42 protein-coding genes (1 of these 42 cut by a window edge) are annotated in these 44,887 nt (G+C 68.1%); 27 read left to right on the top strand and 15 right to left on the bottom strand.

What is annotated here, in order from left to right:
- The first annotated feature begins 34 nt into the window (after positions 1 to 34).
- Positions 35 to 730: an HNH endonuclease signature motif containing protein gene (locus tag AB0L70_RS20860; protein WP_363686420.1), complete on the top strand. Its 696-nt coding sequence runs from the start codon at positions 35 to 37 to the stop codon at positions 728 to 730.
- Between the two features lie 989 nt (positions 731 to 1,719).
- Here AB0L70_RS20860 and AB0L70_RS20855 read toward each other — a convergent pair.
- From AB0L70_RS20855 to AB0L70_RS20845, 3 genes are read right to left on the bottom strand one after another with little or no spacing between them, the layout of a single operon-like run.
- Positions 1,720 to 2,721: a LacI family DNA-binding transcriptional regulator gene (locus AB0L70_RS20855; RefSeq protein WP_363686413.1), complete on the bottom strand. Its 1,002-nt coding sequence runs from the start codon at positions 2,719 to 2,721 to the stop codon at positions 1,720 to 1,722.
- Positions 2,722 to 2,781: 60 nt separating this feature from the next.
- Positions 2,782 to 3,741 (bottom strand): ribokinase, encoded by a 960-nt coding sequence (locus tag AB0L70_RS20850; protein WP_363686411.1) that lies wholly within the window; start codon positions 3,739 to 3,741, stop codon positions 2,782 to 2,784.
- Positions 3,738 to 4,400, bottom strand: coding sequence for an SIS domain-containing protein (locus tag AB0L70_RS20845; RefSeq protein ID WP_363686409.1), 663 nt, complete (start codon positions 4,398 to 4,400; stop codon positions 3,738 to 3,740). The genes AB0L70_RS20850 and AB0L70_RS20845 overlap by 4 nt, the downstream gene beginning before the upstream one ends.
- Before the next feature lie 246 nt (positions 4,401 to 4,646).
- Here AB0L70_RS20845 and AB0L70_RS20840 point away from each other — a divergent pair, with 246 nt between their 5' ends.
- The 4 genes from AB0L70_RS20840 to AB0L70_RS20825 all read left to right on the top strand — a co-directional run bounded on the left by AB0L70_RS20840 (position 4,647) and on the right by AB0L70_RS20825 (position 9,798).
- Positions 4,647 to 6,008, top strand: a complete 1,362-nt coding sequence (locus tag AB0L70_RS20840) for a sugar ABC transporter substrate-binding protein (protein WP_363686406.1) — start codon at positions 4,647 to 4,649, stop codon at positions 6,006 to 6,008.
- A 68-nt stretch (positions 6,009 to 6,076) separates the two neighbouring features.
- Positions 6,077 to 6,964 carry a sugar ABC transporter permease gene (locus tag AB0L70_RS20835; RefSeq protein ID WP_363686404.1) on the top strand — a complete coding sequence of 296 codons (888 nt, stop codon included), beginning with the start codon at positions 6,077 to 6,079 and terminating at the stop codon, positions 6,962 to 6,964.
- Positions 6,951 to 7,751 (top strand): carbohydrate ABC transporter permease, encoded by an 801-nt coding sequence (locus tag AB0L70_RS20830; RefSeq protein ID WP_363686402.1) that lies wholly within the window; start codon positions 6,951 to 6,953, stop codon positions 7,749 to 7,751. Before AB0L70_RS20835 ends, AB0L70_RS20830 begins: the two co-directional genes overlap by 14 nt.
- A gap of 10 nt (positions 7,752 to 7,761) precedes the next feature.
- Positions 7,762 to 9,798, top strand: coding sequence for a DUF4185 domain-containing protein (locus AB0L70_RS20825; protein WP_363686400.1), 2,037 nt, complete (start codon positions 7,762 to 7,764; stop codon positions 9,796 to 9,798).
- Here the strand turns inward: AB0L70_RS20825 and AB0L70_RS20820 are convergent.
- The 3 genes from AB0L70_RS20820 to AB0L70_RS20810 form a co-directional block, all read right to left on the bottom strand.
- Positions 9,771 to 11,426 (bottom strand): DUF4091 domain-containing protein, encoded by a 1,656-nt coding sequence (locus AB0L70_RS20820; protein WP_363686398.1) that lies wholly within the window; start codon positions 11,424 to 11,426, stop codon positions 9,771 to 9,773. The two genes, AB0L70_RS20825 and AB0L70_RS20820, sit on opposite strands and share 28 nt — an antisense overlap.
- A 69-nt stretch (positions 11,427 to 11,495) precedes the next feature.
- Positions 11,496 to 12,161 carry a maleylpyruvate isomerase family mycothiol-dependent enzyme gene (locus tag AB0L70_RS20815; protein WP_363686396.1) on the bottom strand — a complete coding sequence of 222 codons (666 nt, stop codon included), beginning with the start codon at positions 12,159 to 12,161 and terminating at the stop codon, positions 11,496 to 11,498.
- Positions 12,152 to 12,808, bottom strand: a complete 657-nt coding sequence (locus AB0L70_RS20810) for a pyridoxal 5'-phosphate synthase (protein ID WP_363686394.1) — start codon at positions 12,806 to 12,808, stop codon at positions 12,152 to 12,154. The genes AB0L70_RS20815 and AB0L70_RS20810 overlap by 10 nt, the downstream gene beginning before the upstream one ends.
- A gap of 64 nt (positions 12,809 to 12,872) precedes the next feature.
- On the opposite strand from AB0L70_RS20810, the gene AB0L70_RS20805 reads away from it, so the two are divergent.
- The 7 genes from AB0L70_RS20805 (at position 12,873) to AB0L70_RS20775 (ending at position 20,161) form a co-directional block, all read left to right on the top strand.
- Positions 12,873 to 13,472 (top strand): ABATE domain-containing protein, encoded by a 600-nt coding sequence (locus AB0L70_RS20805; RefSeq protein WP_363686392.1) that lies wholly within the window; start codon positions 12,873 to 12,875, stop codon positions 13,470 to 13,472.
- Positions 13,473 to 13,482: 10 nt separating this feature from the next.
- Positions 13,483 to 14,169 (top strand): VOC family protein, encoded by a 687-nt coding sequence (locus AB0L70_RS20800; protein WP_363686390.1) that lies wholly within the window; start codon positions 13,483 to 13,485, stop codon positions 14,167 to 14,169.
- The gene (gene dapE, locus AB0L70_RS20795) at positions 14,169 to 15,236 is read left to right on the top strand and encodes a succinyl-diaminopimelate desuccinylase (RefSeq protein ID WP_363686388.1); all 1,068 of its coding nucleotides are present in this window, start codon (positions 14,169 to 14,171) and stop codon (positions 15,234 to 15,236) included. The genes AB0L70_RS20800 and dapE overlap by 1 nt, the downstream gene beginning before the upstream one ends.
- 37 nt (positions 15,237 to 15,273) lie before the next feature.
- Positions 15,274 to 16,143 (top strand): TIGR00730 family Rossman fold protein, encoded by an 870-nt coding sequence (locus AB0L70_RS20790; protein ID WP_363686386.1) that lies wholly within the window; start codon positions 15,274 to 15,276, stop codon positions 16,141 to 16,143.
- 77 nt (positions 16,144 to 16,220) lie between these two features.
- Positions 16,221 to 19,013, top strand: coding sequence for a DivIVA domain-containing protein (locus tag AB0L70_RS20785; protein ID WP_363686418.1), 2,793 nt, complete (start codon positions 16,221 to 16,223; stop codon positions 19,011 to 19,013).
- A 12-nt stretch (positions 19,014 to 19,025) separates the two neighbouring features.
- Complete coding sequence (locus tag AB0L70_RS20780) at positions 19,026 to 19,604, top strand: SRPBCC family protein (RefSeq protein WP_363686384.1); 579 nt, start codon at positions 19,026 to 19,028, stop codon at positions 19,602 to 19,604.
- The gene (locus AB0L70_RS20775) at positions 19,601 to 20,161 is read left to right on the top strand and encodes a DNA-3-methyladenine glycosylase I (RefSeq protein ID WP_363686382.1); all 561 of its coding nucleotides are present in this window, start codon (positions 19,601 to 19,603) and stop codon (positions 20,159 to 20,161) included. Before AB0L70_RS20780 ends, AB0L70_RS20775 begins: the two co-directional genes overlap by 4 nt.
- A gap of 545 nt (positions 20,162 to 20,706) precedes the next feature.
- Here the strand turns inward: AB0L70_RS20775 and AB0L70_RS20770 are convergent.
- From AB0L70_RS20770 to AB0L70_RS20760, 3 genes are all read right to left on the bottom strand, one after another.
- Positions 20,707 to 22,833 carry an alpha/beta hydrolase-fold protein gene (locus tag AB0L70_RS20770; protein ID WP_363686380.1) on the bottom strand — a complete coding sequence of 709 codons (2,127 nt, stop codon included), beginning with the start codon at positions 22,831 to 22,833 and terminating at the stop codon, positions 20,707 to 20,709.
- A 151-nt stretch (positions 22,834 to 22,984) separates the two neighbouring features.
- Complete coding sequence (locus tag AB0L70_RS20765; protein WP_363686378.1) at positions 22,985 to 23,776, bottom strand: enoyl-CoA hydratase-related protein; 792 nt, start codon at positions 23,774 to 23,776, stop codon at positions 22,985 to 22,987.
- Between the two features lie 32 nt (positions 23,777 to 23,808).
- Positions 23,809 to 24,627 (bottom strand): PaaX family transcriptional regulator C-terminal domain-containing protein, encoded by an 819-nt coding sequence (locus AB0L70_RS20760; RefSeq protein WP_363686376.1) that lies wholly within the window; start codon positions 24,625 to 24,627, stop codon positions 23,809 to 23,811.
- A gap of 165 nt (positions 24,628 to 24,792) precedes the next feature.
- On the opposite strand from AB0L70_RS20760, the gene AB0L70_RS20755 reads away from it, so the two are divergent.
- Both AB0L70_RS20755 and AB0L70_RS20750 read left to right on the top strand, forming a co-directional pair.
- Positions 24,793 to 24,960, top strand: coding sequence for a DUF3117 domain-containing protein (locus AB0L70_RS20755; protein ID WP_012923066.1), 168 nt, complete (start codon positions 24,793 to 24,795; stop codon positions 24,958 to 24,960).
- Positions 24,961 to 25,140: 180 nt separating this feature from the next.
- A complete protein-coding gene (locus AB0L70_RS20750; protein WP_363686374.1) occupies positions 25,141 to 26,613 on the top strand; it encodes a leucyl aminopeptidase family protein in 1,473 nt (490 codons plus the stop codon).
- 51 nt (positions 26,614 to 26,664) lie between these two features.
- Here the strand turns inward: AB0L70_RS20750 and AB0L70_RS20745 are convergent, their stop codons facing one another.
- Positions 26,665 to 27,903 (bottom strand): hypothetical protein, encoded by a 1,239-nt coding sequence (locus AB0L70_RS20745; RefSeq protein ID WP_363686372.1) that lies wholly within the window; start codon positions 27,901 to 27,903, stop codon positions 26,665 to 26,667.
- A 169-nt stretch (positions 27,904 to 28,072) separates the two neighbouring features.
- Here AB0L70_RS20745 and AB0L70_RS20740 point away from each other — a divergent pair, with 169 nt between their 5' ends.
- Positions 28,073 to 29,620: a glycosyltransferase gene (locus AB0L70_RS20740; protein WP_363686370.1), complete on the top strand. Its 1,548-nt coding sequence runs from the start codon at positions 28,073 to 28,075 to the stop codon at positions 29,618 to 29,620.
- Here AB0L70_RS20740 and glgA read toward each other — a convergent pair.
- Both glgA and AB0L70_RS20730 read right to left on the bottom strand, forming a co-directional pair.
- The gene (glgA, locus tag AB0L70_RS20735; RefSeq protein WP_363686368.1) at positions 29,617 to 30,783 is read right to left on the bottom strand and encodes a glycogen synthase; all 1,167 of its coding nucleotides are present in this window, start codon (positions 30,781 to 30,783) and stop codon (positions 29,617 to 29,619) included. The two genes, AB0L70_RS20740 and glgA, sit on opposite strands and share 4 nt — an antisense overlap.
- Before the next feature lie 18 nt (positions 30,784 to 30,801).
- Positions 30,802 to 31,350 carry a GNAT family N-acetyltransferase gene (locus AB0L70_RS20730; protein WP_363686366.1) on the bottom strand — a complete coding sequence of 183 codons (549 nt, stop codon included), beginning with the start codon at positions 31,348 to 31,350 and terminating at the stop codon, positions 30,802 to 30,804.
- Positions 31,351 to 31,414: 64 nt separating this feature from the next.
- On the opposite strand from AB0L70_RS20730, the gene glgC reads away from it, so the two are divergent.
- The 9 genes from glgC to AB0L70_RS20685 all read left to right on the top strand — a co-directional run bounded on the left by glgC (position 31,415) and on the right by AB0L70_RS20685 (position 39,696).
- Positions 31,415 to 32,683 carry a glucose-1-phosphate adenylyltransferase gene (gene glgC / locus AB0L70_RS20725; protein WP_363686364.1) on the top strand — a complete coding sequence of 423 codons (1,269 nt, stop codon included), beginning with the start codon at positions 31,415 to 31,417 and terminating at the stop codon, positions 32,681 to 32,683.
- Positions 32,680 to 33,924 carry a kynureninase gene (kynU, locus tag AB0L70_RS20720; RefSeq protein WP_363686362.1) on the top strand — a complete coding sequence of 415 codons (1,245 nt, stop codon included), beginning with the start codon at positions 32,680 to 32,682 and terminating at the stop codon, positions 33,922 to 33,924. The genes glgC and kynU overlap by 4 nt, the downstream gene beginning before the upstream one ends.
- A complete protein-coding gene (locus tag AB0L70_RS20715; protein WP_363686360.1) occupies positions 33,921 to 35,222 on the top strand; it encodes an NAD(P)/FAD-dependent oxidoreductase in 1,302 nt (433 codons plus the stop codon). The genes kynU and AB0L70_RS20715 overlap by 4 nt, the downstream gene beginning before the upstream one ends.
- The gene (locus AB0L70_RS20710) at positions 35,219 to 36,721 is read left to right on the top strand and encodes a 2-hydroxymuconic semialdehyde dehydrogenase (protein WP_363686358.1); all 1,503 of its coding nucleotides are present in this window, start codon (positions 35,219 to 35,221) and stop codon (positions 36,719 to 36,721) included. The genes AB0L70_RS20715 and AB0L70_RS20710 overlap by 4 nt, the downstream gene beginning before the upstream one ends.
- Positions 36,718 to 37,137, top strand: coding sequence for a RidA family protein (locus tag AB0L70_RS20705; RefSeq protein WP_363686356.1), 420 nt, complete (start codon positions 36,718 to 36,720; stop codon positions 37,135 to 37,137). The genes AB0L70_RS20710 and AB0L70_RS20705 overlap by 4 nt, the downstream gene beginning before the upstream one ends.
- A 2-nt stretch (positions 37,138 to 37,139) precedes the next feature.
- Positions 37,140 to 37,658, top strand: a complete 519-nt coding sequence (locus AB0L70_RS20700; RefSeq protein WP_363686354.1) for a 3-hydroxyanthranilate 3,4-dioxygenase — start codon at positions 37,140 to 37,142, stop codon at positions 37,656 to 37,658.
- Positions 37,658 to 38,674, top strand: coding sequence for an amidohydrolase family protein (locus tag AB0L70_RS20695; RefSeq protein WP_363686352.1), 1,017 nt, complete (start codon positions 37,658 to 37,660; stop codon positions 38,672 to 38,674). The genes AB0L70_RS20700 and AB0L70_RS20695 overlap by 1 nt, the downstream gene beginning before the upstream one ends.
- On the top strand, positions 38,667 to 39,389 hold the full coding sequence (locus AB0L70_RS20690; RefSeq protein ID WP_363686350.1) for an alpha/beta hydrolase: 723 nt from the start codon (positions 38,667 to 38,669) through the stop codon (positions 39,387 to 39,389). The genes AB0L70_RS20695 and AB0L70_RS20690 overlap by 8 nt, the downstream gene beginning before the upstream one ends.
- An 82-nt stretch (positions 39,390 to 39,471) precedes the next feature.
- Entirely contained in the window at positions 39,472 to 39,696 is a 225-nt protein-coding gene (locus tag AB0L70_RS20685; RefSeq protein ID WP_363686348.1) for a hypothetical protein, read from the top strand.
- A 63-nt stretch (positions 39,697 to 39,759) separates the two neighbouring features.
- On the opposite strand, the gene AB0L70_RS20680 is transcribed toward AB0L70_RS20685, so the two are convergent.
- Together AB0L70_RS20680 and AB0L70_RS20675 are read right to left on the bottom strand one after the other, a co-directional pair.
- Positions 39,760 to 40,449, bottom strand: coding sequence for an O-methyltransferase (locus AB0L70_RS20680; RefSeq protein WP_363686346.1), 690 nt, complete (start codon positions 40,447 to 40,449; stop codon positions 39,760 to 39,762).
- 149 nt (positions 40,450 to 40,598) lie between these two features.
- Positions 40,599 to 41,381 (bottom strand): DeoR/GlpR family DNA-binding transcription regulator, encoded by a 783-nt coding sequence (locus tag AB0L70_RS20675; protein WP_363686344.1) that lies wholly within the window; start codon positions 41,379 to 41,381, stop codon positions 40,599 to 40,601.
- Between the two features lie 101 nt (positions 41,382 to 41,482).
- Between AB0L70_RS20675 and AB0L70_RS20670 the strand changes: the two genes are divergently transcribed.
- The gene (locus AB0L70_RS20670; protein ID WP_363686342.1) at positions 41,483 to 42,364 is read left to right on the top strand and encodes an SIS domain-containing protein; all 882 of its coding nucleotides are present in this window, start codon (positions 41,483 to 41,485) and stop codon (positions 42,362 to 42,364) included.
- Here AB0L70_RS20670 and AB0L70_RS20665 read toward each other — a convergent pair.
- Positions 42,325 to 43,509 (bottom strand): MFS transporter, encoded by a 1,185-nt coding sequence (locus AB0L70_RS20665; protein ID WP_363686340.1) that lies wholly within the window; start codon positions 43,507 to 43,509, stop codon positions 42,325 to 42,327. The two genes, AB0L70_RS20670 and AB0L70_RS20665, sit on opposite strands and share 40 nt — an antisense overlap.
- 69 nt (positions 43,510 to 43,578) lie before the next feature.
- Between AB0L70_RS20665 and AB0L70_RS20660 the strand changes: the two genes are divergently transcribed.
- Together AB0L70_RS20660 and AB0L70_RS20655 are read left to right on the top strand one after the other, a co-directional pair.
- Positions 43,579 to 44,115: a CGNR zinc finger domain-containing protein gene (locus AB0L70_RS20660; RefSeq protein WP_363686338.1), complete on the top strand. Its 537-nt coding sequence runs from the start codon at positions 43,579 to 43,581 to the stop codon at positions 44,113 to 44,115.
- A 73-nt stretch (positions 44,116 to 44,188) separates the two neighbouring features.
- Positions 44,189 to 44,887, top strand: partial view of an extracellular solute-binding protein gene (locus tag AB0L70_RS20655; RefSeq protein ID WP_363686336.1) — the 5' portion only. 675 nt of this gene lie beyond the right edge of the window; the window shows 699 of its 1,374 coding nt (coding positions 1-699); its start codon is at positions 44,189 to 44,191; the stop codon falls past the right edge of the window.

The following is a 44,887-nucleotide window of genomic DNA, read 5'->3' as shown; positions in this document are numbered from 1 at the left end:
CGTAGGCCGCGCCGAACGCCTAGTCACCCCCGCGATGCGCCGCGCCCTCAACGCCAGAGACAAAGGCTGCGTCATCTGCGCCGCCCCACCCATCATCTGCGACGCCCACCACCTGATTTCCTGGATCGACGGCGGCCAAACCGCCATCAACAACCTCGCCCTGCTCTGCCGCCGCCACCACACCGCCCTCCACGCCGGCCACTGGACCATCACCATCACCAACGGCAAAGTCCACGTCACCCGTCCCACCTGGGCCGACCCACCAACTCACCCCAAACAACCCGCCCCACACCCAGCACCACCCACCCCACCCCAACCGCCCCTGTCACAAGCGAGCCCGCCAAGACCACGCTCACCCCAACCGGCCCGGGCACAAGCGAGCCCGCCGGGTCCAGGCGAACCTCAACCGAGCTCACCGCAATCGAGCTCACCCCAACCGGCCCTGGCACAAGCGAGTCCGCCAAGGCCGGGCTCACCGCAATCGGGCTCACCGCAACCGGGCTCACCGCAACCGGGCCTGGCGCACATGGGGCCGCCGTGCTCAGGCTCACCGGAGCTGAGCTCACTACCTTCAATGCCACAGCCGAGCTCACGACAACCAAATCCACCTGCTTCACTCGCCGCAGCTGCTGATGCGCGGGTGGATGCGCCGGCCGCTGCAGCATCACGACCAAGTCGTTGGACAGCCGACGAGCTGATGATGCAAGAGGCCGCCCGCTTCGCGGTCTGAGGCGAACCAGCCGACCGCGTTGACGCATGCCGATCCCGGCCGGCTTGTCCCCGGCGAAGTTCGCGAGCCCCACCTGTCCGAGATCTCCGCACTACCTGGGATCGCAGCGCCACCCGAAAGCGTCGCACCGCCGACACCGCCACCGGCCTGAGCCCGAGTACGACGTACTCCTTCAAGGTGCGGGCGTGTGAGTTGATGACGCGGACGGGGTCGCGCGGATGGATTGGGGCGCGGCAGGTCCACCCGGGCCTCAACTAGCGGCAGTCTGGCACTATCCGCCAGCCTGTCGACGATCCGCGTCTCGAGGTCGGGCGGCTGGTGCCTGGCGAGCGGCGTCAGGTACGCCTTCGCGTTGGCCGCGGTGAGACCGTGACGGCCACCTCTCGGTCACAAGAACCCAAACACCGCCATCTGGTCCCGCGCTCTCACCGCCAGCTCATCTGGGTGGCCAACATAGACGACCCGCTCAGCGGCGCTCCACCTTCTACCCCCCGCACCGCTTACCCACCCGCACCGCTTACCCACCCGCGCCGCTTACCCACCCGTACCGCCTACCCACCCCTATCGCGGGCAGCTCACCGGAGTGCGGGGCACGACTCACCCGCACCGCTGGGAGTTGTGTCCGATGTGCGTCGTCAACCACCAGCACCTACGGGTGCTCACTCAGTCCACCCCGGGCCGATCGGTCGCCGCTGGGCTGATCCGTTCAGCTTGGTTCCCGCCACGCTCTTGCCAGGACTGATCAGGTCGGGGGAGTGATGCCCGGCCGCGCCGAAGACGGCGAAGGGCTGTTTTCCTGAGCGGTGTCGATGTGCGTGTCCGTCACCCGGCACCTGTCGACTCAACAGCTTGAGTGCATCGCGGTTGCGTGCGTCTGCTAATCCACAGTTCCCGGCGCTCACCATGCGGCGCTTGATTCCGGGCCAACCCCGCCGAAGGTGGCCAAAGAAACGATCTGCCGCGGAGCGGTGTCCTTTGGCGGTCTCGAGCTACTTCTTGCGGGGGGCTGAGGTGGCTCGGATGTGGAGTTCGGTGCGGAGGGTGACCGTGGAGGGTGGGCGGCCGGGGGAGGCGGTGCGGTCTTTCAGGAGCATGCCGGCCGTGCGGCCCAGTTCGTACGTCGGTTGCGCGACAGTCGTGAGACTAGGCACAACCAGGTCCGCCCACGGAATATCGTCGAACCCAACCACCGCGATATCATCCGGTGCCCGGAGCCCCTTCTTCGCAAGGCATTCCAGCGCCCCGACAGTCATCAAGTTGTTGGTGGCAAACAACGCCTCAGGCGGCTCACCCAATTCGAGCAGGCTCTCCATCGCGGCGTACCCACCGGCTTCGCGGAAGTCCGCGTGCCGCACCAGGTCCTTGTCGTACCGGATCCCGCCGGTACGCAGCGCTGACCGATAGCCGGCGAGCCGGTCCATCGCGGTGGAGACCTTGCGCGGTCCGGTGATGCACGCGATCCGCTCGTAGCCACCGTCGATCAAATGTTTGACGCCCTCATGCGCACCATGTTCGTTGTCGACCAGCACGGTGTCGGCCTCGACGCCGTCGACCCGCCGGTCGATCAGCACCATCGGGAGCTTGGCGTCCGCGAGCAGTTGCACGCCTTCCGCCGTACTGGTCGGCGAGATGACGACCCCAGCCATCTGATCGGTGAGCACAGCAGACGCGTACGCCGCTTCCTTCGCCGGGTCCTCGTCGGAGTTGCAGAGGACCACGTGGTAGCCCTCGGTCTGGGCGACGTCCTCGAGCCCGCGGACGAGCGAGGTGAAGAACGGGTTCTCGATGTCGGAGATGACCACGGCCCACAGGTTGGTACTGGATTTTCGCAGGTTCCGGGCGACGCCGTTCGGGCGGTATCCGAGCTCGGCAACCGCGGCGCGGACCTTCTCGGACAGCTCCGGATCGACGTTGCGGCGGCCGCTCAGTACGCGCGACACGGTCGCCGGAGACACACCCGACCTACGCGCGACGTCGTAGATCGTCGTCATGCCCGCTCCCCGCTGGAGGTCAGTTGCTCGTCTGGATCGCACTCTAACCCCGACAGGATCTCACGGAGACTGCGAACCCAGGCTGAAGGCCGCGCCATCCAATAGCGCGAGGGCGGTGGCGCGGGCGGGTGCCGAGTCGGCGGCGCCGTGGACGGTTGTCGACAATGCACCGGCCGCGTTGGCCAGTCGTACGGCGTCCACCAGCGGGGCCCCGGACGCGAGCGAAGCGGCGAGCGATCCGCAGAACGCGTCCCCGGCGCCGACCGTGTCCACCGTCGCGACCTGGTGTGCCTCGATCCAAACCTCCGAACCATCGGTGCGATCAACGACAAATGCACCCCGCGACCCGAGCGTCACAACGCATCCCCGCAGCTCCCACTCGTCGGCGAGCTTGCGGGCGATCACCGGCACCTGCGCGGGGTCGTCGCAGTCCAGCCCGGTCAGCGCGGCCGCCTCGACCTCGTTCGGGACCAGGATGTCGACGTACGACGCCAACGCCGGATCGATCGGGCCGACGGGAGCGGGCGTGAGGATGGTGGTGACGCCCGCGGCCGAGGCGAGCCGGAGGGCGGCCTGACTGGCCTCGACCGGGAGCTCGAGTTGGACACTGAGGACCTTGCTCGAAGTCAACGCGTCGGCGGCCGCCTCGACATCGCGAGGGGTGATAGCGGCGTTGGCGCGGGACACGATGATGATCGAGTTGCCGCCATCCGGCAGCACCAGTGGCAGGCCGACCCCGGTCCCGAGTGACGGATGCCGCACGATCCAGGACGTGTCGACCCCGTCGGATTCGAGCAGTTCGAGGAACTCCTCGCCGTACCGATCCTCCCCGATGGTCCCGACGATCGCCGTCTGCGCACCCATCCGCGCGGCCGCGATCGCCTGGTTCACGCCCTTGCCGCCGAGGAACTCCGCGAACCCCGTTCCGTGCAAGGTCTCCCCGGGCATCGGCCGGCGGTCGGCGGAGGCGACGAGATCCTTCATGAAGGATCCCAGTACGCACACGTCGTACCGGCTCATGCCTCGTCCCCCAGCAGACGCTTGCCCAGGGCACCGGATGGATGAAACTGCGCGAAATCGGTATGGCTGAATTCCCTGAGTACGACGAGGGCGCAGGCCAGTGCGTCACCCATCGCGAGCGACGCCGTGGTCGATGCGGTCGGGGCCAGGTTCAACGGATCCGCCTCCCGCAACACCATCGTGTCCAGCGTGTACGTCGCCAACCGGGCCAGCGTGGAATCCTCGTTGCCCGTCATCGCGATCACCGGGATCGACCGCTCTCGCAACATCCGGGTGAACGCGCAGACCTCGGCCGTCTCGCCGGATGCGGACAGTGCCAGGACGAGATCGCGAGACGTCACGGCGCCGGAGTCGCCGTGCAATGCGTCGCCGGAGTGGATGAAGCTGGCCGGCGTACCGGTGCTGGCCAGGGTCGCGGCGATCTTGCGACCGACCAGGCCGGACTTGCCCAACCCCGTCACGACCAGGTGGCCGTCGCAGCCCGCGACCGCGATCAGCACGTCCAGGAAGACGCCGTCGAGCCGGTCGGCGAGCGCCGACACGGCCGCGGCCTCGGTCTCGATCGCGATCCGCGCCGCCTGTAACCCCCGTGCGACCAGGTCCCTGGACAGCTCGTCGGCCGTGCGGTGGGCGGTCGCACGGTTCGGCACAACTGGCATCCCAGTGCCCCTATCTCAGAAATCGATTTCCACGAAGTAGACGCAGAGTAGGCAACGCGGTCCGGCAGTGTCAACGCCTGAATCCAGGTCGAAACCCTTGCGCACAGGCGAAAATGGCGCGACTTGATCGCATCGTGTCCGGTTCGGGCCTTGACCGGTCCGGGCTCCACTCGTAGATTGCGAGAAATCGATTGCCTCGAATGGTTACCCAGGCTGCCCGCTCGAACACACCCCTGGAGCACTCAGATGGCCGCAACACCCTCCCCTGTTCGTCACCTCAGCCGGAGGTCCGTCCTGCGCGGCGGGCTCGGCGCCCTCGCCGCGTCCGCGGCCGGCGTACCGCTGCTTTCCGCCTGCGGTGGTGACTCCTCCGGCGGCAACGCCAAGGAGATGTCGTTCTGGAACTTCTACGGTCCGTCCGACGACCAAGGCCCGCAGAGCAAGTGGTTCGTCGACACCGTCGCCGAGTGGAACAAGAACAACGACGTCAAGGTCAAGCTGCGCTACATCCCCGGCAAGGACTACCTGAACGGGACCACCCTGCAGACCGCGTTCCAGTCGGGGCAGGGCCCGGACATCTTCCTGATCAGTCCCGGTGACTTCCTCCGCTACTACAACGGCGGTGTACTGCAGGACCTCGGCTCGGCGCTGTCGGCGGAGTCGAAGGCCGACTACCTGCCCGGCCTGGTCGAGGCCCGCAGTGTGGACGGCAAGGTCTACGGCCTGCCGATGGAGATCGAGCCGCTCGCGCTCTACTACAGCGAGACCGCGTTCGAGAAGGCCGGCCTGTCCGAGGCCGATCTGCCGAAGACCTGGGACCAGACCATCGCGATCGCGGAGAAGCTGACCGGCAAGGATCGGTACGGCGTGATGTTCGAAACGCTGCCCGGCTACTACCAGAACTTCACCTGGTACCCGTTCCTCTGGCAGGGCGACGGCAGCCCGATCAAGGACGGCAAGGTCGCCTTCGACTCACCGGCCGCCGTACAGGCGCTGAAGTTCTGGCAGGACACCATCCAGCACAAGGTTGCCCCGCGCAAGGCGCTCGGCGACGGCGGTGGTGACGTCGTGTCCAACCTCGGGTCCGGCGCTGCGGCGATGCAGCAGAGCGGGATCTGGGCGGTCGCGGACATGCGCGCGAAGGCCAAGAACTTCAAGTACGGCGTCATTCCGCACCCGACCCCGGACGGCGGCAAGCCGGCCACCGACCTCGGCGGCTGGGCGTTCGTGGCGAATTCGAAGGGCAAGAACCCCGAGGCCGCGGCGAAGTTCATCGCCTGGGCGCTCGGTTCGACCGATGCCGCCGGCATCGAACGGCAGCGGCAGTGGAACACCGTGGTGAAGACCAACCTGCCGCCGCGCAAGTCGGTGCAGCAGGCCGCGGACGCCAAGGGCGCCTTCGCGGACGGTGCGCTGAAGAAGTTCGTCACCGAGATCGCGCCGACCGGGAAGCCGGAGCCGCGGTTCCCACCGGAGGTCTACCAGCCGATCGCGGACGCGATCCAGGCCTGCCAGCTGAACGCGGCCGATCCGGGCAAGGCCGCGGCTGACGCGGCGGCCAAGATCGACACGTTCCTGAAGACCTACCAGGGTGCGCCGATCAGCTGATGGTGACGACAAGTGCTCCTCCGTCCGGGCCACTGGTGAAGGCATCGGGACGGCGACAGAAGGCCGGCATGACCCGGAAACGGCGCGAGGCGTTGGCGGCGTACGCGTTCCTCGCGCCGGACACGATCGGCCTGCTGATCTTCGTCGCGCTGCCGATGGTGCTCGCGTTCGGTGTCGCGTTCTTCAAGGTCGATGGCTTCGGCAACTATCAGTACGTCGGCCTGGCCAACTACAAGTTGATGGCCGGTGACGACCAGTTGCTGGCCTCGCTCAAGGTCACCGCGATCTACGTGGTCACGTTCGTACCGATCGCGTTCGTGGTCAGCTTCGCGCTGGCGATGCTGGTCCGCAACCACTTCAAGGGCATCGGCTGGGTCCGCTCGGCGTTCTTCCTGCCGAACGTGGTCAGCCTGGTCGTGGTCGGCCTGATCTGGCAGTTCTTGCTGGTCGACAAGCGCGGCGCGCTCTCCAAGCTGCTCGCCCCGCTCGGCCTTGGCGACGTGTCGTTCCTGGGTACGCCGTCACTTGCCCTCGGCACGTATGTGGTGATCAGCGTCTGGTTCCTGATGGGCTACCAGATGCTGGTCTTCCTGGCCGGTCTGAAGGACGTGCCGAAGGAGCTCGAGGATGCCGCGCAGATCGACGGTGCAAGCTCATGGCAACGATTCCGGTACGTGATCTGGCCGTTGCTGCGACCAACCAGTTTCTTCGTCGTGGTGAACTCGACCATCGGCGCGGTCACCGGTCTGCAGGCGTTCGACCTGGTCTTCGTGCTCACCAAGGGCGGTCCGGCCCGCGCGACCAGCACGGTCGTGCTCTACATCTACGAGCAGGCGTTCACCTTCAACAACATGGGGTACGCCGCCGCCCTGACGACCGTGGTCGTCGCGATTCTCGTGGTCTGTACCGGCCTCATGTTCGCCTTCACCCGAGGAGGCCGCTTTGACGAGGATTAGAGTCCTCCCGATCCTTGCCCACGTGCTGGCGATCATCGCCGTCGCGCCACTGGTCTGGATCCTGATCAGTGCGCTCAAGCCGGCCGAGGACGTGTTCAACTTCGGCTGGCCGTCGACCTGGACGCTGGACAACTTCCAGTACGTGCTGCTGAAGATCCCGATGCCGCGCTTCATGATGAACAGCGCGATCGTCGCGGTGGTGGTCACCGTGGTCGCACTGTTCTTCCACTCGATGGCGGCGTACGCGCTGGCCCGGCTGCGGTTCCCGGGACGCGGGATCATCTTCTCCGGGATCATGTCGACGCTGCTCGTGTCGCTGCCGGTGATCCTGGTGCCGCTGTTCCTGGTGGCCAAGCAGCTCGGGTTGCTGGACAGCTACGCCGGTCTGATCGTGCCGAGCATCTTCCATGCCTTCGGCATCTTCCTGCTCCGGCAGTACTACCTGAATATCCCACGGGAGCTCGAGGAGGCGGCCGACCTCGACGGCTGCGGCTACTGGCGGCGGTACTGGAGCGTCATCCTGCCGCTCAGCCGACCGGTGCTCGCGTCGCTGTCGGTGCTGTTCTTCCTGGCCAACTGGAACGCGTTCCTCTGGCCGCTGACCATCACCCGGAACCCGGACCTGCGAGTGATCCAGCTCGGTGTGTCCGGCATGCAGGGGCAGTACGCCTCGGCCTGGAACCTCATCCTCGCGGCCGCCGTGATCGCGGCCGTCCCGACGGTCGTGGTCTTCGTGGCGGGCCAGCGCCGCCTGGTCGACGCGATGAAGACGACCGGTCTCAAGTAAGGAACTGACGATGAAGCGTGGGGCCCTGCTTGCTGTGCTGCCGTTGGTCTTCGGGACGGTGGCGATTGTCGACAATCCTGGTGCTGACATTCCTGCGGCTCGGGCCAGCAGCTCGATCGGCACGGCCCAGGTCGAGTCGAAAGGGATGCCGAGTCAGAGCGACGGCGACCTGTGGCCGTCCTGCTGGGCCGGCAACGACAAGGTGTACGCCGCCAACGGCGACGGCAAGGGGTTCAGCCTGGACGGCGACTTCGCGGACGTCGCGGTCAGCGAGATCAACGGCGTACCCGGGAATCTGTCCGGAGCAACGATCTCGAAGGGCGACCAGGTCGGGTCGGTCTGGTCGGGCGCCGGGTACAACCGGAAGCCGACCGGCATGGTCTGTGTCGGCGACACCCTCTACCTCGCGGTCCAGGATCTCGCGCTGGACTTCAACGACGTACCCGCGGCGACGATCCTGAAGTCGACCGATCACGGGCGGACGTGGACGTGGGACAAGCGCAAGCCGATGTTCTCCGACCACGTCTTCACGACGATCTGGTTCGCGGACTTCGGTAAGGGCGGAGCGCTCGCGCCGGACGGATATGTCTATGCGTACGGGCTCGATGGGAATTGGCGGGATTCGTTCGACGACACGGTCGCGGATCCGCAGAGCGTGTTCCTGGCCCGGGTCCCGAAGAACAAGGTGCAGGACCGGAGCGCGTGGAAGTTCTACACCGGGTCCAGCTGGTCGTCGAAGGTCGCGGATCGCAAGCCGGTGCTGACGGATCAGCGCCGGTTGTACGCGCAGACGTACGGGACGAACGCGTCGAACCTGAGTGTGATCAGCCAGGGCGGTGTCACGTACCTGCCCCAGCAGAAGCGATATGTCTACACGTCGTGGACGGAGTACACGTTCGAGTTCTACGAGTCGCCGACGCCATGGGGTCCGTGGGAACACTTTATGAGCAAGGACTTCGGCGGGTATCCGTGGTCGACCTCGAAGTACGGCGGGTACGGCGTGACGATCCCGTCGAAGTTCGTCCAGCCCGACGGCAAGACGATGTACATCCAGGCGAACGTGTGCCCGTGCGGTGGCGGCGGGATCGGGACGTCGGTCTACAACTTCAACCTGCGCAAGCTCGTACTGACGCCTTCGTCCGGAACTCCTGCCGACAATCTGCCAGGGGCTGACAACCTGGCTGCGTCGGCGACCGGTGCGGTGGCGGTCTCGAAGTCAACGCAGTCCGGAAGCCTCGCGTTGATGAACGACGGGGCTCGCACCGGGAGTGAGGGCGACTTCGACGACGAGGTGAAGGGCGCTTCGTGGTGGGGGTACGAGTGGCCGGCCAAGCACAGGGTCAACAACGTCGAGTTCACGTCGGGTGCGGTGTCGACCGAGGGCGGCTACTTCACCGGGCGGCCGCGAGTACAGGTTCGTCAGAACGGTGCGTGGGTCGAGGTGGGCTCGCAGACCGTTTCACCGGCATACCCAGGTGATGCGACCGCGGGTGCCAACAAGACCTACACGATCACGTTCCCTGGTCAGGAGACCGACGGGGTGCGGGTGATCGGGCTGCCCGGTGGGACGCGGTCCTACACGACGGTGTCGGAGCTCGCTGTCCGCTACGTGTCGCAGTTGGCGGATGGAGGATTCGAAGCCACCGGCAGTGGCAAGCCGGCCTGGCTCTTCGAGGGTACGGCGGCCAACGGTGTCGACCGCGGTCTCGGCTTCGCCCATTCCGGCGCCAACAACGGCTGGATCCGCTGCACCTGCACGGGTCTCAGCGACCTCTACCAAACGGTCCCGGTGACCCCCGGCGCCACGTACACCTTCGGTGCCTGGGTCAACGCCTCCGCCAACCTCCCCGCCGACCAGGGTCGCTTCGGCGTCCGCATCGGCAGCAAGGACCTCGCGGTCCAGACCTTCGGGGCCTCCACCGGCTACGTCCACCACGAGGTCACCGTCACGGTTCCTGCGGGCGTCCACGAGCTGACGGTCTACGCCGGGTTCAACGGGCCCGGCGTCGACACGTTCATTCAGGTGGACGACTTCAGCGTCAGTTGAGCAACTAGGCGCCGGCGGGCTTGGTAGTAGTGGTCGGGGTCCAGCACCGGCCGGTTGAATCGCAGCGTCCGGTCGGGGTCGATGAGGTCCAGCGCTGCAGCGTTTCCGTGTGTGGCGCGGACAGCTTGCAGTGCGCGGTGGTCCCACATGGCCTGGGCGAAGACCCGGTGCCGGATCGACGGCCACGGCGTACCGTCCGGACCGGGGTAGACGGCGAACGGGTCCCCGGACGGGAACGCGCCGCCGGCCGAGGTATCCGCGAACGGGTCCACCCGCCGGATGGAGTGCCACGTGTACCAGAAGTTGAAGCCCCAGTGCAGGAAGCCGTCCACGCCGGCCGCGAAGAGCTGGTGCCCGATCGCCCGGTTGCGCGCGGAGGGCATCCCGACGAAGCGGTTCGCGACCTCATGCCCTTGGCTGACGCAGTAGTAGACCCATAGGCGCTCCGGCCGCTCAGCCAGGAACGGCTCGACGTGATCAGTCGCAACGACGGGTACCTCGACGGCACCCGACGTCCAGAACGAGTGCTCGCTCAGAGCGTCAACGACCGTCCAGCCCTTCAGCAGATCGGCGACGACAGCCTTCGCTGCGAGGTAGCTCGCCAGTCCGTCCGCCCCTGACGGCTCGTCGGAGATGTGGAAGACCACGTGCTCACGGTCCCACTCCTCGTCGAGCACTGCCTGGAGTGCCGGCAGCAATGCTTCCATCAAGCTCCGGTAGCGCGGGTCCGTCGCAGCCACGTCCCAGCCGAAGGCGCGCTCTTCGTTCACCACAATGCCCGGTGTGGCCTTCGCACCCCACTGGGTAAAGAGGTGCGCGACCTCGACCCCAGTGATCCCGGTACGGCGACACAGCTCGAGCCAGCGCCGCAGCCGGTCGAAGCCGAACTCGTAGCCGTCGCCGGTGGCGGTGATGTCGATCAGCTGTACGACGGTCCGGTACGAGCCGACCGCGGTGTCGAGCGGCGGTGTCCAGACCGGTGTGAGCAGCGACGTCGCCCCCATCTCCGCGGCCGACGCCATGAACCGCTCGAGCAGGGCCCAGTGCTCTTCGCTGAACACCTCGACGCCGTAGTGATCGGCCAGCGCGTCCCCATGCATCCAGTGGCTCGACACGATGTCCAGTGGCGGTAGCTCGATCCCGGTCAGCTCGACGGTGACCGGGGCCCGATGCAACTCGGTCCCGTCGGCCTTGCTCAGTACGACCGTGAGCTCGTGGACTCCGGCCCGCGCCGGATCGGTCGTGGTGACGTCGAACCAGACCGCCGCCCAGCTTCCGAACCGCACCGGCACCTCGCCCGTCGGAACCGGTCGCAACAGGTCCGGATACAGCCCGGGTTCGTCGAACTCGTACCCGTCGTCATGCCCCGGGAACGCGAGCAGCGAGCACGGCACCAGCTCGACCGCCGACACCGCGACCAGGTCGGCGGCCGCACCCTCGACCCGCACCCGCAGCGGACTCGGATCACGGAACTTCGAGTCGAGCGGCGGCCGATACGCGAGCTGGAAGGAGGCCGGCTCGCCGAGGAACGCCTGGAACCGGGTCGCGGCGGCCACCGGACGCGGTTCCCGGGTCGGATGCATCTTCACCAGCGCATCGCAGAGCACGAACTCCCACTGCGTAGTCATGTCCGACATGATCCACTTTCATGCATCAACGCACAATCCTGCGTCTCATCGGACAGTTGATCGTCGCGGTTAGGGCCAGGGGAGGAGTTCTGGCACCGGGCCGGTGATCGGGCCTGGTGCCGGGCGACCGGCGTACCAGGCTGTCAGGTCGGTGAACTTGCCGGTGAGGAGGACCTCTTCGCCGGTGCCGTTCTCCCAGGTGGTGCTGTCGGACTGGAGGACCAGCCGGATGTTGTCCGGGGTGCGGGCTTGCAGGAAGTCGAGGAGGTGGAGGCAGAAGTCCTCCGGCCAGTCGGCTGGGGTGTGGGTGAGGGCCAGGTCGGTGGTGTGGATGGTCAGCTCGCGCCAGCAGGCGTCCAGACCCGCGGCGAGGTTGCTGTTGCGGTGGAGGATGGGGCGGGACCAGTCGTCCGGGCCGACCTTGTCCCACGCGGTGATCAGATTGGTCGTTGCCTGCAGCAAGTGATCCTGCAGGTCAGCGGCGGAGCGGCCGGCGCCCGATTCGATGCCGGCATCGCGAGCGGGCCGTCCACCGTCGTAGACCTCGATCAGACGCCCCTGGAGTGCTTCCTCGACCTGGCGCGTCATGGCCTCGGAGAAGTTGGCGATGTGGGTGATGACATGGCCGCGCGACCACCCAGGCAGTCCTGAGTCCGCACGGGCCGTTTCGTCGTCCAGGTCAGCCAGCATGGCGTTCACCCGGGTAACAGCGGTCTTTACATCGGTCAGGGCCACAAGCGCTCCTTGGTCCAGTGATCGGGGTGGTCGAGGCGGTACCGCAGTCGCAGGTGCCGGCGGTCCGGATCGGCCTGCCAGAACTCCACCTCATCGGCCCGCAGCGTGTAGAGAGTCCAGTCCGGCGCAATCAGTCCAGGCTCGGCAGTCAACCGCTCGGTCTGCTCAGCGACCGCCGCACCGATGTCCGCAGGGTCGTTCAGTACGGCGCTCTGCCGCCCAGTCAGCGCCTCCGCTCGAGCCGCTACCGGACGCGCCAGAAAGTCCCGCGCCGAGTCCTCCGGATCCGCCGGCTCAACTGACCCCAGCACCCGGACCTGCCGCCCCAGTGCGATCCAGTAGAACGTCAGAGCGGCGTACGGCGTGTTGCTGAGCTCCTCGCCCTTCCGGCTGGTCGCAGTGGACGCGAACTGCCAGCCATCGGTGGTGAGGTCCTTAAGGATCAGTACCCGCGCGTTCGGCCGCCCGTCGGCGCGCACTGTGGAGAGTGTCGCCGCGCAGGGCTCGGGCACCTGGTGGTCGACGGCGTACAGCAACCAGTCGACGAAGAGTGGATGCGGCGTCTCGGGGGCATGCGCCGGGTCGAACGTCGGCGGCGTGCCCGTGAGCGTGGGGACGGCACGGAGTCTGCTGCGGAGGTCTGTCATCGAGCCTGACCCTAGATCAGCTCCTCACATGGCAGCAACCGGATATCCCATTAGACTGCTCCTGATGAGCACGCTGGCATTCGCCCTCGCGGCGACGATCAAGCACGACGGGCAGGGCGGAATCGCGGACCTGCTGGCGACTCCTGCGCAGGCGACCGCCTGGCTGGACCAGCACGAGCACTTGGTGGCCGAGGTGCTCGGCCGTCCGTTCGAGGGCGCCGCCGACGTGCGGGACGAGTTGATCCGGGTCCGGCGAGCGGTGCGGGCGTTGTTCGCGCGGGCGGTCGCGCCGGAGCCGCCGAGCAAGGCCGATGCGGACCGCTTGATGGATGCTGCCGCCGCGCTGCGGATGGTGAATCGGGCCGCAGATCGACTGGGTACGACGCAGTTGGACTGGCCGGACGATGGTCCGCCGGTGACGCAATGGGTCGGCCGGACCGACGATCCGAGTGCGTTGCTGGTCGGTGCGATCGGCCGGTCGGCGATCGACTTCCTGGCGGGGCCTGATCGCTCGCGGCTGCGGGCCTGCCCGGCGGCGCGCTGCGTGAAGTACTTCCTGCAGGACGATCCCCGCCAGCTGTGGTGTTCGCCGTCCTGCGGGAACCGTGAGCGGGTGAATCGCCACTATCGCCGCCGGCACGGGACTGTCGGTGGTCGGGACTAATCTCTGCGTTATGACCATCGCGCGTTTCAAGGACTTGTGTGTGGATGTGACGTGCCCGAGTTCGATGGTCGATTTCTGGGGGCGGCTGATCGGGCTGACCTCGCCTGCCGACAATCCGAACGTGCTGGTCGGGGACCTGCCGGAGAAGACGATCTGGATCAACAAGGTCGACGAACCGCGGAGTGTGAAGCAGCGCGTTCACCTCGACGTGCTGACCGGCGCGATCGAGGACCTCGAGCGGCTGGGTGCGACCGTGCAGTCGCCGCTGACGGTGGAGCGGCCCTGGACGGTGATGGAGGACCCGGAAGGCGGGGAGTTCTGCGGTTTCGTCCGTGAGACCGTCCCGGTGTATCGGCTGATGGAGCTGGTCGTGGATTCGGTCGACCCGGAGGCGCAGGCGCGCTGGTGGCACGGGGTGGTCGGTGGTGACTTCGGCAGCGCGGAGGGCAAGACGTGGTACTGGCTGGAGAACGTGCCCGGCCTCCCGTTCCCGTATTGGGTCTTCATGCCGGTGCCAGAGCCGAAGACGGTCAAGAACCGGATCCACTGGGATGTCACCGCACCGGCGCTGCAGCCCGTGCTCGATGCGGGTGCGACACTGCTGCGGCCCAAGGACGACGACATCGGCTGGACCGTGTGCGCCGACCCCGAGGGCAACGAGTTCTGTGTTTTCCTGCCAGCAGTTGAGGAGTCTTGATGCCCAAGCTCGACCTGACCGTCTCCGGCCCGGACCTGACCGAGGCGTTGGTCAACATGTCCTCGGTGAGTGGGACCGAGGAGACACTGGCGGACGAGGTCGAGGCGGCGTTGTCGGCGTATGCGCATCTGAAGGTCTTCCGGCACGGGAACACGGTGGTTGCGCGGACCGACCTCGGCCGGGACGAGCGGATCGTGATCGCCGGGCATCTGGACACGGTCCCTTTGAACGACAATCTGCCGGCTCGTCGCGCGGACGGTCTGATCCATGGGCTCGGGGCTTGTGACATGAAGGGCGGCGTCGCGGTCGGCCTGCGGTTGGCGGCGACGCTCGTCGAGCCGAACCGGGACATCACCTATGTCTTCTACGACTGCGAAGAGATCGAGTCCGAGCGGAACGGTCTGTTCAAGCTGACCAAGTCCAATCCGGAGCTGCTCGAGGGTGTGTTCGCGGTCGTGATGGAGCCGTCGAACGCGGTGGTCGAGGCCGGTTGCCAGGGCACGATGCGGATCGAGGTCACCACCCATGGCGAGCGCGCGCACTCGGCTCGGTCCTGGATGGGGTCGAATGCGATCCATGCCGCGGGCGACGTGCTCGCGCGACTCTCGGCGTACGAGCCGCGGCGGGTGCCGATCGACGGACTCGAGTACCGAGAGGGACTGAACGCGGTCGCGATCCACGGTGGCGTCGCGGGGAACGTCGTACCGGATCTGTGCACGGTCGAGATCAACTACCGGTTCGCGCCGAGCCGGTCGGAGGCCGAGGCCGAGGCGCACCTGCGCGAGGTGTTCGAGGGGTACGACGTGGTCGTGACGGACTCGGCGCCCGGTGGGCTGCCTGGGCTGGAGCGGCCGGCGGCGGCCGCGTTCCTCCAGGTGGTCGGGGGAGAGCCGAAGCCGAAGTTCGGGTGGACGGATGTGGCCCGGTTCACGCTGCTCGGCGTACCGGCGGTGAACTACGGTCCGGGCGACCCGCTGTACGCGCACAAGCAGGACGAATTCGTGCCGGAGGCGGAGATCGAGCTGTGTGAACAACGGTTGAGGAGTTGGTTGACGGCCCGCGCGTAAAGAGGTCCGAGTTCCGGTCAGGTCATAACCTGGAGGTATGGAAGAGGATTCGATTCACTCCGATCGTCCGGTCGGCCAGCAGCAGCGCGGGCCGATCGTGATGCGCCGCAACCAGGTGCAGCAGTCCACCTCCGAGCAACGGTTGCTGGACAGCCGCGGCCCGTCGGACTGGGTGCATACCGACCCGTGGCGGGTGTTGCGGATCCAGTCCGAGTTCATCGAGGGCTTCGGCATGCTCGCCGAGCTCGGGCCGGCGATCAGCGTGTTCGGCTCCGCGCGGACCAAGCCGGACGACCCGATGTACGCCGCCGCGGAGGAGACCGGCCGCAAGCTGGTCGACGCCGGGTACGCCGTCATCACCGGCGGTGGGCCGGGGGTGATGGAGGCGGCGAACAAGGGTGCGTCCGAGGCCGGTGGGATCTCGGTCGGGCTGGGGATCGAGCTGCCGTTCGAGAACGGGCTGAACGAGTGGGTCGATATCGGGATGAACTTCCGGTACTTCTTCACCCGCAAGACCATGTTCGTGAAGTACGCTCAGGGGTTCGTGGTGATGCCGGGTGGTTTCGGCACGCTCGACGAGCTGTTCGAGGCACTCACGCTGGCGCAGACGCGGAAGGTGACGTCGTTCCCGGTCGTGCTGTTCGGTACGTCGTACTGGGGCGGGCTGGCGAACTGGCTCCGGGAGACGATGCTCGCGGACGGGAAGATCTCGGCGGCCGACCTCGATATGTTCACGATCACCGACGACGTGGACGAGGCGATCAGCTACATCATCAAGTCCGGCGAGGTAGCCGACGCCGCCGCCGAGGAAGCCGCCGCATCGGCCGCCCGCGAGGTAGCGGAAGCCGACAACCCCGCCGCCCGGGCCCGCCGCGAAGCACACCGCCTCGGGTCCGACGGCAGCTGACAAGGGTCTTCGCTGAGGGCGCAATCGGGCTCCGATTGTGCGGGTGACTTCATCGGCATGGCACGATCGGACCCGTGATGTGGTTCTTCGGGCTGATCGTGGTGCTGTTGATCGGGGCTGTCGCGGTGGTCGCCTCGGGTCGTTGGGGTGCCATGAGTACGGCGTACGACGACAGGCCTGACATGACTGTCCCGGCCCGGCAGGCGCTCACGTCCACGGACATCGAGACGGCCCGGTTCGCCGTCGGCCTGCGCGGATACCGGATGGACGAGGTCGACACCCTCCTCGAACGCGTCGCCAAGGAGGTCGCCGAACGCGACCGCCGCATCGCCGACCTGGAACGCGCGGTAGCCCCGATCGTGGACGCGCCCGACGGTGCCGGCTTCACCTCCCGAGGCACCTACGACCCCACCGAATTCGACGACACCGGCACCCAAAAACCGATCCTCGTAGGCGGCAACTTCCCCAACGCCGCAGCCACCGCGCCCAGCGCAGACCCAGACGCCGACGCCACGTCCGTCGAGTCGAGCGAGCCCGCGTCGAGTGCCACCCGCCCGGGAGCCCCCGGGTCCGCTGTCGCCGGGTCCGCGGCCGCCGAGTCGAACGCCGCCGAGTCAACCGCCGCGGCGCCCCGCGCAGTCGCGTCGACCGCCACTGAGTCCAGTGCGACCGAGCCCGGCACAACTGGGTCTAGCGCTCTCGCCGGTTCCAGCCTGGCCGGTTCCGGATCGGGTGGTATCGGCTCGAGCGAGTCCGGCACCTCCGGTCCTTCCGCCGCGACCGACGACCCAGTCACCGCCGAACAGTCCGCAGTTGCACAACCAGACGCGGACCACATGTCCTCGGCCCAGTCAGGTGCCGCACCGTCCGGCAGCATCCAGTCGGGCAGCGACCGGCCGGTCGCCGACGAGGGATCCGCACCGGGCACTGCTCCGGCAGCCGGCGGTGGTTCAACCGGTGACCGGGACGACGAGCTGGCTGTGGACCAGTCGGACGCCGATCCGATCATCGGGGAGCAGACACCTATCCGGCCGCCCGCAGGTGAACCCGATGACGAGCCGGACACCCGAGAGGTCCCCCAAACCGCTCACGCGCAAGCGGCCAACGAGTACGAGCGCCTCCAAGCCGAAGCCCGCGCCATGCTCCAAGCCCAGTCCCACCCCACCACCCCCCGCCCCCGAGACGCCAACCCCCAACCCCCAGAGGCGTCCCCCCAACAATCAGCCGACACCCAGCCCCGCGAAGCGTCCTCCCAGCACCCTGAGGCTTCCTCACCACAGCCAGACACCTACGCGCAACCGCCCGAGGGGTCCTCGCAACAACCGCACTCCTACGACCAGCAGCCTGGGTTGGCTTCACAGCAGCCGCTGTCCTACGAGCGGTCGGCTGAGACCGGGTCGCAGAAGGCCGGCAGCTACGTCCCGCAGCCCGGCCCGTCGTTGCAGCCGCCGCAGTCGTACGAGTTGCGGCCTGAGGTGTCCTTGCAACAGCCAGACGGCTACGCGCAGTCGGGCGGGGCTTTGCGGGAGTCGGAGGACTACACGCAGCCTGAGTCCTCTCCGCAGGTATCGGATGTCTATGGCCAGGGATCCGAGGGGTCCGCGCGGGAGGCCAGTTCCTACTCGCAGCGCCCCAGCTCCTCCGGGCAAGGCGAGGTCTCGGCTGAGCAGGTGTACTCGCAGCCGGGGGGACAGGGGTTCGAGCCTCAGGAGTTTCAGGCTCAGGCGACATACCCGGTTCGGCAGGTGGAGAGGGACAGCTACCAGCCGCAGCAGGCGGAGCCTTGGTTCCCGGCGAGTGAGTCCTCGTCCGGGCTGGATGCCCAGACAGACGTAGCGCCTCAACCGCCGCAGCCGACCAACGATCTCACCCCGCACGCTCCAACCGACCACGCTCCGGCCAACCAGGCTCCGGCGTTGCAGTTCCCGGTGGTGGAGCAGGGGGCGGCGGAGGCGTCGTACCAGGGGCAGCAGATGCCCGTGGAGCGGCAGAGTTCGTCGGCGGAGGCGTCGTACGAGGGGCAGCAGGTGCCCGCAGAGCAGCGGCCGTCGGCGGAGGCGGGCTCTGGACAGGGGCAGGCTGGTGGGCCGCAGTTTCCTTGGAGTCAGCAGGCGTCGGGGGAGCGGGAGTCGGGCGAGCCTGCGTTGCGGTTCCGGGTGGATCAGGCAGCGGGGGATTCCGGGCAGACGCCTGAGGAGACCACGCAGGAGTTTGCGGTCGAGCAGCAGGCGGGTATGTCGTCAGCCGGAGCCGACTGGCCACAGCCGACCGAGTCCCCGGTCGAAGCGGCACAGTCCTCGGAGACGCCACAGTGGTCCATGCCCCAACAGGCTCCCCAGTGGCAGCAGCCGTCAGACCCGTCCCCCGAGTCTCCCACCCAGCAGCCGCAGCAGCAGTCCGAGTACCAGCAGCCGACGTACCAACAAGAGCAGCCGCACTCCCAACAGTCGTCCGGGTACCAGCAGGAGCCGCAACCTCAGCAGGCGTCTGGGTACCAGCAGGAGCGGGCTTCCGGGCAGGCTGGGTATGAGCAGTACACGGAGGAGCAGGCGAGCGCCTACTCGCGGGACGCCGCGCAGTACGAGGGGTCTCAGCCGCAGCCCGTCCAGCCGCAGGAGCAGCAGTCTTCGCAGCCGTCGTTTGAGCAGCCTGCGCAACCCGAGCAGCAGTCCGGTCAGCAACCCGCTAATCAGGAGCAGCAGCAGGAGGGGTGGCAGTTTTGGCCGCCGGCTGATCAGCAGGGGCCGCCGGTTTGGCCGGGGCAGGCGGGGAACGGACAGGGTGGGGAGCCGGAGGATTCGGACGGCGACGGTGGGCACGGGCGGCACAGTGCGGCGCCTGATGAGGGTGCTTATCACCGGCCCAGCTGATCTACTCGGGTGATGGGATCCGAGGGTAGGTGTCACGCGGAGGCGTCGATCGAGCTGGAGCTTGATCCGCAGACTGCGTGGAATGTGGTGATGGACTGGGACCGGCAGTCGCGGTGGATGCTGCTCACGCAGGTCTGGGCGACCGGGCAGGACGGTACCGGCGTTGGTGGTGGAGTCGCTGCGCGGACTTCTGTCGGTGCCATCGGGTTCACTGACGACATGGTCATCACTCACTGGGATCCACCGCGCGAATGCACGGTGAAACACCTGGGCAAGATCGTCCGCGGCACGGGCACCTTCACCATCACCCCCCTCCCGACGACCCCCACAAACACCCCCTCCACCCCAAGCCCCACCTCCAACCCGAACGACACCTCGAACCCGGCCCCCACGGCCAAGTCGAGTGATGCCCCCAACACAAGCCCCACGTCCGCCTCGAGCTCGTCTTCGAGGTGTCGGTTTACCTGGGCGGAGGATGTGGTGCCGCCGTTGGGGAAGGTGGGGGTGGTTGGGTGGCCGGTGGTTCGGGTGGGGTTTGAGTGGATGATGCGGGTTTCGTTGCGGCGGCTGGTTCGGGAGGTGGCGAGATGACGGTGATCGGGCCGGACGGGCTGGCGCGGTGTGGGTGGGCTACTTCCGCCGCCGAGTACGTCGAGTACCACGACAAGGAGTGGGGTAAGGAGATCCGCGACGACGTCGCGCTGTTCGAGCGGATGACGTTGGAGGGGTTCCAGTCGGGGCTCTCGTGGATCACGATCCTGCGCAAGCGGGAGAACTTCCGGGCCGCGTTCGCGCACTTCGATCCGGAGACCGTTGCCAAGTACGGCACGGCTGATTTCGATCGCTTGATGGCGGACCCCGGCATCGTCCGCAACCGGTTGAAGATCAACGCGACGATCTCGAACGCTCGTGCGTTGCTCGAGCTCGATGACGGTGAGTTCACCGAGTTGCTGTGGTCGTTCAAGCCGGCGAAGCACAAGGCGCCGAAGACTTTTGCGGACGTGCCCGCAACTACGCCGGAGTCTGTCGCCATGTCGAAGGCGCTTAAGAAGAAGGGCTTCGTGTTCGTGGGGCCGACGACCGCGTATGCGTTGATGCAGGCAACGGGCATCGTCAACGATCACCTCTCCACCTGCATTGCTCGCTGATCGCCCACAGGCATCGGGTGGGCCGCATCGCCGGCTGATCAGTTGCGGCGAAGACCAGCCGTCGGAGCGGCAGAGCAAGCCCGCTCCGAGTCCCCCGAGGCAGCGGTCGCGGCCGTGGTCGAGTTTGACCCCGGCGGTGTTCAAGCGCGGTTGAGGGAGTGCGTCCCGTGGTGGTCGGGGTGCGTCCGGCGGTGGTGACTGGGAGCGAGACCGGGCCGTCGGGACTCGTCCGAAAACTGGCCAAGTGGTCAGAAAATCTGGTGCGGACCAGGGCAGTCCTGATGCTCGGAACGCCTGCACGTGCAGGATGTTTGTGCATCTGCAAGGGGCGCTGAGGAAAGCTGAAAATAGGCAAAGACAAACGGCTGACCGAGTTGTGTTCCGGGTACTGAACGTGATGAGGTGTTCTTCGGGCACCCCCGACTGTCAGGTGGCTGTCCGGCCGTGACTCGCCCGGCCGGAACGCGGTCGGGGGGCCCACCAACGTTTACGGGCACCCATCGATTTTGGGTACCTCACCAAGGTTTACGGAGCCCCGCAAAGGGTTAAGGAGCCTCGTTGTCGCCGGTCGGTGTGAACGTCGTATGGAAGACATCCGTGTTGGTCAGACCGGACACGTGTGTCCGGTCCGGCGACGCGGCCAGGTAGAGGTTCGCCTCGGCAAACGGATCGGCCGCATCGTCATCGGCAGTGCCGAACTGCCGCGTCCACACCCGGACCTGATCGGGCGAGTACTTCGCGAGTACGGCGTCGAACTTCCCCAGCGGAGTCCCCATCGCCCCGTCCGTGAATCCACCGACATACACGTTGCCCGAGGGGTCGACCGCAACCGCAGCACCCTTGTCGTTCCCCGGCGTACCGAACTGGTCCCGCCAGGTCAGTGCGCCGTCAGCGTCGACCCGAGCGACGATGAAGTCCTTGTCGCCGGCCAGTACGCCGGAGAAGTCGCCGGCGGTGTAGCCGGTCAGATAGACGCCACCAGCAGGGTCGCTCGCCAGCCCCCATACCTCATCCGACGCAGCTGTGCCGAACTGTTTCATCCAGATAGCCTCACCCGCGGACGAGTAGCGAGTGACGAAGCCGTCGACGCCGCCCGCCGACGTACCCAGCGCACCGCCCGTCATCCCCGCCGCGTACACGGACCCGCCGGACACCGCGACCGCCATCCCCTTGTCCTCGCCCGCACTCCCGACCTGCCGCAGCCACACCTGCCGGCCCTCACCATCGAGCCGAGCAACGAACACATCCTTGTCGCCCTGGTTCGCGCCACCCAACGCGCCCTTCGTATAACCACCGACGTACACATCGGTCCCGTCCACAGCCACCGAGTAGCTTCGATCAGCCACCCCAGGTACGCCGAACTGGGTCAGCCACCGCCGATTCCCCGCAGCGTCGTACTGCGCCACAAACCCATCATCCGTAGCGTTCCCGCCATGCGACCCATCGAGATCGCCCGTCGTGTAGCCAGTGACCGCAACACGTCCGGAGCTGTCGACAGCAACGCCGTACGCGCGTTCTGTCCCGCTGGTCCCGAGCGACCGCGTCCACTCGCGGGTACCATCCGGCCGGGTCTTGATCAACGCGACGTCCGTCCCACCGGCGTACGGCTGCCCGTCCAGTGATCCCGCCACCGCCTCGGCCTGATAAACGTTGCCCGAGGCATCAGTAGCGATCCCACCGGCCCGGTCGTCGCCCGCCGTACCGGTGATCGTCGCCTGCATCGGGACCGCCGGCGGCTTCCCGATGTACTGGAAGATGTACTTCGCGCCCTCGCTGAACGTCGGTCCCCACACATCCCAGTCGTGCCCGCCGTCGACGACCCGGAACTCCGAGGTCAGGTTCGGCACCCGGGTCGCCTGGTTGAAGACGATGTGCGCCTCGAAGTCGAGATCGTGGGTCGCGTCGATCGCCTTCGGGTTCTTGTACTCGTCATCGCCGACCGCGATGTACATGTGCGACGGCAGCCCCGTGGCCGCGAACGACTTCAACGTGGTCGGCCAGTTCAACCGCAGGTACGTCGACTCCACGAACGGGTCCGTACCCTTGCCGAAGGCACCGAAATCCCTGGTGCTCGAGTCCGAGGGCGGCAGCGGGAAGTACACCGCCGGGCTGAGTACGATCGACGCCCCAAAGACCTCGGGATGCGCCAGGGAGTACCGGAGCGCACCCGCCCCACCCATCGAGTACCCGGCGATCGCCCGTCCGGTCCGATCCGCGATCGTCCGGTACGTCGCATCCACCTGCGGGATCAGGTCCCGGAAGAACGCCGTCTCGACCGGCCGCCCGGGATCCGGTCCCTTGTAGGCGGAGTCGACGTACCAGCTGGCGCGGCTGCTCCAGGGTGCGTCCGGCATGATCGCGATCGTCGGCGGGATCTCCCCGGCCCCGATCATCTCGTCGAGCCGGCTCTTCACCTGGGTCCAGGCCGCCATCGAGTCGCCACGCCCGTGCAGCAGGTAGATCACCGGATACCGCTGCGTCGAACTGTCGTACCCGGCCGGCAGGTAGACGTTGTAGTTGATGTCCTCACCGAGCGTCCGCGACGGCACATGAGCCGCGGTGATCGTCCCGGACGGGACCGCGGCCGGAGATTCAGCACGAGAACCAGGCACGACAAGACTCCCAACCAACGTGGCGACCGTCAGGGCGGCAGGCAGCAGCAGTTTCCTCACACTCCAGGTTGTAATCGCTTACGTAAACGATTACAAGAGGAGGCGCGTACCGAAGAACGGGTAGTGGTCGGCGCCGGGATCACCGCCGCGGCGTGGCGCAGGCGTGGGCTGCGCGGTGCAGGGGACTACTACCCGTCCTTCGGTACAGAGATCAGCGGCCTTCGAAGGTGGGCTTTTGTTTGGCGACGAAGGAGGCGACGGCGTTGCGGTGGTCGGCGGTGTCGCCGGTGAGCTGCATCTTGCCCGCCTCGAAGGCGAGCGAGTCGGCCAGCGGGTGGGTCGCCGAGTAGGCGAGCGACTGCCGCACAGCGCCGTACGCGACTGTCGGTCCGACGGCGAGCTTGCCGGCCAACTCCGCAACCGCCGACGGCAACTCAGCAGCGGGAACGACGGTCGTGGCGAGACCTAGCTCGAGGGACTCGGCGGCCGGGATGGTGCGGGGGAAGTACAGGAGCTCGACCGCCTTGGCGTGGCCGATGAGCCGGGGGAGCGTCCAGGAGATCCCGGTGTCGCAGGACAGGGCGATGCCGGTGAAGGCGAGGTTGAAACCGGCCGTGTCCGCGACCACCCGGAAGTCGCACGCGAACGCCATCGACGCGCCGGCGCCGGCCGCGACCCCGTTGACCGCCGCGATCACCGGCTTCGGCATCTCCGCCAGCGCGAGCGCGATCGGCGCGTAGTGATCCGGCACCGTGCTCCAAAGTGCGGCCGTGTCGTTGGCCTCGAGCAGCCCGATGTGCTCCTTCAGGTCCTGACCGACGCAGAACGCCCGCCCGGTCCCGGTCAGCACGACGACGCGTACGGCGTCGTCCTCGGCGGCGGCCTGGACGGTGTCGCGGAGCAGGACCTTGGTGGCGATGTCGAGCGAGTTCATCGCGTCCGGCCGGTTCAGCGTGATGGTCGCCACGCCGTCGGCGACGGCATAGATGACAGAGTCACTCATCGTGGTCAGCTCCTAGACAATCGGTGAAATTTTCAGTGCAGCGTCAGGCAGTTGTCCACGAAACGCCCGGCCGCGGGGCCGAGTCGTTCGGCGTGGAAATCGAAGAACTCGGCGGCCCGCGTGCCGGCCCAGTCGTCCGGCAGCAGCTCGTCCGGCAGTCCCGGATCGCGGAACAGGAACTTGCGCCATTCGTGCACCAGTTCGGACCGGACCGCGAAGGCCTGCTCATCACTCGTGTCCGGCCCGGCGCCGTCGACCAGGGCCTTCGCCTCGATCAGCCAGGCGTCGTACGACGCGCCGAGTTCGTCGAGTCGCCAGACCCGGCGGGCGAACTCCACCGCGCCCTCGTCGACCGGTGCGCGGAACCGGTCCGCGGCGATCCCTTCCACGCCGAGGATCTGGTCCACCTCGGTGTCGTTGCGCAGCCCGACCCACGCGCCGTCGGACAGCGGAGCCCAACCCAGAAAGGCGAGTTGGCTCGCGAGCTGGTCGCGGCGGCGTGCGTTCGGCACCTCGCGGAGGATGCCCAGATGCCAGTGCCGGTCCCAGTCGCCGGGGCCTTCGGAGCCGGTCACGACGGGCGTGCCGTCGGGGGCGGTCCGGTAGATCCGGGCGGCCGCGTCGTCGAGGCGGCGACGCGCCCGGGCGGTCAGCGCGTAGCCGGGCTGTCCGTCGAGCCGGACCGGCTCCAGCCAGCCTTGCCGGACCATCCGGGACACGGCGGTCCGCACCGCCGGTGGATGGACGCCGAGCGGCGCGAGCAGCCGCACCAGGGCAGCGACCGGGGCGCGCGCGCCCCGCGCGCGCAGGTGGTCGCCGTACAGGTCGAAGAGGGCTGAACGGGCGTGCACAAGACTTGAGTCTGCCGTATGGTGCACGGCTCTGGCCTGCGATCGGGAATAATGGGGTCCGATAGCACTGCGATACGCGCCGACGGCGCATCACCGCAACGGCGCCGGCGACGGTTCCCCGCGCGGTGTCGTCGCTCAACACCGACACCGGAAAGGGGTGCGCGCATGGCGGCGATGAAGCCGCGGACGGGCGATGGTCCGCTCGAGGTCACCAAGGAGGGCCGGGGGATCGTGATGCGGGTCCCGCTCGAGGGCGGCGGCCGGCTCGTCGTCGAGCTGAATGCGGATGAGGCCACGGAGCTCGGCAACGCGCTCAAGGCAGTCGTCGGCTGACCGAGTCCTCCGGGGGTGCCTCGCACCTCAGCCAATCACTTCGACCCCGGTGGGTGCCCTCTTTCGGCACCGGCCGGGGTCGTTACGGTTGGCCCGGCACACCAACCTTTTGATCAAACCAGTGAGGTCGTCCTAGTGGCTCGCCGTAGCAGCACCCCTCTGTACCCGACCCTTCCGGCCGTGGCCTGGCAGCCTGGCCTGCCGGTGCACGGCGCCCCGACCTGGGTGATCGTGGTCGGCGAGAGCGGCCTGCCCGCCGTCGCGAAGGAGGCCGGCGAGCGCCTCGGCGTCGACCTCGGCCGGCTGCTCGAAGCACAGCAGGCGACCGGCTTCACCCCGTCCGCCGGCGCGACCGCCGCGTACCCGCTGCTGGACGGCGACGTGACCGAGGTCCTGCTGGTCGGCGCCGGTGACGGTACGGCGAAAGACCTGCGACACGCCGGTGCGGCGATCGCCCGGTTCGGCCGCGGCAAGGACGAGCTCACCACAGTAGTTGCCGAGGGCATCGATGACGCGACCCTGCAGGCGTTCGCCGAGGGCGTCGTACTCGGGTCGTTCACGTACACCCAGAAGACCGTCGACCCGGGCAAGCCGGTGCTGACCCGCCTCACCCTGACCGACGGCTCGGACGCGGTCCGGCAGCCGGTGGTCGATCGTGGTGTGGTGATCGGGCGGACCGGCTGGCTGGCCCGCAAGTTCGCGACCACCCCGTCGAACGAGAAGGACCCGGCCTGGCTGGCCGCTCGCGCCACCGAGCTGGCCGCCGCGACCGGTCTCGAGGTGACGGTCTGGGACGAGAAGAAGCTCGCCGCCGACGGGTTCGGCGGCATCCTCGCGGTCGGCAAGGGCTCGACCCGGCCGCCGCGGTTCATCCGGCTCGACTATGTGCCCGACGGCGCCACCAAGGACACGCCGTACGTCGTTCTGGTCGGCAAGGGCATCACCTACGACACCGGTGGCCTGTCGCTCAAGCCGCGTGAGGGCATGGTCTCGATGAAGCGCGACATGACCGGCGGCGGCTCGGTGATCGCCACGCTGTCCGCGCTGCGCGAGCTCGGTGCACAGGTCAAGGTGACCGGTCTGATCTGCTCGGCGGAGAACATGCCGTCGGGTACGTCGTACCGCCCGGACGACGTGATCCGGCACTACGGTGGCCGGACCACCGAGGTGAAGAACACGGACGCCGAGGGTCGCCTGGTGATGGCGGACGGGCTCGCGTACGCGGTCAAGGAGCTGAAGCCCGACGTCCTCGTCGACGTTGCCACACTGACCGGCGCGATCAAGGTGTCGCTCGGATCGATGCTGTACGGCGGTCTGTTCGCCACCGACGACGCACTCGCGGACAACCTCGCCGACGCCGGCCGGGTGTCCGGTGAGGAGCTGTGGCGGATGCCGCTGCCGGCCGAGTACGAGGACCTGATCTCGACGCCGATCGCCGACTCGGTGAACAGCTCGAAGGGCCCCGGGTCGATCACCGCCGCCCTCTTCCTGAAGGCGTTCACCGGTGATGTCCCCTGGGCCCATCTCGACCTCTCGTCGATCGCGGAGTCCCCGGCCGACCGGTTCGAGTACTCACCCGGCGCGACCGGTGCCGGCGCCCGCCTCCTCACCACCTGGCTGACCTCCGACACCCCGACCTCCGGCATCGGCTGAACGGGACCGGCTGACGGGACCGGCTGAACGGGATCGGCCGAACGGGATCGGTCAAGCCCGGCGGGCGAACTCCCGGACGATCTGCGGGTACGCCGCGAACGACGTACCGAAGTGGTCGACCGCGCCCATCGAGTGCACGGTCACGTGCGCGCCACGGGCACGGAGGTCAGTCGCGCAGACGTCCGCGTTGACGGCGACCACGTCCGTGTCCTTGGTGCCGCTGTAGAGGTGCACCGGCACCCGCGGCGTCCAGTCCTTGCAGACCTGGTCCGCCTGGCGCAGCGCCTGCCGGAAGCGGCCGGTCGGGTGCTCCAGCCGCTGGAGGAACTGCGGCGTGAACAGCTTCTGCGGCGAGTCCGGCAGCGCCCCGAAGACCTCCTCGTCGGGGTGTGAACCGTCGAACAGGCCCTCGATGGTCTGCGCGTACGGCGCCTGGAACGCCTCCCGCGGGTCGTCGTACAGCCCGACCGTCCGGTTCCAGGCGGTGACGAAGTACGCGAGGTAGAACGCCGCGGTCTGCGGCAGAACCCGGCCGTCGAACGTCGCCGGCAGCTCGCTGCCGAGCAGGTCGTACGGTCCGGCGACAGCACGGAGGTCACCGAGCCGGAACGGCCCGGCCTCGCCCCGCGTCAGCGCCCGGCCGAAGGCGATCGAGGCCCGGCCGCCCTGGGAGAAGCCGGTGACCAGTACGTCGCGCTTCAGCGTGATCCCGTGCTTGGCCGCGAAGGTCCGGGCCGCGAGCAACATGTCGACGGACGCGCTGGTTTCGGTCTTGGTGTCGAAGTACGGGTGCAGCCCCGGTCCGAACCCCAGCCCGAGATAGTCCGGCGCCACGCCGACGAGGCCCGCGCCGGCGAAGAGCGCGGTCACCAGGCGGTCGGTCGAGGTGCCGTCGACAGAGGCGGCGTAGGCCTTGGTCGCGTTGGTCCCGTGCAGGTACTCCGCGGCGGTCAGCGCACCCCGGCGCCCGTCCGGTAGTACGACGATCCCGCTCGCGGTCGTCGGCCGCCCGTTGACGTCGATCGTCCGGTAGATCAGCCGGTACACGGTGACGCCGTACCGGGCCGGCGGTGTGCCCTCGAAATCGGTCGCGGCGGCGTCGAGTTGAGCGGCCGTCAGGTGGGCGATCGAGACGGCAGAAACGAGAGCGCCGCGCGGAGTGTGGACGCTGGAGACGGCGGCTTCCGACAGCGTCGGCTGGCTGACGGAGGCGAAGGCCGACAGCGGAAAGGCGGCTAGCGCAGCGGTGGCGAGCGTGGCGGCGACGGTCTTGATCAGGCGAGAAGTCATACCCCAACCCAACCGCCGCGCACCCCTCCGAGCGATGGTGCGAAGTCCCACCCTGAGGTGGAGTTTCTCCTACCTCCTCGGCCGGCGGAGCCGCAGGTACCAGTTCGCGAGGTCGGGCAACGCGGCGGTGGGTTCGCGTCGTACTCAGGGCGACGACGAAAGAGGAGCCGTGACATACCGAGCGCATGTAGTGATGCTGGTGGCCAACGACATCACCAACGACAGCAGGGTTCTGAAGGAGGCCGCCGTCCTTGCCGCGGCCGGTCTACGCGTGACACTGCTCGGCGTATCCACCGACGAACGGCTGTCGATCGACAGCATGGACGGCCGCGCGGTGATCGCCCGGCTGCCGGGGATCTTCCGCCATCGTGACGGCCGGCTGAGCCGCCGGAATCGCCGCCGGGACTGGCGTCTGCCCTTGCTGGGAGTCAGCATCCCGCGTGAGCTGGTCGCACGCCGGGCGCTGATCGACGCGCGCCGGGCCGAGCTGCGTCTCGGCGTGCGGCCGGGACCCGGGCGGGTGTTTCGGCTCCGGCTCCGGGAGGCCGCCTTCGCGGCCGGCCGGGCGCGAGGGCTGTTGATCCGCTGGCAGAACCGCGTCTTCAAGTTCGGCTGGCGGGCCTGGGACGGTGTCGTCTCGCGGACTCCCTGGCTGGTCAGCTGGCCGGCCGTGGTCCCGCAGACCTACGACTACGAAGAGATCTTCGGCCCGGCGATCGACCGGCTTGCTCCGGATGTCGTGCACGCCCACGACATGCATGTGATCGGCGTCGCCGTCCGCGCCGCGGCTCGGGCCAGGCGGGCGGGGCGGCCGCTGAAGGTCGTGTACGACGCCCACGAGTACGTCCCCGGGATCGCCCGGTACGGCGGCCGGACGCGCAGGTTCATCGCCGCGTGGGCCGGTCACGAGCGGGACTTCATCTCCGCCGCCGACCGGGTGGTCACGGTCAGTCCGGGGATCGCCGACCGGCTCGAGCGCGAGCACCGGCTCGGCCGCAGGCCCGAGGTCGTCCTGAACACGCCGGACCTTCCGGAGACCGTCGTACGCACGGACGACATCAGGTCCCGCATCGGGCTGGCCGCGGAGATCCCGCTGCTGGTCTACAGCGGTGGCATCACACCCGTGCGCGGGATCGAAACCGCGATCACCGCGCTCGACCGGCTCCCGGGCGTGCACCTTGCGGTGGTCGCCGTACCCTCACCTGAGCTGCCGATGGTGGACCGGCTGCGCAGACTCGCGGAGGACGCCGGCGTGGCGGACCGGGTGCATTTCCTGCATCCGGTCGGCCCACGGGAAGTGACCGCGTTCCTGTCCACGGCGGACGCCGGAATCATCCCGATGCTCCGGGCGCCGAACCATGAGCTGGCAATGCCGAACAAGCTGTTCGAGTACAGCCTCGGCGGGCTGCCGTTGCTGGTCAGCGACATGGCGAGTCTGCGGGAGTTCGTCACCCGGTTCGGGATCGGGGAATCCTTCGAGGCCGGCAACAGCCAGGACTTCGCCGCCAAGGCCGAACTGCTCCTGGGGCGGCTGCAGTCCTACCGCGACAGGCTCGCCGATCCGGCGTTCCGGCAGGTCGCGGCCTGGAGCGGCCAGGCCGACAGACTGCGGACGCTGTACGGCGAACTGCTCGGCCAGGACCTGACCTCCACCACAGTGGCCCGGGCGTGCCCGGACGACGTCGCGGTGATCGAGGACCTGGTCGGGGCTTGCTAGCTCTGCTGCCCGAGGAGGCTGTTGTACAGCTGCACGGTCCGGTCTGCGACGGCGTCCCAGCCGAACTGGGAGACGGCTCGTTCGCGGCCGGCCTTGCCCATGGCCTCGGCCTTTGCCGGGTTGTCGACGAGGTCGTTGATGCCCGCGGCCAGTTCGCGCTCGAAGGTGTCGATGTCGTTCTCGTCGTACGCGACGAGGGTGCCGGTGACGCCGTCGTCGACGACCTCGGGGATGCCGCCGACGGCGCTGGCCACGACGGCGGTCTCGCACGCCATCGCCTCGAGGTTGACGATGCCGAGGGGCTCGTAGATCGACGGGCAGCAGAACGCCAGCGCGTGGGTGAGCACCTGGCGGACCTCGTGCCGCGGCAGCATCTCCGAGACCACGAACACACCGTCCCGGGCGAGCTTGAGGTCGTCGATCAGCGCGTCGGTCTCCGCCTTCAGCTCGACCGTGTCGGCCGCGCCGGCGAGCAGGACCAACTGCACTGACGGGTCGAGCCGCAGTCCGGCCCGGAGCAGGTGCGGGACGCCCTTCTGCCGGGTGATCCGGCCGACGAACGTCACGTACGGGCGGTTCAGGTCGACCCCGAGCCGCTCGAGCACGTGCGTCGACGGATCCGGGTGGTAGAAGTCGGCGTCGATCCCGTTCGAGATCACGTGCACCTTGGCCGGGTCGATCGACGGGTAGCAGTCCAGGACGTCGTCGCGCATCCCCCGGCTCACCGCGACCACGGCGTCGGCCGCCTCGTACGCCGTCTGCTCGGCCCAGCTCGAGAGCCGGTAGCCCCCGCCGAGCTGCTCGGCCTTCCACGGGCGGCGTGGTTCCAGCGAGTGCGCGGTCACCACGTGCGGGACGCCGTACAGGAGCTTGGCCCAGTGGCCGGCCATGTTCGCGTACCAGGTGTGGGAGTGCATCAGGTCCGCGTCGCCGACCGCGGCGGTCATGGTCAGGTCGGTGGAGAGGATGCGCAGGGCCGCGTTCGCCCCCGGGATCCGCGGGTCGTCCTCGGAGTGCGCGGTCGCGCCCTTCCGGGGCTCACCCATGCAGTGCACGTCCACGTCGATCAGGCGGCGGAGCTCGCGGACCAGGAAGTCCACGTGCACCCCCGCCCCGCCGTACACATCCGGAGGGAACTCACGCGTCAGGATGGCGACCTTCATGAGCCCGACGATAGGTCATCAACTCACCTGTGTCGGTACCCAGAAACGCAGCTTTCCGTGTCGTTCGTCTTCCAGTTCGCCACCAGCTGCCTGGATCACCTTGCGCGACGGCTCGTTGCCGGTGTCGCAGGTGACCAGGGCCGGGTCGATACCGAGACCGGCCGCGACCGGAAGGCACTGGGTCAGCATCTGGGTCGCGTACCCGTTCCGGCGGGCCGACGGGCGTACGGCGTACCCGATGTGGCCGCCGAGTTCGTTCAGGGCCGGGGTGAGCTCGTGCCGGATCGCGAGCCGCCCGAGCCACTGCTCGCCGCCCTCGACGAACCAGAGCATGGTCTGGTGGACGATGTCCGGCGGCAGCGGGGTCTCCGGCTGCGCGTCGGCGTCGAGTGCCTCGACCAACCGCGCGAACTCTGCCGGGTCCTCCGCCTCCTCGCGGGTCCACTCCCGCTCGGAGCCGCCGTACGCGCGGATGCCCATCCAATGTGCTTCCTCCGGCGCCAACTCGTCCCAGGCGGCCAGGAACGAGGCGTGAACGGCGACAGTCGGAGCGATGAGCATTGGCATCTTCCCAGTGTCGCGACACTCGCAAGCGGTTCTGAAGCCGGGCTCGCGGAGCTAAGGTGCGGACATGGCAAAGGCGCCCAAAGTTCTCGGAATCGTGCTGGCCGGTGGTGAGGGGAAGCGGTTGATGCCGCTGACGGGGGACCGGGCCAAACCGGCCGTCCCGTTCGGGGGCAGTTATCGCCTGATCGACTTCGTCCTGTCGAACCTGGTCAACGCCGGCTATCGCAACCTGTGTGTGCTGACCCAGTACAAGTCGCACTCGCTGGACCGGCACGTCACGCTGACCTGGCGGATGTCGACCCTGCTCGGCAACTTCGTCACCTGTGTGCCGGCGCAGCAGCGGCTCGGCCCGCAGTGGTACCAGGGCAGCGCGGACGCGATCTACCAGTCGATGAACCTGATCAACGACCACCAGCCCGACATCATCGTCGTGTTCGGCGCCGACCACGTGTACCGGATGGACGCGTCCCAGATGGTCGCGGCGCACATCGAGCGCGGGAACGGCGTGACCGTGGCCGGGATCCGGGTGCCGCGGGCGGAGGCGAGCGAGTTCGGCGTGATCAAGACCGGCGCGGACGGGTACGCGATCGACGAGTTCCTGGAGAAGCCGGCCGACCCGCCGGGGCTGCCGGACTCACCGGACGAGACGTTCGCCTCGATGGGCAACTACGTGTTCAGCACCGACGTCCTGGTCGAGGCGCTGCGCAAGGACGCCGCGAACCCGGCGTCGCGGCACGACATGGGCGGCGACATCGTCCCGATGCTCGTTGCCGAGGGCAAGGCCGGCGTCTACGACTTCAAGGACAACGACGTCCCGGGCGCGCTGGACCGCGACCACTCGTACTGGCGCGACGTCGGGTCACTGGACTCGTACCACGAGGCGCACATGGACCTGGTCTCGATCCAGCCGGTGTTCAACCTCTACAACCACGACTGGCCGATCTTCACCTCGCACCCGCAGCTGCCGGGGGCGAAGTTCACCGACGACGCGACCGTCGGCGAGTCGATCGTCTGCCAGGGCTCGATCGTGTCCGGCGCGCATGTCGACCACTCGGTGCTCGGGTCGAACGTGATCGTCAGCGCGGGCGCACATATCGAGCGCTGCGTGATCATGGACAACTGCAAGATCGGTGCGGGCGCACGCCTGGTCAACGTCATCCTGGACAAGAACGTGGTCGTTCCGGCCGGCGTGGAGATCGGCGTCGACCCGGATCTCGATCGGGAGCGGGGTTTCACCGTCTCCAAGGGCGGGGTCACGGTGCTCGGCAAGGGGCAGGTGATCGAGGCGCCGGCTGCGGCGGCCCCGGTGGAGGAGAAGGTCGCCGAGGCGTGACGGAGGCTGAGGCACGCGAGCTCGATGCCACTGACCCCGGGCACCGCGATCTGTTCGACGTACCTCCGGCTCAGGGCGGGGACTACCCCGAGGTCGCGTACTTCGCGGGCAACTCACTCGGGCTGCGTCCGCGCGCGACCCGGGACGAGCTCCTGGAGGATCTCGACGCGTGGGCCGCGTTGGGGGTCGAGGGGCATCTCGACGCGGAGCGTCCCTGGCTGCCGTACCACGAGCTGCTGACCGGTCCCGCATCGCGACTGATCGGCGCGCAGCCGAACGAGACCGTGGTGATGAACTCGCTCACCGTCAACCTGCACCTGCTGATGGTCTCGTTCTACCGCCCGACCCCGTCGCGGCACCGGATCGTGATCGAGGACTCCGCGTTCCCGTCCGACAGCTACGCCGTACGGTCGCAGGCTGGTTTCCATGGGTACGACGCCGACGACGCGATCATCCGGCTGCGGCCGCGGCCGGGCGAGGACAGTCTGCGTACGGCGGATGTCGTCGAGCAACTCGGTGACGACGTGGCCCTGGTCCTGCTCGGCGGGGTCAACTATCTGACCGGCGAGTTGATGGACATTGCCACGATCACGAAGGCCGGACACGCGGCCGGGGCGATCGTCGGCTGGGATCTCGCGCACGCGGCCGGGAACGTTCCGTTGTCGCTGCACGACTGGGGTGTGGACTTCGCGGCCTGGTGTTCGTACAAGTACCTCAACTCGGGGCCGGGTGCGCTCGCGGGGGCGTTCGTGCACGAACGGCATCTGGATGCCGAGTTGCCCCGGTTCGAGGGCTGGTGGAGCACCGAGGCCGCGACCCGGTTCGAGATGACGCCTGAATGCCGGCCGCCCGCGTCCGCGGATGCATGGCAGGTGTCGAACCCACCGATCTTCTCGATGAGCCCGGTGCGAACGTCGTTGGAGATCTTCGACAAGATCGGCATCGGGGCGCTCCGGGAGCGCAGTCTGCGGTTGACGTCGTACTTGGAGAAACTTTTGTCGGATGTGACGATCGGGCGCGTGATCACGCCGGCCGATCCCGCGCGAAGGGGTGCGCAGTTGTCCTTGCGAGTTGACGGGATGCGAGCCGGCGAGCTGGCCCGGCGGTTGCGGTTCGGGTACGGCGTGATCGCGGATGCGCGGGAGCCCGATGTACTCCGGCTGGCTCCGGTGCCGCTGTACTCGACGTACCACGACTGCTGGCGGGCCGCGTCGGCGCTGGCGCAGGTGGTGCCGGCATGAAGATCGCCATCGTGGGAGCCGGGCTGACGGGTAGCTTGCTGGCGTGTTTCCTGGCCCGGCGTGGTCTGGAGGTGACGCTGTACGAGCGTCGCCCGGATCCGCGGGTCGGTCAGGCCGAGCGCGGCCGATCGATCAACCTGGCGATCTCCGAGCGCGGGCTGGACGCGTTGCGGCGGATCGGGCTGGTCGAGCAGGTGATGGCGGACGCGCTGCCGATGAAGGGGCGGATGATCCATCCGGTCTCCGGACCGCTGGACTTCCAGGCCTACTCGGCGTCGGGTGATCGGGCCATCAACTCGATCAGCCGGGGTGTGCTCAACAACGCGCTGCTGTCGGCGGCCGAGGCTGCGCCCGGGGTGAGCGTCGAGTTCGAGCATCGACTGGTTGAGCTGGACTCGCAGGCCGGGCGGATGGTGTTCGCGACGCCGGCGGGGAAGGTGTCGGCCGCAGCGGACGTCGTACTCGGTGCGGACGGCGCGGGGTCCGCGGTGCGGGAGCAACTGCTTGCCGAGGGCATCGTTGCCGAGGACGTCGACTTCCTTGACTACGGCTACAAAGAACTCTCGATCCCTGCAGCGGCAGGAGAATTCGCGCTCGATCCCGGTGCGTTGCACATCTGGCCGCGCGGGACGTCGATGATGATCGCACTGCCGAACCCGGACCAGTCCTTCACCTGCACGCTGTTCTGGCCGGCCGGATCCTTCGACGCGCTGGTCTCCGCCGGTGACATCGAGGAGCACTTCCGGACGAACTACCCGGACCTGTTGCCGTTGGCACCGGAGCTGATCGACGACTACCTGCACAACCCGGTCGGCGTACTCGGAACCGTCCACACGCTGCCCTGGCAGGCCCACGGCCGGACGGCGCTGATCGGGGACGCGGCCCACGCGATCGTCCCGTTCTACGGTCAGGGCGCGAACTGTGCGTTCGAGGACGTGGTCGAACTGGATCGCTGTCTCGACGACACCGGTGGCTCGTGGGCCCGGGCGTTGCCGTTGTTCGAGGCCCGCCGACGCGAGAACACCGAGGCGATCGCGGAGATGGCGCTGGCCAACTTCGTCGAGATGCGGGACAAGGTGGCGTCGCCGGTCTTCCGGTTGACCAAGCGGATCGAGCACGGGCTGGAACGCCTGCTGCCCGGTACGTACGTCTCCCGCTACGAGCTCGTCTCCTTCTCGACCACGCCGTACGCCGAGGTCCAGCAGCGGGTCCGCCGGCAGCACCAACTGCTCGGTGCGGGGCTTGTCGGTGCTGCCGGGGTGTTGATGACTCTGGCCCGGGTGCGGAGGCGGCGATGAGTCTCTGGACACCTTCGCTGCTGACCGGGCAGCCGGAGTCGGTCGGGTTGTTGCGGCACTTCGTCGACGGCTCGTTCGTGGAGAGTGCTTCGAGGTTCGCGAAGGTCAGCCCGGTGACGGGTGAGCAGATCTTCGATGTGTGCGAGGCCGACTCTTCTACGGTGGATGCGGCGGTTGCGGCCGCTCGGGCCGCGTTGAAGGGTCCTTGGGGACGTATGGGCGAGCAGGAACGAGCGGTCGTATTGCGGCGGGTCGCGGACGAGTTGGAGCGGCGGTTCGACGATCTGGTCGCGGCCGAGGTGGGGGACACCGGGAAGTCGATCAGCCAGGCGCGGACGTTGGACATCCCGCGAGGTGCGGCCAACTTCCGGGCGTTCGCCGACTTCGCGACCACGGCGGCGACCGAGTCGTACACGACGGTCCTGGCGGACGGGCGGCGGGCGCTGAACTACGCCGTACGCAAGCCGGTTGGTGTGGTGGCGATCGTCGTACCGTGGAATCTGCCGTTGCTGCTGCTGACCTGGAAGGTCGCGCCGGCGCTTGCCTGCGGCAACGCTGTGGTGGTCAAGCCGTCCGAGGAGACGCCGGCGTCGGCGACTGTGCTGGCTGAGGTGATGGCGGCAGCCGGCGTACCGCCCGGTGTCTTCAATCTCGTGCACGGCTTCGGACCATCGTCGGCGGGGGAGTACCTGACCCGGCATCCGGGCGTCGACGCGATTACGTTCACGGGCGAGTCCGCGACCGGTACAGCGATCGCCAAGGTCGCGGCGGATCGGGTCAAGGCGGTCTCGTTCGAGCTCGGTGGGAAGAACGCCGGGTTGGTGTTCGCCGACTGCGATCTCGATGCTGCGGTCGAGGGCTCGGTGCGTTCCGTCTTCACCAACGGCGGGCAGGTCTGCCTGTGCACCGAGCGCCTGTACGTCGAACGCCCGATCTTCGCCGAGTTCGTCGAGCGCCTGGCCGCGCGGGCCGATGAGTTGCGGTTCGGCTGGCCTGCGGACGAGGCGACGATGAACATGCCGCTGATCTCGAAACAGCACCGTGACAAGGTGCTTTCGTACTACGACCTCGCCCGGGCCGAAGGTGGTGAGGTGCTGGCGGGTGGCGGCGTACCGACCTTCGGGGATGCTCGCGATGGTGGTTGCTATGTACAACCGACCGTGGTGACGGGGCTCGGGGCTCAGGCGCGGACGAATGTCGAGGAGATCTTCGGGCCGATCTGCCACATTGCTCCCTTCGACACCGAGGAGGAGGCGTACGCGTTGGCGAACGACAGCGATTACGGTCTCGCGGCAACGGTCTGGACCCGGGACGTCGGCCGGGCTCATCGCGCCGGTCCGGCGCTCGATGTCGGGATTGTGTGGGTCAACACGTGGTTCCTCCGCGATCTGCGGACACCCTTCGGTGGGATGAAGTTGTCGGGTGTCGGCCGCGAGGGCGGTCGGCATTCGCTGGACTTCTACTCCGAGCCGACCAACGTCTGCGTGGAGCTGTCGTGACCGTCGTACCGGGGAAGGCCGTGCCGCGGGGGCGGTTTCCGCATGTGCAGGTTGCCGGCGGGTTCGCGTTTGTGTCCGGGACCTCGAGTCGGCGGCCGGACAACACGATCGCCGGGGCTTCGGTGGACTCGATGGGGACGGTGTCGCTGGACATCCGGGAGCAGACCCGGGCGGTGCTGGAGAACATCGCGGACGTCCTGGCGGCGGTCGGCGCCGGGTTGCAGGATCTCGTGAGTGTGACGACGTACCTCGTGTCGATGAACGACTTCGGCGGGTACAACGAGGTGTACGGGGAATTCTTCGACGAGTCCGGGCCGGCGCGGACTACTGTCGCTGTTCATCAGTTGCCGCATCCACAGTTGCTGATCGAGATATCCGCTGTCGCGGCGATCCCGCGATCTTCGGAGAAGGAGTAGCCATGGCCAACCTGGAGTCGACGAACTTTCCGGAGTGGATCGAGGAGAACAAGCACCTGCTGAAGCCGCCGGTCGGTAACAAGCAGATGTTCCCGACCGGGGACGACTTCATCACGATGGTCGTCGGCGGGCCGAACCAGCGCACCGACTTCCACGTCGACCCGTACGAGGAGTTCTTCTACCAGATCAGCGGTGAGCTCCGGGTGAACGTCGTCACCGAGGACGGGCCGGCGACGGTGGAGGTGAACGCGGGCGAGATGTGGGTGCTGCCGCGGAACATGCCGCACTCGCCGCAGCGCGGTCCGGATTCGATCGGCCTGGTGATCGAGCGAGTCCGCGAGCCCGGCACGCTGGAGAAGTTCCGCTGGTACTGCGAGAACTGCAACGGGATCGTCCACGAGGTCGAGCTGCAGGTGACCGACATCGTCGCCGACCTCCCGCCGGTCTTCAACGCCTTCTACTCCAGCGAGGAAGCCCGCACCTGCCCCAAGTGCGGCACGGTCCACCCAGGTAAAGGCTGATGGCGGTTGATGTCCACACGCATCTCGTCCCGAAGGGATGGCCGGATCTCTCCGTAGCCTGCGGTGGGGACGGTTGGCCGTGGTTGCGGATCGACTCCGAGCGGGCCGCGATGATCATGGTCGGGGAGACCGAGTTCCGGCCGATCGGACCACAGGCTTGGGATCCGGCGGTCCGGCGGGTGGATATGGATGCCGATGGCATCGAGGTACAGGTGGTCTCGCCGACGCCGGTGTTCTTCGGCTACGACCGGCCCGCCGACCAGGCGGTCAAGCTGGCCAGGATCTTCAACGACCTGACACTGGAGACGCTGGCCGGGGACGACCGGTTCGTGCCGTTCTGCCAGGTGCCGTTGCAGGATCCGGACGCCGCCTGCGCCGAGCTGGACCGGTGCCGGGAGGCGGGGCACGCCGGCGTCGAGATCGGCAACCATGTCGGTGACAAGGATCTCGACGATGCCGGAATCGTTGCCTTTCTCAACCATTGTGCCGAGACCGGGATGCCGGTGCTGGTGCATCCGTGGGACATGCCGGGTGGTCCACGGCTGGATCGGTGGATGGCTCGCTGGCTGACCGGGATGCCGGCCGAGACCCATTTGTCCATCATTGCGATGATTCTCGGCGGAGCCTTCGACGCGCTCCCGCCGTACCTGCGGATCTGTTTCGCCCATGGTGGCGGGAGTTTCGCGTTCTGGCTGGGACGGCTGGAGAACGCCTGGCACCGGCGCGGGGACATCGTGCGCGGTTGCTCGGAGCATCCTCCGTCGCACTATCTCGACCGGTTCTTCGTCGACACGGTGGTGTTCGAATCAGCGCCATTACGGCTACTTGTCGATACCGTGGGGGAAGACCGCGTTCTGGTCGGCAGTGATTATCCCTATCCGTTGGGCGAACGGCCGGTCGGGGAGGTGGTACGGAAGGCCGGATTCCTGACCGCGGACCAGCAGCAGAAGCTGTTGTCCGGGAATGCCCTGCACTTTCTTGGAATCAACGCGGTCTCGGGAGGTCTGGATGAGTGAAGACCGATCGGTTCTTACCCGTGCGGCCCGCGAGCCGGACGAGGAGTTGCGGTACGGCGACCATCCGGACCAGGTGATCGACTACTGGCACGCGAAGGACTACCGGTCGCTGATCGTGTTCGTGCACGGCGGTTTCTGGCGGCCCGAGTACGACCGGGTCCATGCCCGCCCGCTCGGCGAGGCGCTCTCCGCCCTCGGCTGGCCGGTCCTGTCGCTGGAGTACCGCCGCGAGCCCGGCAATCCCGATGCCTCGACGTCAGACGTTCGTACGGCGCTCGACGCCTTGCCGGACCTGGTCGACGTCCACGCCGGCTACGTCCTGATCGGCCACTCCGCCGGCGGCCAGCTCGTCCTCTGGGCGGCCTCGACCCTCAACCCGGTCCGCTGCCGTGCTGTCATCGCTCTCGCGCCCGTTGCGGACCTGCTCCAGGCAGATCAGCAGGGCCTCGACAAGGGCGCCGTACAGGCCTTCATCGGCGGCGGCGTCCGCAACGACCTGGACCCCGTGCACCTACCGCCGTCCATCGCCCCGGTCAGCCTGATCCACGGCCTCAACGACACCGTCGTCCCGATCGGCATCACCGAGTCCTACTTCACCGCCCACCCCACCGCCCACTTCACCCGGGTCCCCCACTGCGGCCACTACCAACTGATAGACCCCCTCAGCGACGCCTGGCACGAAGTAACCACAGAACTGACCCGCCGCATCGGCTGACCCCGCAAACACTCGTTTCAAGCGGTGGCCCGTTTCCTTGCTAGGTTCGGGGGGACTAGTCCACTATCTCGGGAGCTGAGGCATGCGAAGAATCCTGGCTGTTGGCACACTCGGTCTGGCCGCGGCGGTCGTGCCGGTGACCGTCGCGCAGGCGACGACGGACTCCGCGGTGTACCGCGGGTCCTACACCGTCGGGGCAGACTGCCACGGAGCCGGACAGGGAATCGTCAACTCCAGTCCGAAGGCTTGGGGCTACGAATGCCGCCCCAACCCCCTCGGCGGCTTCGACCTCTACATCATCTACTGACCCAGATCCATACCCGCGAACGCGTCACAGGCCTTCCCGTGGCGCGTTCGCCAGTTTCCAGGCCTACGCGAGACGCTTGGCGGCGGTTAGGAGGCCTTGGGAGGTGGGGAGGAGGGCTGAGACCAGGTCGTCGTCGTCCCGGACGGCTCGGATGAGGTCTCGGAGGGCGGTGGTGTCGGGGTCGCGGTGGGCGGGGTCGGCCACGCGGCCGCCGGCGAGGATGCCGGCGAAGGCGACGATGCCGCCGGGGCGCAGCAGGCGCAGGGCCTCGTGCAGGTACGCCGTGTTCTCGCGCCGGTCCGCGTCGCAGAAGACCAGGTCGTAGTGGCCGTCGGTCAGCCGGGTGACGACGTCCAGGCCGGAGCCGGCGATCAGGCGGAAGCGGTTCGACGGGACGCCCGCGTCGAGGAACGTCTTGCGGGCCAGCCGTTGGTTCTCGGCGTCGATGTCGACCGTGGTGAGGGTGCCGTCGGTCCGCATGCCGCGCAGCAGGGCCAGCCCGGAGACGCCGGTGCCGGTGCCGATCTCGACCACGGCTTTGGCGCTCACGCCGGCGGCGAGCATGCTCAGCGCGGCGGCCGAGCCGGGTCCGATCGGAGCGATCCCGCTCTCCTCGGCGCTCGCCCGCGCACCGGTGACGACTTCGTCCTCACCGGTGTAGTCCTCGGCGTACGCCCAGGATGTCGGGTCGATGCCGGTGGCGATGATGCCCTCCCCATGATCTGGCAGGTGTTGCGCGGCTGCGGTCCTCATGCTGAACCGAAGCCTAGCGCGAGGAGGTCCGCATTCCGTGCCTCACGCGCGGAGACTGCGCACTCTTGCTCATTACACACGGCCTTGAATCAGATATGATCGTCCTCAGCAGGCAAGACCGGACCCGGTGAGGGAGGTGCGGGGTGGGATCAGGCGCGGATGACGTCGATACCGGCTTCTTTGAAGACGGTCAGCTGGGACTCGTCGGCCTGGGCGTCGGTGACGAGGGTGTCGATCTCGCTCAGCTCGCAGATCCGGGCGAACGCACGCTGCCCGAGCTTGGAGGAGTCGGCCACCACGACCACCTTCGCGGCCCGGCTGACGATCAGCTGGTTGATGTTCGCCTCGCCCTCGTGATGGGCAGTGGCGCCGGTGTCGTCGATCCCGTCCACGCCGATGAAGGCGATGTCCAGGGACAGGTCGGCCAGGATCCGGTGCGACAGCGGCCCGATCATCTCGTAGGACTGCGGCCGGGCCACACCGCCGGTCAGCACCATCTTCACGTGCGGCCGGACGATCAGCTCGTTGGCGATGTTCAGTGCGTTGGTCACGAGGGTGAACGCCGGCTCGCCGTGCTCGGCGGACAGCTCCGGCCGGGTCGCCAGTGTGCGCGCCACCTCGGAGATCGTCGTGCCGCCGTTCATGCCGATCACCATGCCGCGGCGGACCAGCGTGGCCGCGGCTTGCGCGATCCGCTGCTTCTCGGAGGCGAAACGCGCAGTCTTGTAGCGCAGCGGCAGGTCGTACGACACGGCGTTGGCGACGGCGCCGCCACGGGTCCGGGTGAGGAGTTGCTGCTTGCCGAGGTGGTCCAGGTCGCGCCTGATGGTCGCCGCGGACACGTGCAACTGCTCGGCGAGCTCGTCGACGTCGATGGCGCCCTTTTCGGCGAGCGACTCGAGCAAGGTGTTCAGGCGTTCATAACGCTTCACCCGGGGCTCCTCCTTCACACAATCGGTCAGCCGGGTGGCGGCTGGTTGGCACCATTCGATCACGTTCGAGCAGTTTCGACCATGACAAGCGCGGAGACGACATGACCCAGACACCATTCGTGAGCACTGAGATCGCCACCCAACCCGACCTCTGGCGACAGGTCTCGGACGGTTTCGCGCAGTACGGCGGTGCATTGCCGAAGCCCGGTCAGCGCGTCGCCGCGGTCGGCTGCGGTACGTCGTGGTTCATGGCGATGGCGTACGCCGCCCTCCGCGAGGACCTCGGCCAGGGCGAGACCGACGCGTTCGCCGGATCGGAGTTCCCGGCCGGCCGGACGTACGACGCGATCGTCGTGATCAGCCGCTCCGGGACGACCACCGAGGTGCTCGACCTGATCCGGGCGACCGACCTGCCGACCATCGCGATCACGGCGACCCCGGGATCGCCGATCGTCGACCTGGCCGATCAGACCATCATGCTCGACTTCGCCGACGAGCAGTCCGTTGTGCAGACCCGGTTCGCGACCACCACGCTGGGTCTGCTGCGCGCATCCCTCGGGCAGGACCTCACCCAGGCCGCCGCGGACGCTCAGACCGCGCTGACCATCGACGTCGACGAGTTGGCGAAGCTCGAGCAGGTCACGTACCTCGGCACCCGCTGGACCGTCGGCCTGGCGCACGAGGCCGGGCTGAAGCAGCGTGAGGCGGCGTCGGCGTGGACCGAGGCCTACCCGGCGATGGACTACCGGCACGGCCCGATCGCGATCGCGCAGCCCGGCCGTGGCGTGTGGATCTTCGGCGAGGCGCCCGCGGGTCTGCTCGACGACGTGACCGCCACCGGCGCGACCGTCGTACACCACGCGGACCTGGACCCGATGGCCTCGCTGGTCGTGGCGCAACGCGTCGCCGTCGCCAAGTCCCTGGCCCTCGGCCTGGACCCGGATCAGCCCCGCAGCCTCTCCCGCTCGGTCATCCTCGACTGACGACCGCCCGCGACCACGCCAAGGCCCGCAGCCGCGAGTAGACCGAGAGCCACGACCAGCAGGGCCTTGTGCGTGCCGACCACTGGTACGAGCAAGCCGCCGGCAGCCTGGCCAAGGGCGGACGCACCGACCCGAAGGCTGGCGGCTGTGGTGCTGACGCGGCCCTGGAGCGACTGCGGGCTGTACTGCTGGCGAGCAGCGAACATCGCCGGGAGCATCGGTCCCTCCAGCAGGCCGCTCACACCAGCCATGAGCACGAGTACGGCGAACGTGGTGGCGAGCGGCCAAACGGCCAGTGCGAGACCGTACGCCGCGACCGCCACCACGACGACGTGCTCCGGCCGCCACCGGGTCTGCAGGCCTCCGAGCAGCAGAGCGGTCGTGATGCTGCCGACCTCGAGCGCAGTCCACAGATAGCCCGCCGCCGACCTGGGCATGCCGAGTGAATCCATGTGCAGCGGCAGGGTGATCAGCAGGATGCCGGTGACGCCCATGAGGGCCGTGCTGGTCACCGTGGAGGCGCGCAGCCGCGGTGTGCGAACGAGGTGGGCGAGTCCGCCGATGACCGAGGCCAGGAACGGTTCGCCGTCGGACCCAGCCGGTGGGAGAGCCGGTAGCCGGGTGATCGCGCAGATGCTCAGTGCCGCGGCCACCGCGATCACCACGACCGCGACGTCCACCGACACGGTCGCTGCGATCGTGGCAGCAGTCGCGGGACCTGCGATGGTGGCTGCGCCGAAGCTGGCCGCCTCGAACGAGTTGGCGCGGGCCAACCCGTCGCGAGGGACGAGGCTTGGCAGCATGCTGGTAAAGCCGCCGCTCACCATCGGCAGCGTCGCGCCGGCGACCGCTGCAAGCGTGGGAGTGATCCAGTCGGCGCTGTGCCCGACCACTGCCAGCAGGCTGAGCATGACTGCGCCCAGCACGGCCTGGTTGAGCGCGAGCGCACTCCGGCGGTACGGCGTCCTGTCCAGCCACGCTCCGAGCAGTGGGCCGGTCGCCATCGCCGGCAACGCGTACGCGGCGCCGGTGGCCCCAGCCAGCGCCGGACTGTCCGTTCGATCGAGCACCAGCAACACCAGCGTGAACGCGACCATCTCGTCGGCAAGCCGCGCCAGCGTGGCCGCGAGGTAGTAGCTCAACACTCCGTGCCTCCTGTAACGCGACAAGGTAAGTAACGCGTTACGCTATCAAATACGTTACGAAGGAGGAACGTGGATATTCAGACGCCGGACCGCTTGGTGCGGCTTGCGGTCGACCTGGTGAACACGCACAGCCGGACTCCGGAGCAGCTGACGACGCCGGCCGACGTTCGTGAGTTCTTGCTCGAGCACGGTGAAGCTGACCCGATCGAGCTGGACGAGGGCGATCTGGTCGCCGTTCGCGAGGTGCGGGAGCGGATTCGCCCAGTCTTCCACGCCGACCCGGCCGCCGCGGCCCGGACGCTCAACGAGCTGCTGGCGGAGTACGCCGTACGCCCGTATTTGTCGGATCATGACGGGTCGCCGTGGCATCTGCATGTGGCCAAGCCGGAGGCGACGTGGGCCGAGTGGCTGGCGGCAACGACGGCGCTCGGATTGTCGAGTTTTGCGGCCGGCCACGGGTTTGGTGCGGTCGGGGTGTGTGCGGCGGTGGACTGCGAGCGCGTGTATGTGAACCCGGCCGAGCGGCGGCCGCGGCGGTTCTGCTCGCCGACGTGTTCGAGCCGGACCCGGGTCGCCTCCTACCGAGCTCGTCGGGCTGAGGGCTAGTATTTGCGAAAGCGCTTGCGCTACTCTGCGGAACGGTCGGTGCGCCGACCGACATCCCCGCTGAGGAGTTCCGATGAGCAGAACCGCAATCCGTTCCATTGCAGTGGTTTCAGCGTCCCTCGCACTGGTGGCCGGGCTGGCGGCCTGCTCGAGTGCGCCCTCCGCGGCCGGAGATTCCGGTGCGAGTGGGCAGGTGACGCTCACGGTGGGTGACCGGCCCACGAGTTCCGATCCGGCCAACCGGGCGTCGTTCGACCAGAGGGTTGCCGACTTCCAGAAGGCCAACCCGGACATCAAGCTCAACCCGGTCGAGACGCTCTGGGACCCGACCACTTTCCAGGCCCAGGCGGCCGGTGGTCAGTTGCCCGACGTACTGAATGTGCCGTTCACCGAGCCGCAGGGCATGATCGCGCGCAAGCAGGTCGCGGACCTGACCAAGGCGCTCAAGGACGACGGGCTGCTGGCCGAGCTGAACCCGACCGTGCTGAAGATCGGGCAGGACCAGTCCGGCAACGTGTTCGCCGTACCGACGGCCGCGTACTCGGTCGGACTCGTGTACAACCGCGACCTGTTCACCAAGGCCGGGCTGGATCCGGACAAGCCGCCGGCGACCTGGGACGAGGTCCGCGCGGACGCGAAGAAGATCGCCGCCGCGACCGGCCAGGCCGGCTACGCGCAGCTGACCACGAACAACACCGGCGGCTGGATGTTCACCACCCAGTCCTACGCGTTCGGAGGCTCGGTCGAGAACGAGGACGGCAGCAAGGCGACG

Origin of the sequence: Kribbella sp. NPDC051952 (assembly GCF_040680855.1) — a bacterium.
Lineage (GTDB): Bacteria > Actinomycetota > Actinomycetes > Propionibacteriales > Kribbellaceae > Kribbella.
The sequence above is the reverse complement of the archived record's forward strand: the minus strand, read 5'-3'. Positions and strand labels throughout refer to the sequence as shown.

Coding starts and splice junctions, on each gene's coding strand:
- AB0L70_RS20855 (WP_363686413.1), bottom strand. CDS start 2,721: ATGACGACGATCTACGACGTCGCGCGTAGGTCGGGTGTGTCTCCGGCG.
- AB0L70_RS20840 (WP_363686406.1), top strand. CDS start 4,647: ATGGCCGCAACACCCTCCCCTGTTCGTCACCTCAGCCGGAGGTCCGTC.
- AB0L70_RS20680 (WP_363686346.1), bottom strand. CDS start 40,449: ATGAGGACCGCAGCCGCGCAACACCTGCCAGATCATGGGGAGGGCATC.
- AB0L70_RS20730 (WP_363686366.1), bottom strand. CDS start 31,350: ATGCCAATGCTCATCGCTCCGACTGTCGCCGTTCACGCCTCGTTCCTG.
- AB0L70_RS20810 (WP_363686394.1), bottom strand. CDS start 12,808: ATGACAGACCTCCGCAGCAGACTCCGTGCCGTCCCCACGCTCACGGGC.
- AB0L70_RS20790 (WP_363686386.1), top strand. CDS start 15,274: ATGGAAGAGGATTCGATTCACTCCGATCGTCCGGTCGGCCAGCAGCAG.
- glgC (WP_363686364.1), top strand. CDS start 31,415: ATGGCAAAGGCGCCCAAAGTTCTCGGAATCGTGCTGGCCGGTGGTGAG.
- glgA (WP_363686368.1), bottom strand. CDS start 30,783: ATGAAGGTCGCCATCCTGACGCGTGAGTTCCCTCCGGATGTGTACGGC.
- AB0L70_RS20700 (WP_363686354.1), top strand. CDS start 37,140: ATGGCCAACCTGGAGTCGACGAACTTTCCGGAGTGGATCGAGGAGAAC.
- AB0L70_RS20775 (WP_363686382.1), top strand. CDS start 19,601: ATGACGGTGATCGGGCCGGACGGGCTGGCGCGGTGTGGGTGGGCTACT.
- AB0L70_RS20755 (WP_012923066.1), top strand. CDS start 24,793: ATGGCGGCGATGAAGCCGCGGACGGGCGATGGTCCGCTCGAGGTCACC.
- AB0L70_RS20690 (WP_363686350.1), top strand. CDS start 38,667: ATGAGTGAAGACCGATCGGTTCTTACCCGTGCGGCCCGCGAGCCGGAC.
- AB0L70_RS20780 (WP_363686384.1), top strand. CDS start 19,026: ATGGGATCCGAGGGTAGGTGTCACGCGGAGGCGTCGATCGAGCTGGAG.
- AB0L70_RS20825 (WP_363686400.1), top strand. CDS start 7,762: ATGAAGCGTGGGGCCCTGCTTGCTGTGCTGCCGTTGGTCTTCGGGACG.
- AB0L70_RS20785 (WP_363686418.1), top strand. CDS start 16,221: ATGTGGTTCTTCGGGCTGATCGTGGTGCTGTTGATCGGGGCTGTCGCG.
- AB0L70_RS20860 (WP_363686420.1), top strand. CDS start 35: ATGCGCCGCGCCCTCAACGCCAGAGACAAAGGCTGCGTCATCTGCGCC.
- dapE (WP_363686388.1), top strand. CDS start 14,169: ATGCCCAAGCTCGACCTGACCGTCTCCGGCCCGGACCTGACCGAGGCG.
- AB0L70_RS20800 (WP_363686390.1), top strand. CDS start 13,483: ATGACCATCGCGCGTTTCAAGGACTTGTGTGTGGATGTGACGTGCCCG.
- AB0L70_RS20695 (WP_363686352.1), top strand. CDS start 37,658: ATGGCGGTTGATGTCCACACGCATCTCGTCCCGAAGGGATGGCCGGAT.
- AB0L70_RS20845 (WP_363686409.1), bottom strand. CDS start 4,400: ATGCCAGTTGTGCCGAACCGTGCGACCGCCCACCGCACGGCCGACGAG.
- AB0L70_RS20710 (WP_363686358.1), top strand. CDS start 35,219: ATGAGTCTCTGGACACCTTCGCTGCTGACCGGGCAGCCGGAGTCGGTC.
- AB0L70_RS20685 (WP_363686348.1), top strand. CDS start 39,472: ATGCGAAGAATCCTGGCTGTTGGCACACTCGGTCTGGCCGCGGCGGTC.
- AB0L70_RS20820 (WP_363686398.1), bottom strand. CDS start 11,426: ATGACTACGCAGTGGGAGTTCGTGCTCTGCGATGCGCTGGTGAAGATG.
- AB0L70_RS20745 (WP_363686372.1), bottom strand. CDS start 27,903: ATGACTTCTCGCCTGATCAAGACCGTCGCCGCCACGCTCGCCACCGCT.
- AB0L70_RS20670 (WP_363686342.1), top strand. CDS start 41,483: ATGACCCAGACACCATTCGTGAGCACTGAGATCGCCACCCAACCCGAC.
- AB0L70_RS20715 (WP_363686360.1), top strand. CDS start 33,921: ATGAAGATCGCCATCGTGGGAGCCGGGCTGACGGGTAGCTTGCTGGCG.
- AB0L70_RS20835 (WP_363686404.1), top strand. CDS start 6,077: ATGACCCGGAAACGGCGCGAGGCGTTGGCGGCGTACGCGTTCCTCGCG.
- AB0L70_RS20850 (WP_363686411.1), bottom strand. CDS start 3,741: ATGAGCCGGTACGACGTGTGCGTACTGGGATCCTTCATGAAGGATCTC.
- AB0L70_RS20805 (WP_363686392.1), top strand. CDS start 12,873: ATGAGCACGCTGGCATTCGCCCTCGCGGCGACGATCAAGCACGACGGG.
- AB0L70_RS20765 (WP_363686378.1), bottom strand. CDS start 23,776: ATGAGTGACTCTGTCATCTATGCCGTCGCCGACGGCGTGGCGACCATC.